The organism is Roseomonas sp. WA12 (assembly GCF_054165765.1).
In genome coordinates this window covers 1,552,320-1,609,116 of the sequence record NZ_CM135108.1, presented here as the reverse complement: position 1 = coordinate 1,609,116, position 56,797 = coordinate 1,552,320, and the positions used below count along the sequence as shown (strand labels likewise).

Genomic DNA, 56,797 nt, shown 5'->3' with positions numbered 1-56,797 from the left:
CCGGTATTGAGCACCTCGACCTTCCAGCCGGAGACCATTCCGCCCGGCGTGCTGCGGCGGCAGGATGTCGCCGCCGCTGCCCCGCTTCCCGATATCTTGCCGCCCGTAAAGGCGCGCCGGGGCCTTATCGGCTTTCTTCGCCGTAATCCGACCATCACCTTCGGTGGCGGATTGCTGCTGCTGATCCTGGCGATCGCGATTTTTGCACCCCTGCTCTGGACGGTGGACCCCACGGCGCTGGCGCCGGCGCGTCGTACGCGCGAGCCCTCCGCCCTTTACTGGTTCGGGACGGATATGCTGGGGCGCGACGTCTATTCCCGCGTGCTGTACGGCGCGCGCGTGTCGCTCATCGTCGGCTTCTCGGTGGCCTTCTTCGCATCCATCATCGGCCTAACCATCGGCCTGATCTCCGGCTTCATCCGCTGGGCCGATGCCATCATCATGCGGATCATGGACGGGCTGATGTCCATTCCCTCCATCCTGCTGGCGATCGCCCTGATGGCGCTGACCCGCGGCAGCGTAGGGAACGTGATCCTCGCCATCACCATCGCCGAGGTGCCGCGCGTGTCCCGCCTGGTGCGCGGCGTCGTGCTGTCGCTGCGCGAGCAGCCCTATGTCGATGCGGCCGTCGCCTCGGGCACCACCGCCCCGCGCATCATCTTCCGCCATATCCTGCCGAATACCCTGGCGCCGCTTACGGTGCAGGCGACCTATATCTGCGCCAGCGCCATGATCGCCGAGAGCATTCTCTCCTTCATCGGCGCGGGCACGCCGCCGATCATCCCCTCCTGGGGGAACATCATGGCGGAGGGCAGGGCGCTCTGGCAGGTGAAGCCTTACATCGTCTTCTTCCCCGCCATCTTCCTGTCCCTCACAGTCCTCGCGGTGAACCTGCTTGGCGACGGCCTGCGCGACTGGCTCGATCCCCGCATGGCAAAGAAGGTCTGACGCCCATGTCCGCCACCACCGCGGCCGCAGGCCCCCTGCTGGATGTCCGCAATCTGCAGACGCATTTCCGCACCCCCGACGGCGTGAACCGTGCCGTCGATGGGCTCTCGTTCCATGTGAATGCCGGCGAGACCATCGCCATCGTCGGCGAGAGCGGCTGCGGCAAGTCCGTGACCGCCATGTCCATCCTGCGGCTGATCCCGGAGCCTCCGGGTAAGATCGCCGGTGAGATCCGGTTCCAGGGCAAAGACCTCGTGAAGCTCTCCGACAAGGAGATGCGGTCGATCCGCGGCAACGAGGTCTCCATGATCTTCCAGGAGCCGATGACCTCGCTGAACCCGGTGCTGACCGTCGGCCGGCAAATCGGGGAGACGCTGCGCCTGCACCAGGGGCTGAATGGTCAGCAGGCCGAGGCCAAAGCCGTGGAGATGCTGAAGCTCGTCGGCATCCCGGCACCCGAGCGGCGGGTGAAGGAATATCCGCACCAGCTCTCGGGCGGCATGCGCCAGCGCGTGATGATCGCGATGGCCCTGGCCTGCAACCCGCAGCTTCTGATCGCGGATGAGCCGACCACCGCGCTCGATGTGACGATCCAGGCGCAGATCCTGGACCTGATGCGGGACCTAAAACACCGGGTCGGCGCCGCCATCGTGCTGATCACCCATGACCTCGGCGTGGTGGCCGAGGTCGCGGAGCGGGTGATCGTCATGTATGCCGGGCGCAAGGTCGAGGAGGCGCCGGTGCGCGAGCTCTTCAACTCGCCGAAGCATCCCTACACCCAGGGCCTGCTCGGCGCCGTTCCGAAGCTCGGCTCCTCGCTGGACGGCACGGCGGAGCGCCTGGCCGAGATCCCCGGCCTCGTTCCCAGTTTGAAGACACGCATCGACGGCTGCGTCTTCGCCGGTCGCTGCCCCAGGGTAACCGATCTCTGCCGCGAGGTGGCTCCGGCGCTGGAGCCGAAAGCGCCGAACCACACCGCCGCCTGTCACTACGCCGAGAAGGAGCTCCTCGCCGCATGAGCGCCACCCTCTCCACTACCGCCACGACCGACAGCGCCGTCTCGCACGGCTCCACCTCGGGCACGCCGATCCTGCAGGTCGATGACCTGAAGAAGCACTTCCCGCTACGTGGCGGGTTGATGGGCGGCGTCACCGGGCATGTCTATGCCGTGGACGGCATCTCCTTCGAGATCGCCAAGGGCGAAACGCTGTCGCTGGTCGGTGAATCCGGCTGCGGCAAGTCGACCGTCGGCAAGGCGGTGCTGCGGCTGTTCGACATCACCTCGGGCCAGGTCGTTCTGGATGGCCAGCGCATCGACACGATGTCGCAGGCGCGGCTCCGGCCGATGCGTCGCCGCGTGCAGGTCGTGTTCCAGGACCCGTTCAGCAGCCTCAACCCCCGCATGCGAGTGAAGGACATCCTCGCCGAGCCAATCCGCAACTTCGGCCTGGCCAAGGACAACGCGGATCTGGACCGGCGCCTTGCCGCGCTGATGGACACGGTGCGACTGCCTCGGGACGCCATCACCCGCTGGCCGCACGAGTTTTCTGGCGGCCAACGTCAACGCATCGGCATCGCGCGCGCCCTCGCGGCCGAGCCCGACCTGATCATCTGTGACGAGGCGGTTTCCGCCCTCGACGTCTCGGTGAAGGCGCAGATCGTCAACCTCCTGCAGGATCTGCAGAAGGAACTGGGTCTCGCGCTGCTTTTCATCAGCCATGACCTGGCGATCGTGGAGCACATGACGCATCGCGTGGCGGTCATGTATCTCGGCAAGATCGTGGAGGTGGCTCCGCGCCGCGGCCTGTTCGCCGCGCCCAAGCACCCCTACACCCAGGCGCTGCTCTCGGCCGTGCCGGTTCCGCAGCCCGGGGCCGCCCGCACGCGCATCGTCCTTCAGGGCGACGTGCCCAGCCCGATCAACCCACCCAAGGGCTGCCGCTTCCACACCCGCTGCCCCTATGTCTTCGACCGCTGCCGGGTCGAGGAGCCGCTGCTGAAGGCAACAAGCCCCGACCATACCGCCGCTTGCCATCTGCACGACCTGCCGGCTGAGCAGAATCCGCTCTCTGGCGAGGCCTCGCCTCTTCCTCATTAGGGAAAGGCTGGCCGAGATCATCGCCCGGCGCTCCTCGCCTTGACGCAAGGGGGGCGCCGCGCGACCTTCCGGGCGTTGCACGTGGCGGGGAACGGAACATGCCGAATGTCAGCCTGACGGTGAATGGCCAACCTCACAGCGTTGAGGTCGAAGGCCGGACCCTGCTGGTCGAGCTGCTGCGCGAGAAGCTGCGTCTAACCGGGACCCATGTCGGTTGCGACACGAGCCAGTGCGGCGCCTGCGTGGTGCATGTGGATGGCGAAAGCGTGAAGGCCTGCACCATGCTCGCGGTACAGGCCGAGGGCACCACGGTGACCACCATTGAGGGGCTGGCGGCTGCCGACGGGACGCTGCATCCGATGCAGGAGGCCTTCCGCGAGTACCATGCCCTCCAATGCGGCTTCTGCACGCCGGGCATGGTGATGTCCGCCATCGATCTGGTGAAGAAACACCCGGACGGGCTGGACGAGCACGCGATCCGCGAGGGGCTTGAGGGCAACCTCTGCCGCTGCACGGGCTACCACAATATCGTCAAGGCGATTGCCGCAGCGCAGGACGTGATGCACGGCCGCCGCGAGACCCTCGCCCCCGCCGAAGTCTGAGCCGGAGACCCGATCCCGATGTACGACTTCGCCTACCACAAGCCCGCTACCCTCTCCGAGGCGCTGGCCCTGCTGGCCGATCCGGAGGCCCGCCCCATTTCGGGTGGCCAGACAATTCTGCCCGCGCTGAAGCACCGGCTGGATCACCCCTCTGCTCTGGTGGACCTTTCCGGTATCGCCGAACTCCGCGGCATCCGGCGGGAAGGGGACAGGATCGTCATCGGCGCCATGTCCCGCCACGCCGAGATCAACAAGAACCCGGTCGTCACCGGTGCCATCCCCGCGCTGGCCCAGATGGCCGGCCATCTCGGGGACACCCAGGTCCGCAACCGCGGTACCATGGGCGGTTCGCTGGCCAACAACGACCCGGCGGCGGACTACCCCTCCGCCGCCCTGGCATTGGGCGCGACCTTCGTCACGGACCGGCGGCGCATCGAGGCGGACGAGTTCTTCCAGGGCATGTTCACCACGGCTCTGGAGCCGGGCGAGCTGCTGACCTCCATCGAGTTTCCCGTCCCCGAGAAGGCCGGCTACGCAAAGATGCGAAACCCGGCCTCGCGCTACGTAATGACAGGTGTTTTCGTCGCGCGCGGGCCGATGGGGGTGCGGGTGGTGGTGAACGGCGCTGGCCCCGGCGTGTTCCGCCAGGCCGAGATGGAAGCAGCACTGGCCGCCAACTGGTCGCCCGACGCGGTGGCCGGCATTCGGCAGTCGGCGGACGGGCTAAACGGCGACATCCATGGCAGCGCCGAGTACCGGGCCCACCTGGTCACGGTGATGGCGAAGCGCGCGATCCTGGATGCCGGCTGAACCGGCGCCCGGCGCCGCGCATCTTGTCGTCATCGGCGCCGGCATCGTCGGCGCCGCGACCGCCCTGGCGGCGCTGGACCGGGGATTCCGCGTTACCATCCTGGATCCGGGCCCGCCCGGGGGTGAGCAGGCGGCCTCCTACGGGAATGGCTGCTGGCTTTCCCCAATGTCGGTCATACCGCCAGCCGGGCCCGGGCTGTGGAAGCAGGTTCTAACCTTCTTAAGAGACCCGCTTGGGCCGCTGGCTATTCGCTGGTCCTACCTGCCGCGAGCGTTGCCCTGGCTTTGGGCCTATCTGCGCGCCGGTTGGACCGAGGCGCGGGTGCTGCAGACGGCCCATGCTCTCCGCAAGCTGCTGGAAGACGCGCCGACCCGGCACAAAGGGCTCGCCGAGCGGGCTGGCGTCCCCGACCTGATTCGGCGGGACGGGTTGATGTACGTCTATCCTTCCCGGACGGAGTTCGAGCGAGAGGCCATGAGCTTCCGCATCCGCCAGCAGGTCGGGCTGGTGTGGCGGGAGATCGGTCCGGAGGAGATGCGCCAGCTGCAGCCGGAGCTGGACCGCCGTTACGGCTTTGGCGCTCTGTTCGAAGAGGCCGGCCACTGCACCGATCCGGGCGCCCTGGTGGCGGCGCTGGTTGAGCAGGCCGTGACGGAGGGCGCGACGATCCGCCGCAGCGCCGCCACCGGCTTCCGCATCGAGGGCGGCCGGCTGCGGGCCGTGAGGCTGGGGGAGGGCGGTGAGATCGCGGCCGACCGCGCCGTCATTGCAGCAGGCGCTCGCTCGAAGGCCCTGGCCGCTGCGGCCGGCTCCCGCGTGCCGCTCGAGACGGAGCGGGGCTACCACGCCGTAGTGCTCGGCGCCGAAACCGGGCCGCGCATCCCAATCATGCCCTCCGACGGCAAGATGGGCATCACCGCCACCAGGCAGGGGCTGCGGGCTTCTGGGCAGGTTGAGATCGCGGGGCTGGAGGCAGCGCCGAACTGGAAGCGGGCCGAGATCCTGCGCGACCACCTTCTGCGCGCCTTCCCCGCCCTTCCGCGGGACCTCCCGGCGGATCGAGTGAAGTTCTGGATGGGCCATCGCCCCTCCATGCCGGACGGCCTGCCATGCCTCGGGCGCTCGGCCGCGTCGGCCGATGTGATTCTCGCTTTCGGTCACGGCCATGTCGGGCTCGTTGCGGGTCCGCGCAGTGGCGAGATTGCGGCCGCACTGGCCTCCGGAGCCCCGGCCGGTATGGCTTTAGCGCCCTATGACCCCGCTCGATTCGGCTAGCATTCCTTGCAGCGCCGTGCCAGCATGACGATACCGGTCCTGCATCCCGTCGGGCCGATCTGTTTGCGGATAGTGAGATACAGTGTTCCCCGAGAATGAATCGCAGGGCGGCACCGGGCCCGTCGAGGCCGAGGTGAAGTGGTATAACGGCCGCAAGGGGTTCGGCTTCGTGCTCGGGCCCGACGGACAGGACGTTTTCTTCCACGCATCGGCTATGGCAGAGGCCGGCATCCAGTCGGCTGACACGGGCGATAAGCTCGTCTGCGAGATCGGCACGGATCGCCAGGGCCGTCGCCTCGTTACGCGCATCATGGAGCTGAAGCCCGGTCCGGGCGGCGGAGCCGGTGGCGGCGGTGGCGGTTTCGGGGATCGTCCCCCGCGTCGTGATTTCGGCGGCGGTGGCTTCGGGGATCGTCCCCCGCGCCGGGATTTCGGCGGCGGCGGTGGTGGCTTCGGGGATCGTCCCCCGCGTCGTGACTTCGGCGGCCCGCCGGGCGGCGGTTTTGGGGATCGTCCTCCGCGTCGTGACTTCGGTGGCCCGCCGGGCGGCGGTTTCGGCGGTCCCGGTGGTGGTGGTGGCTTCGGCGCTCCACGGCGCGAGTTCGGCGGTGGTGGTGGCGATCGCCCGCCGCGCCGCGACTTCGGCCGTGACGAGGGTGGCCCGACCTATGCCGTGAACGGGACGGTGAAGTGGTTCGACCAGGTCCGCGGCTTCGGCTTCGTGACCCCGGATGACGGTGGCCAGGACGTGTTCCTGCACTCCTCCGTTTTGCAGCGCGCGGGCGTGACTGACGTGCAGCAGGGCCAGAAGGTCAATCTGGACGTGCGCGACGGTCAGCGCGGCCGCCAGGCCGTGCAGTACAAGGGCGGCTGATTACCGCGTTTCTTGCGAAGTTTGGAAGGCCCCGGCGCAAGTCCGGGGCCTTCTTTTTTGCTCAATCGTATCGACTGAAGTGGCCGGGCTCCCTTGGTTAGCGATTCCTTCACTCCCTGCGGTCAGTGTGACGGGAGAGCGAGAGAACCGCTGACGCGAAGGGAAGAACCCGATGGCGATGAATTCGGTTAACACCAACCTTGGCGCACAGGTCGCGCTGCAGTCGCTGAACCGCACGAATGATGCGCTGTCGGTGACGCAAAAGCGCGTCTCGACCGGCTACCGGGTCGCTGACGCCAAGGATGACGGCGCCGCCTTCGCCGTGGCGCAGCAGGTTCGCGCGGACATCGCCGGCCTTACCTCCGCCAACGAGCAGATGGGGAGCGTACAGGGCATCCTGGACACGACGCTTTCGGGTCTCACCAAGGTCTCCGGGACGATGACCGAGATCCGCGGCGTGCTCGTGAAGCTCGCCGACGGTACGCTGTCCTCGTCGCAGCGCACGCAGTACCAGGCCCAGTACGACTCCCTCCGCACGCAGGTGCAGAATTTCATCGAGGACGCGACCTATAACGGGCGCACTTTGCTGACGACGTCCACGGCGGCGGGTGGCGGCGACATTGCGACGACGCGGAACGAGCAGGCCACGCTCTACACGCTGAACGCTGTCGAGGGTTCGACCGCGCTGGTCGTCGACGCGGCCCCGACTGATGCCGCATCGGCTGCCTCGGCGCTTGCCTCTACCGGCGATTTCACGTCAAAGATGAGCGCGGTGAACACGGCGCTGAATACCTTCGGCTCGAACTCCAAGTATCTCGAGTCCCAGATGAGCTACAACAAGGAGAAGCTCGACTCCCTTGAGACTGGCCTGGGCTCGCTCATCGACGCCGATCTCGCGAAGGAAAGCGCAAAACTCCAGGCGCTGCAGATCAAGCAGCAGCTCGGCACCCAGGCGCTCGGCATTGCGAACCAGTCCCCGCAGGGCCTGCTCAGCCTCTTCCGCGGCTGAACTCGTCGGCGGCGTCGCCCTACTGGGGGAGGGGCGCTGTCGAGATGGAATGCGGGCGGCAAAGTGCTTATCTTCTCGGAAGAAGTCGGGAGGGTGAGACATGGCGACCACGCCAGCGGACGGCGCCTGCATCGTGGGCTGGGCGCACACACCCTTCGGCAGGCTCGAGGACGCGCCGGATGCGGAGGCGCTGATCGGGCGCGTCGCCCGTGCCGCAATTGAGGACGCGGGCATCGACCCGGCCGAGGTGGACGCGATCTATGTCGGCCACTTTAACGGCGGCTTTCAGAAGCAGGACTTCCCGTCCTCCCTCATCCTGCAATCCCTGCCCGAGCTTCGCTTCAAGCCGGCGACGCGGCTGGAGAACGCTTGCGCCACCGGCTCGGCCGCGATCCACGGCGCGATGGACTTTCTGGCCGCCGGCCGAGGCCGCTTCACCCTCGTGGTCGGCGTTGAGAAGATGACGGCGATTCCGGGCGCCCAGGTCGGCGATGTTCTTCTCGGCTGCGCCTACCGCCGGGAGGAAGGCGACATCCCGGCCGGCTTCGCAGGCGTCTTCGCCCGGATCGCCGAATCCTATTTCCAGCGCCACGGCGACCAGTCCGATGCCCTGGCCGCCATCGCCGCCAAGAACCACCGGAACGGCGTCGACAATCCCTACGCCCAAATGCGTAAGGACCTCGGCTACGAGTTCTGCCGCACCGAGAGCGAGCGCAACCCATTCGTCGCCGGCCCGCTGAAGCGCACGGATTGCAGCCTGGTGTCTGACGGTGCTGCAGCGCTGGTCCTCACGGATGCGGAAACGGCCGCTACTATGAACAAGGCGATCCACTTCCGCGCGGCAGTGCAAGTGAACGACCTCTTGCCCATCTCCGCCCGCGAGATCACCCGTTTCGAGGGCGCCCGCGAAGCCTGGCGCCAGGCCTATGGCGCCGCCGGCGTCGGCGTCGGTGATCTCTCCTTCGCCGAGGTGCATGACTGCTTCACGATCGCCGAACTGATCGATTACGAAGCAATGGGTCTGGCGGCGGAAGGGCAGGGCGCCCGCGTCGTGCTGGATGGCACCGTGGCCAAGGGTGGGCGCCTGCCAGTGAACCCCTCTGGCGGGCTGAAATCCAAGGGCCACCCGATCGGCGCCACCGGCGTCTCCATGCATGTCCTCTCGGCCATGCAGCTGGCCGGGGAGGCCGGCGGCATGCAGGTGCCCGGCGCGACCCTCGGCGGCGTCTTCAACATGGGCGGGGCCGCGGTGGCCAATTACGTCTCGATCCTGGAGCGCCTGCGCTGAAGCAGCCGCTCCTGATCGGTTCCGAGATCTACCGCGGCTCCTCCTACGGCCCGAAGCACCCGCTGGCGATCCCGCGGGTGCCCGCCACGCTGGATCTCATTCGTGCCCTCGGCTGGCTGGACCCGCAGCGCTATCTCGACAGCCCGCGGGCCACGCCGGAGCAGCTTGCCCGCTATCACACGCCCGACTACGTCGCCGCCCTGCAACGCGCCGAGGCCGAGCAGGCGGCAACGCCCGAGATGCGGGAGCGGCACCATATCGGCGCGCACGGGAACCCCGTGTACCGGGAAGTCTTTCGCCGGCCCGCCACCAGCGCCGGCGGCGCCATCCTGGCCGCGCGCCTGACCCGGAATGGCGGCGTCGCGCATGTTCCCGGCGCCGGCACGCACCACGCCTTCCCCGACCGGGCCGCGGGCTTCTGCTACATCAACGATCCCGTCATGGGGCTGCTGGAATGGCTTGATCTCGGCCTGTCGAACATCCTCTACGTCGATATAGACGCGCATCACGGAGACGGCGTCGAGTACGCCTTCCGCGAGGATCCGCGTGTCTTCACCCTCTCCGTCCATGAGGCCGGCCGCTGGCCCTTCACCGGAAGGCTGGAGGATCGCGCCGGCGGCCATGCCCGCAATATTCCCGTGCCCCAGGCCTTCAACGACACGGAAATGGACCACGTCCTGAACGCGGCCATTCTGCCCATCCTCCATCAACTTCGCCCGCAGGCCGTCATGCTTCAATGCGGTGCCGATGCGCTCGAGGAAGATCCGCTCGCGCGCCTCTCGCTTTCCAACAACGCGCATCTCGCCGTCGTTCGGGCCTTGATGGCCGAGACCCCGCGGCTGATCGTGACGGGGGGAGGGGGCTACAATCCCTGGACCGTCGCCCGCTGCTGGACGGCGGTTTGGGGCGCGCTGGATGGCCGCCCCATGCCGGACAGTCTGCCGCCCGCGGCGGAAGCGGTCCTCCGCGCGCTCGACTGGGACCGCGCCGCAGGCCGGAACCCGCCCGAGCACTGGTCCACCACTCTGATCGATGCGCCGCGTCCCGGGCCGCTTCGTCCGGAGGTGGTCGCGGCTTGCGACGCGGTACTGGAAGGCTTGCCCGAGCCCGTCAGCCCGGCACGAGCAGGCTGACCGCTGCCTGGGCCGCGATGCCCTCCTCGCGTCCCGGAAAGCCCAGCCGCTCGGTCGTCGTCGCCTTCACCGAGATCCGGTCCTCCGGCACGCCGAGCAGCTCTGCCACGCGCGTGATCATCGCTGGCGCATGGGGCGTGATCTTCGGCCTTTCGCAGATCAGCGTGACATCCGCATTGGCCAGCATCCCGCCTCGCGCCGCGATGCGGCCCGCGGCGTGGCGCAGGAAGTCGGCGCTGTCCGCATCTTTCCACTGCATCTGGCTCGGTGGGAAATGGCGGCCGATGTCGCCCTCGGCGAGCGCGCCATAGATCGCGTCGCAGAGCGCGTGCAGGCCGACATCGGCGTCGGAATGCCCGTCCAGCCCCATCGAATATGGCACCTCGATGCCGCAGAGGAACAGCTTGCGCCCTTCCACCAGCCGATGCACGTCGAAGCCGGTCCCGACCCGAGGGAGGAGGCGCGGCAGCATCCCGGCTTCCACGCGCTCCAGGTCGCCGGGCAGGGTGATTTTCACGTTGCTCTCCGATCCGGGGATGAGACGTACGATATGCCCAGCAGCCTCCAGCAGGAATGCGTCGTCTGTGGCGCCCTCGGGCGCCTGGTGGTGCAGGGATAGAAGCAGGGGGAAACGGAAACCCTGCGGTGTTTGCGCCCGGTACAGCCCGTCCCGCGCGACGGTGCGACGAACTGTGCCGTCCTCGCCCAGCTTCAACGTGTCGGCCACGGGTTGGGCGGGGATAGCGCCCTCGGACGTCGCCAGGGCGCCGACGACGGCGGCGACCGTGCCCGGCGGTACCACGGGCCGCGCGGCGTCATGAACCAGAACCAGCTCCGGCGCGGCCGCGGAGAGCGCGTTCAGCCCGGCGCGAACGCTAGCCTGGCGCGTGTCGCCACCCGCCACAGCCGGTCTTACAGGGAGGCCTTCCAGAATCGAGTCCACACGCGCCCGTTCCGCCTCTGCGCAGACTGGCTGAATCACCTCAACCAGCCCGTCGCGCAGCAGAGCTTCGGCCGCATGGCGCAGGACGGGCCGGCCGAGCAGGGGCAGGAACTGCTTGGGCATCGCCCCACCTAGCCGCTCGCCGCGCCCGGCCGCCATCAGCAACGCCGCAACCCGCATCCCATGACCCCCATCCAAGGTCGCGGAACCTAGCGGCGCCGCGCAGGGCCGCACAGACCCTGCTCTGGGGCACCACGCCACATAGCCAGTTGCGATCGTGCTTGACCGCGCGCCTGCCCGGTTGATAGGCAGATGCCCATGCCCGAACCATCACGCATCGGAGAGCCTGCCCAAGTGGCAGGCAGGTTGCACTTGCGGCCGATCCGCCTCGGCAACATCACCATCGAGCGTCCGGTAATCCTCGCCCCGATGTCGGGCGTGACGGACCTGCCCTTCCGCCAACTCGCACGCAGTCGTGGAACGCCGATGGTGGTGAGCGAGATGATCGCCAGTCAGGCGATGGTACGAGAGAACCGGCAGACCCTGAAGATGGCCGAGGTCGACGGCTTCGGTGGCCCCGCCAGCGTCCAGCTGGCCGGCTGCGAGCCCGAGGTGATGGCCGAGGCCGCGCGACTCGCGGTCGATCACGGCGCGGCCCTGGTGGACATCAATTTCGGCTGTCCGGTGAAGAAGGTGGCCATTGGCCAGCAGGCTGGCAGCGCCCTGATGCGTGACGAGATCCGTGCTGCCCGCATTCTCGAGGCGACGGTGAAGGCCGTGAACGTCCCGGTGACGCTCAAGATGCGCATGGGCTGGGACCACGCCAATCTCAACGCCCCGAACCTCGCCCGCATTGCGGAGGCCTGCGGGATCCGCATGGTCACCGTGCACGGCCGTACCCGGCAAATGCTGTACACCGGCACGGCCGATTGGGCGTTCGTCTCCAAAGTGAAGGCTGCGGTCGGCATCCCCGTGATCGTGAACGGCGACATCCTCGGGCCGCTGGATGCGGAGGAGGCACTGCGGCAGTCCGGCGCGGACGGGGTGATGATCGGGCGCGGCGCCTACGGTCGCCCCTGGCTGCCCGGCGTCGTTGCCGAGTACCTGGCCACCGGCACCATGCCGGAGCTGCCCTCGCTCGCCGAGCAGCACGCCATGCTTCTGGAGCACTACGCCGCGATGCTGTCCCATCACGGCAGCAACCCGGGTCTCCGCCTCGCTCGCAAGCATGTGGCTTGGTACTCGCGTGGACTGCCCGGCAGTGCCGAGTTCCGCGTCCGCATCAACGCTTCTGATACGGTCGAGGACGCCCTGGCCGCGATCGACGGCTTCTACCGCCCGCTGCTGGAGGCCGGGGTGGAGGGCGTGCGGGACATGTTCCGGGAGGCCGGTCGTGAGGCCGCGGAGGATGCGTCCGTATCCTCCCTGGCCGCATGAGGGACGCGATGGCTAGCGGCCCGCAGGTCTTCGACAAGGCCGGCCTGCCGGGCAGCGCGCATCTACTCTCCGCCCTTCCCGTGCCGGTCGTGCTGCTGGACGGGGAGGAGCGCTTCTGCTTCGCCAACCCGGCGGCGGAGCTTTTCCTCGGCCTCTCCTCCGCCAGCCTGTCGCAGATGCATCTGACGGACCTGCTGCCCGAGGATTCTCGCCTTCCCGCCCTGGTGCGCCAGGTGCGCGCGGCGGACGCACCCATTTCCGACCACGACCTGACACTTCTCTCCCCTCGCATTCACCGGGAGGGCGTCGCGGCCCATGCCGCGCCGATGCCGGAGATGCCCGGCGCCGTGGTGCTGACGCTTCAGGATGGCTCCACCGCCCAGAAGCTCGACCGCCAGCTCAACTTCCGCGGTGCCGCCCGCGGGGCAAGCGCGATGGCGGCGATGCTGGCCCATGAGGTGAAGAACCCGCTCTCCGGCATTCGCGGCGCGGCGCAGCTGCTGGAACAGGCGGCGTCCGATGGCGATCGGGAGCTCTGCATCCTCATCCAGGACGAGGTGGACCGGATCCGCGATCTGGTGGAGCGCATGGACATGTTCTCCGAGCGCCCGTTGGAGCGGGACGCCGTGAACATCCACGAGGTGCTGGACCACGTCCGGCGCATCGCCAGCACCGGCTTCGCCGCCCACCTCCGTATCGTTGAGGAGTACGATCCCTCGCTGCCCCCGGTATGGGGCAATCGCGACCAGCTCGTGCAAATCCTGCTCAACCTCGTCAAGAACGCCGCCGAGGCGGTGGACCCGCGGGAGGGAGAGATCGTCCTCTGCACCGCCTATCGCCACGGCGTGCGCCTCGCCATCCCCGGCTCGCCCGAGCGCGTGCACCTGCCGCTCGAGGTCAGCGTGCGGGACAACGGCCCTGGAATTGCCGAGGATGTCCGCGCCAGCCTGTTCGAGCCTTTCATCACTACCAAGCGCGGTGGCCAGGGCCTTGGGCTGGCGATGGTGGCCAAGCTCGTGGCAGACCACGGCGCGCTGATCGAGTGCGACAGCCGCCCTGGCCGCACCGTCTTCCGCCTGTCGCTGGCCAAGCCGCCCCCGCGCACCGCGCAAGCCATGTCCCGGGCGCGCATGCGCCAGCCCGCCTGACGCCGCCCACCCCGAGAACAGGCCCGCTCAAGAACAAGAATGACCGAACGCACCATCCTCATCGCGGATGACGACCGCGCCATCCGTACCGTTCTCGCCCAGGCGCTCGGCCGCGCCGGCTACAACGTGCGTGCCACCTCCTCGGCCGCGACGCTGTGGCGCTGGGTGGAGGACGGGGAGGGCGACCTCGTCATCACCGACGTTGTAATGCCGGACGAGAACGGGCTGGATCTGGTCCCGCGTATCCGCCGCGTGCGGCCTGAGTTGCGAGTGGTCGTGATGAGCGCGCAATCGACCTTTGCCACCGCGCTGAAGGCCGCCCAGCGTGGGGCCTTCGATTACCTCCCCAAGCCCTTCGACCTGAAGGACCTCATCTCGCTCGTCCAGCGAGCCCTCGCTGCCCCGGCCGCACTGCCCGAGAAGGTGGAGGGCGAGGAAGCCGATGAGGAGCGCCTGCCGCTCGTCGGCCGCTCGGCCGCGATGCAGGAAATTTACCGCTCGGTAGCGCGCCTCACGACTACGGACCTGACCGTGATGGTCACAGGCGAGTCGGGGACCGGCAAGGAGCTGGTGGCCCGCGCCCTGCACGACTACTCGCCGCGCCGGCGCTCAGGCAGCTTTGTCGCAGTCAACATGGCCGCGATCCCGCGGGAACTGATCGAGGCCGAGCTGTTCGGCCATGAGCGGGGTGCTTTCACGGGCGCCATGGCCCGCGGCGTCGGGCGCTTCGAGCAGGCCGCTGGGGGCACGCTGTTCCTCGACGAGATCGGCGACATGCCTCCCGAGGCGCAGACCCGCTTGCTGCGCGTTCTTCAGGAGGGCGAGTTCACCACCGTTGGCGGCCGCACCGCGATTAAGGCGAATGTGCGCATCGTCGCCGCCACTCATCGCGACCTCCGCCAGGCCATCCGCGCCGGCGTGTTCCGCGAGGACCTGTTTTACCGCCTGAACGTTGTCCCCATCCGCCTTCCCCCACTTCGCGAGCGTACCGAGGACATCCCGTTGCTGGCGCGCCACTTCCTGGACCAGGCGCGAGCCGCTGGGCTGCCGGCTAAGTCGCTGGACAACGAAGCGGTGGAGCGGCTGCGTGCCCATCCCTGGCCCGGTAACGCCCGGGAGTTGGAGAACCTTATGCGGCGACTCGCCGCGCTCTACCCGCAGGAGGTGATCGGCGAGGACGCGGTGGCGGCCGAGCTGGCCGAGGCCGAAGCCGCCCCTGGCCTGCCCAACGCCCCCACTACCCCCGAGACGCTGGAGCAGGCCGTCGAGCGGCACCTTGCCATCTTCATGAGCGCCCAGCGCGACGGGCTGCCGGTGCGCGACCTGTATGAGCGCGTGCTGGCCGAGGTGGAGCGGCCGCTGCTGCGTCTGGCACTGGCCAACACGCGAGGTAACCAGATCAAGGCGGCGGCCATGCTCGGCCTGAACCGCAACACGCTGCGCAAGAAGATCCGGGAGCTTGAGCTGCCGGTGGTGCGCGGCCTGTCGTGACCGCCACCGGATGACCCAGGAGCCCCGAGGACAAAAAAGCGCCGCGCGTCGGGTGGCGGATGCGCTGCTCGGCCGGGTGATGACGCTCTGCCTCGCACTGGGCGCGCTGCTGGTCGGCATTGCCTCCTTCGCCGTGCTGTCGGGCGGCAGCCCTTTCGGACCCAGCAGCCCGGCCCAGACCGCGGGGTTGGTCTTCGTCAACGCCGCTTTCGTCCTCCTGCTGGCCGCGAGCCTTGCTGGCCGGCTCGTCCGCGTCTGGGCGGAGCGCCGCCGGGGCAGTGCGGGATCACGCCTCCATGTCCGCCTCGTGCTGCTGCTGGGCGGGGTGGCCGTAGTTCCGGCGCTGCTGGTCGCGGTCTTTGCCACAGTATTCTTCCAGCTCGGCATCCAGGCCTGGTTCGGCGACAAGGTGCGGGACACGCTGGAGGCCAGCCTTGTCGCCTCCCGCGCCTATCTGGACGAGAATCGCAACACCATCCGCGCCGATGCGCTGGCGATGGCCGCCGACCTCAACCGCGCGGCCCCGCTGCTGCCTGACAATACTCTTGGCTTCAGCCGCGTGCTGGCCACGCACACTGCGCTGCGCGGGTTGACGGAGGCGGCGGTGTTCGAGCCGGTGCTCGGCCGCGTCATCGCCAATGCCGGCCTTGGCACGGCCTTGGTGATGGATCAACCGCCAGGCTGGGCGATGGAGATCGCGCGCCAGGGCGACGTCGCCGTCCTTTCGGCCGAGGGCGAGGAGGAGGGGCGGGTGCGCGGACTCGTGGCGCTGGATATCGAGCCCGGGCTGATGCTGATGATCGGCCGCCCGCTCGATCCCTCGATCATCGAGCACATGCAGCGCACCGAGCTGGCCTATCAGGAGTACGACCAGCTCGACCGCAACCGCTCCGGTCTCCAGATTACTTTCGCCATGATCTTCGCCATCGCCACCCTGCTGGTCCTGCTGGCGGCGGTGTTGATCGGGCTTGTCATGGCCAACCAGATCGCGCGCCCGATCGCGCGACTCATCAACGCGGCCGAACGGGTGAGGGGAGGCGACCTTTCCGTTCGCGTGGATGAGGGACGGATGGATGACGAGGTCGGCAGCCTCTCCCGCGCCTTCAACCGAATGACCAATCAGCTTGCTGCCCAGCGGAGCGAGCTGCTGGAGGCCTATCGGCAGCTCGACGACCGCCGCCGTTTCACCGAGAGCGTGCTGGCCGGTGTCTCCGCGGGCGTGATCGGGCTGGATGCGGAGGGCCGGATCAACCTGCCCAACCGCCCCGCCAGCGATCTGCTGGGCCAGGACCTGGATGCCGCCGTGGGGCGCCCGCTGGCAGAGGTGGTGCCCGAATTCCGTGCCTTTCTCGCCGCTGCGGCCGCGACGCCCGAGAAGCCGCGGACGGACGAGATTCCAGTCCCAGGTCCCTCCGGCCGTCGGACCCTCCTAGCCCGGATTGGCGCGGAGTTCGACGCGGGTGGCCTCTCGGGCTACGTGCTCACCTTCGATGACATTACCGCCCTCCTTTCCGCCCAGCGCATGGCCGCCTGGGCCGATGTGGCCCGCCGTATCGCCCATGAGATCAAGAATCCCCTGACCCCCATCCAGCTCTCGGCGGAACGGCTCAAGCGCCGCTACCTCAAGCAGATCACCGACGATCCGGACACATTCCGCGCGTGCACCGACACGATCGTGCGTCAGGTCGGCGATATCGGGCGCATGGTGGATGAGTTCTCCGCATTTGCGCGAATGCCGCAGCCGGTAATCCGGCCGGAGAACCCGGCACAGCTCGTGCGGGAAGCGCTCGTGTTGCAGCGCGATGCTCATCCCGGCATCACCTACGAACTGCGCGTGCCCGAGGACTCTCCACACTTGCCCTGCGACCGCCGGTTGATCAACCAGGCGCTCACCAATCTGCTTCAGAACGCCGCCGATGCCATTGCAATGCGACCCGAAGGTGAGGCCGGCGGCCGGGTTTTGGTCGAGGTTGCCGCCGGACCGGCTCGGCTGGCCATCTCGGTCGAGGATAATGGGATTGGCCTGCCTGGGGATGGGGAGCGCGACCGGCTCACGGAACCGTATGTGACCCATAAGGCAAAGGGCACCGGGCTCGGGCTTGCCATCGTGAAGAAGATCATGGAGGACCATGGCGGCGGGCTGGCGCTCGCCGACGGGGTTGAGGGCGGGGCACGCGCCACCCTCACCCTGCCCCTGGTCGACGCGGCGGAGAGCGGCGGATTGCAGGCAAGAGGAGAGATGCTGCGTCATGGCGCATGACATCCTGATCGTCGACGACGAGCCGGACATCCGCGCCCTTCTCGATGGCATCCTTTCCGATGAGGGCTACGAGATCCGGCAGGCCGGGAACAGCGACCAGGCCCTGGCCGCCTTCCGCCAGAAGCGCCCGAATCTCGTCATCCTCGATATCTGGCTGCAGAACTCCCGGCTGGACGGGTTGGGCATCCTCGACGCGATCCATCGCGAGGAGCCGCGCGTGCCCGTTGTCATGATCTCCGGCCACGGGACGATCGAGACGGCCGTGCAGGCCATTCAGCAGGGCGCCTACGATTTCATCGAGAAGCCCTTCAAGTCGGACCGGCTGTTGTTGATCGTCGCGCGGGCGCTGGAAGCTGCCCGGCTGAAGCGCGAGAACAGCGAGCTGAAGCTCCGGAGCGGGTCGGAGACCGAACTGGTCGGTACCTCCTCCCTGGTCGCTGGCATCCGGAACTCGATCGAGAAGGTGGCGCCCACCGGGTCTCGGGTGCTGCTCACCGGCCCTGCCGGATCCGGCAAGGAGGTGGCGGCGCGGATGATCCATGCCCGCTCCCGCCGGGCTGATGAGCCCTTCGTCGCCCTCAACTGCGCCACCTTGAACCCCGCACGCTTCGAGGAGGAGCTTTTCGGGGTGGAAGGTGGCGCCGACCCCGTGACCCAGCCCCGCCGCCAGGGCGTGCTGGAGCGTGCCCATGGCGGCACGCTGTTGCTGGACGAGGTGGCGGACATGCCACTGGAGACCCAGGGCAAGATCGTCCGTGCGCTGCAGGAGCAGGGTTTCGAGCGCATTGGCGGCGCGACCCGGGTGAAGGTGGACGTGCGCGTGACGGCCACCACCAATCGCGACCTCTCTGCCGAAATCGCCGCCGGCCGCTTCCGTGAAGATTTGTACTACCGGCTCGCCGTCGTTCCCATCCGCATGCCGTCGCTGCGCGAGCGGCGGGAGGACGTGCCCGCGCTGGCCCGCCACTTCATGGCCAAGTCCGCCGAGAACTCGGGCGTGCCCATGAGGGAGATCAGTGAGGACGCGATGGCGGCGATGCAGGCCTATGACTGGCCTGGCAATGTCCGCCAGCTACGCAATCTCGTGGACTGGTTGTTGATCATGGCCCCGGGCGGCCCCGCCGATCCGATCCGGCCGGAGATGCTGCCCCCAGAGGTCGGCTCCTCCGCGCCCGCCATGCTCAAGCTGGATCGGTCCAGCGAGATCATGACGCTGCCGCTCCGCGACGCCCGCGAGTTGTTCGAGCGGCAGTACCTGGAAGCCCAGCTGCTGCGCTTCGGCGGCAATATCAGCCGAACCGCGAATTTTGTGGGGATGGAGCGCTCCGCCCTGCACCGGAAGCTGAAGTTCCTGGGCGTGCAGGCCGAGGATCGCGCATCCGTCTCCTGACGCCCACTCACTAAACGCCCATCCGCTGGACTCCGAGGCCCGATGTCGAGAATCGCCTATGTGAACGGGCGCTACGTCGCCCAGCGCGACGCCAGCGTGAACATCGAAGACCGCGGCTACCAGTTCGGCGACGGCATCTACGAGGTGGTGAACCTCGTGGGTGGGCGCTTTCTCGACGAGGACTTGCACCTCGCCCGGCTCCAGCGCTCGGTTGGTGAGATCCGCTTGGGGATGCCGATGCCCATGGCCTCGCTCAAGCTTGTCATTCGCGAGGTGGCACGCCGGAACCGGGTAAGCGACGGCTTGGTCTATATGCAGGTCGGTCGCGGGGTCGCCCGACGCGATCACGCCTTCCCCAAGGTGACACCGAAGGTCTCCCTCGTCGTGACCTCCCGCCATAGTCCGCCCTACCCGAAGGGCATCGATGGTTGGAACATCGCCGCCATCACCCACCCCGACCATCGCTGGGCTCGGCGCGACATCAAGAGTGTGAACCTGCTGCCCAACGTCCTGGCCCGCCAAGCGGCGCGAGAGGCCGGGGCAGGGGAGGCCATCCTGTTTGACCCGAACACCCGCATGGTCACCGAGGGCGCGGCCACAAGCTTCTGGTTGGTAGACGCCGAGGGTGCGATCCGTATCCCGCCGCTTGGAAACACGATCCTGCCCGGCTGCACCCGCGCTGCGCTGCTTGCCGAGATGGCAGAGCACAGCATCCGTGCCGATGAGCGCCCGGTCTCGCTGGACGACCTCGCGACGGCGCGCGAGGCCTTCATCACCTCCGCCGGCTCCTTCGTGAAGCCGGTCCTCAAGATCGACGGCCGACCCGTCGCCGATGGCCAGCCCGGCCCGGTGACGCGCCGGCTCTTCGACATCTTTGCCCGCCACGCAAAGGGCGCGGCCCGCAACGCGGCATGATCCGCCCGCGGGCGATTGTGTGGGACTGGGACAACACGCTCGTGGATGGCTGGCCGGCCATCCGCGCCGGGTTGAACGCCGCCTTTCGGGATGCCGGGATGCCGGAGTGGAGCCTGGAGGAAGTCCGCGAACGGGTACGCCACTCCCTTCGCGACAGCTTCCCGCCGCTTTTCGGCCATCGCTGGGAGCACGCCCGCGACATCTTCTACACGGCCGTCCGTGCCACGCATCTTGAGGTGCTGCGCCCGATGCCAGACGCCGCCGCGCTTTTGCAGCGGGCAGCAGCCATCGCACCAATGGCCGTGCTCTCGAACAAGTCCGGCCCGCTGCTGCGGGCGGAAGCCGCGCATCTCAGCTGGGCGCCGATCTTCCGCGCCCTGGTCGGGGCAGGGGACGGCCCGGCCGACAAGCCGGATCCCCGGCCCATGCGGATCGCCTGCGCAGCTTGCGGGGTCCCGGCTGGCGGCTCTGTCTGGTATGTCGGCGACAACGCGCTGGACATGGACGCTGCCCGTCGCGCCGGCTGCGTGCCCGTGCTTCTCGGCGATGCCGCCCATGACGGAGGCCCGGGCGCCAGCGCCCCCGCTCTGCATTTCGTCACTGCGGCGGCCATGACCGCTGCCCTTTCCGCCCTGGACATTCCTGCCACCCTGGGGTGAATCTGTCGGCCCCATGGGCGAGGGAGCGCGCCCGGGAACGCGGCGCGCCATGCGGGCGGGTCACGAAGAAAAACCGCCCCGTATCCGCACCGGGCCGAAGTCCGGGCGTTTTGAATGAAGAAGGACATCAGCCTATGGCTGCCGAGAAGTCCCAGAACGTGCAGGACGTGTTCCTGAATCATGTTCGCAAAAGCAAGACCCCCGTCACCGTCTTCCTGGTGAATGGCGTGAAGCTGCAGGGCATTATCACCTGGTTCGATAATTTCTCCGTTTTGCTGCGCCGTGACGGGCACACTCAGCTCGTCTACAAACACGCAATCAGCACGGTGATGCCGGGCGCGCCGATCATGCTCTTTGACGCTGCGTCCGCCAGCACCTCAACCCCTGCGCAAGGCCCCACCCAGGCCGGCGCCCCTGTCCGCGAGACCACCATGACCCTCTCACCCCGCGAGCCGAGCCCTGTCGGAAACCAGGACTGACCCCGGGCCGGGGCAGGGCCGTCCGGGCCCTACCCCCGCCGCGGTGATCCTGCCGTGGGAAAGACCCCACGGCACCGGAGACGGACGCGCCGCCGAGGCCAGGTTGGCCGAGGCGGTGGGCCTGACCGCATCCATCGGCGTGGCGATCGTCCACAGCGCGATCCACACCTTGCGCGCCAAGCGCCCCAGCACCCTGCTGGGCGAGGGGCAGGTCGAGGCTGACCGCGCCGCCTTCACCGCCCATGGCGTACAGGTGGTGGTTGTGGATGCAGCGCTGACCCCCGTGCAGCAGCGCAACCTCGAGCGCGCCTGGGGCTGCAAGGTCATCGACCGCACCGGCCTCATCCTCGAGATTTTCGGCGAGCGCGCCCGTACGCGGGAGGGCTCCCTGCAGGTCGAACTCGCCCATCTATCCTACCAGCGCACACGTCTCGTCCGGTCCTGGACCCATCTTGAGCGGCAGCGAGGCGGCTTCGGCTTCCTCGGCGGCCCCGGTGAGTCGCAGATCGAGATCGACCGCCGCCTGATCGACGAGCGGATCGTGAAGCTGAAGAAGGAACTGGAACAGGTGCGCCGCACCCGCGGCCTGCACCGCACGGCGCGCACCAAGGTGCCGTATCCCGTGGTCGCCCTCGTCGGCTACACGAATGCGGGCAAGTCCACGCTGTTCAATGCCCTGACCGGAGCCGGCGTCTACGCGCAGGACCAGCTCTTCGCCACGCTTGACCCGACAATGCGGGCCATCCGCCTGCCATCAAACCGCACCGTCATCCTCTCCGACACGGTGGGCTTCATTTCCGAACTGCCCACCCAGTTGGTAGAGGCTTTCCGCGCGACGCTGGAAGAGGTGGCGGCCGCCGACGTCATCTTGCATGTCCGCGACATCTCCCACCCCGACAGCGCCGCCCAGCGAACCGACGTGATGAGCGTGCTGACGGACCTTGCCACCGGCCCAGACGCGCCGCTGGACGGGGCCTGGGAAAAGCGCCTGGTCGAGGTTCTCAACAAGACCGACCTGCTGGAGGAGCCTCCTCCGGCCACGCCCGGCGCCATCGGCGTTTCGGCCCTCACGGGCGAAGGGCTGGATGCGCTGCGCCAGCTCTTGGACGAGCGCCTAGCGGCAGGGCTGGTCATCGAGCAGTTCACCCTCTCCACCGAGGACGGGGCGGGCCTCGCCTGGCTCTATGAGCATGGCGAGGTGCTGGACCGGCGGGATGAGGACCAAGCCATCCACCTGGCCGTGCGACTTGCCCCGGCCGACCTCGCCCGCTTCCATCAGCGCGGTACCGCGTGAGGTCCTTCGACGACGCAGCCCTGGCGGAGGTGGACCGCATTCTGCGCGCCGCGTCACGGGCCGAGATCATGCCGCGCTTCCGCCGGCTCGCCGCCGAGGACATCCGGACCAAGTCCGGCCCGCTGGACATGGTGACAGACGCCGATGAAGGCGCCGAACGGCTGATCATCGCCGCTTTGTCCGAAAGTTTCCCCGGATGCACAGTTGTTGGCGAGGAGGGCTGTGCCGCCAATCCCGCACTCCTCGATCGACTGGCGGATGCTCCGCTCGCCTTCGTTGTGGACCCGGTAGACGGGACCGCGAACTTTGCCGCCGGTATGCCGATCTTCGGCTGCATGGCTGCGGCCTTTGTTCATGGCGAGGTGGTGGCGGCCTGGATCCACGACCCTGTTGGAGAGGACAGCCTTATCTCAGCTGCCGGGGAGGGGGCCTGGATCACCGGTGTAGAAGGCCGCCGCGGCGCCCGGTTGCGGGTCGCTGCGCCGGTGCCTGTCGGCGAAATGGTCGGCTGCGTCTCCTACGGTTATCTGCCCGAGCCGCGGAAAAGCCATGTCGCCGCCCGCCTGCCACGGCTGGCCAAGACCTGGCAGCTCGGTTGTGCCGCGCATGAGTACCGGCTGCTCGCCGGCGGCCACATTCACCTGTCGCTCTACAACCGGTTGATGCCCTGGGACCACGCGCCAGGATGGCTGGTACACCGTGAGACCGGTGGGTATGCCGCGCAATTCGATGGCAGCCTGTACCACCCGGCCACTGCCCGAACCGGTGGCTTGATCTGTGCCCCGGACCAGACCAGCTGGCACGCTGCCCGCCAAGCTCTTCTGGGCGACTAGCGCCGCTCGGCGCGCTTCGCTTCCTGCCAGCGCTCTTCCATTTCCTCCAGTGATGCATCCGCGGGCGCACGACCCGCGGCCGCCAGCCCGTCCTCGATCGCGCCGAACCGGCGCTCGAACTTGGCGTTGGCACCGCGCAAGCAGGTCTCCGGATCGAGATCCAGCTTCCGCGCGAGGTTGGCCAGCACGAAGAGCAGATCGCCCACCTCATCCGCCAGCCGCGCCGGGTTCGCGCCCGGCAACTCGGCCCGTAACTCCGCAGCCTCTTCCTCAAGCTTGTCCAGCACCCGCGAGGCATCCGGCCAGTCGAACCCTACCCGCGCCGCACGCCGGGTCAGCTTGGCCGCGCGGGTGAGGGCAGGGAGGTTGGTTGCGACGCCCGCCAGTGTCCCAGTCTCTGCCCGCGCCGCGCGCTCGGCCGCTTTTTGCTTCTCCCAGGCGTCATTCTGGGCAGTAAGGTCTCGGACAGCATCCTCTCCGAACACGTGAGGATGGCGGCGTATCATCTTGTCACTAATGGATTTCGCCACATCGACAAAGCCGAACTCGCCAAGTTCCTCAGCCATACGTGAGTGGTAAATAACCTGCAGCAGCAGGTCTCCCAGCTCGTCGCGCAGCGCCGTTCTGTCCTGGCGTTGTACGGCTTCGGCGACCTCATAGCCTTCCTCAACCGTGTACGGCGCGATGGAAGCGAAGTCTTGCTCGCGATCCCAAGGGCATCCATCCGGCGCCCGCAGGCGCGCCATGATGCCAAGAAGGCGGGAGAGTTCGCCCAGCGCCACAACCTCGCTCATCACCCCAGATCCTCAAGTCGCATAATGTAGATTATGTAAAAACGGACCATGTTACGCTGTTTCCAGCACCATCCCATCAAATCCCGGTTCCACGCCTTCGGGCAGAGTGTCCTGCATCCACTGCCAGTCGAGGTCCGGTCCCATATGGGTCAGCACCGTCCGCCGCGCCCCAATGCGCCCCGACCAGGCAACTGCCTTCTCCACATGGGCATGCACCGGATGCGGCGCTCGCTGGAAGCAGCCGACGACCCAATCCTGCACGCCGGCCAGCGCATCGAACCCGGGTTCCGGCATCTCCACGACGTCTGTCGAGTAGCCGAAATTGCCGATCCGGAGCCCGAGCGTCTCCATAACCCTGTGATCCTGGGAAAACAGCCGAACCGCGAACCCGGCAATGTTCACAACCTCACCCGGCTCCACAGGAATCTCCTGTAGCGACGGCCTAAAAAAGCCCGGGGTTGGCGGACGAAACGCGTAGTCGAAACGCCGGGTCACCTCGGCCAGGGTCCTTGGGGTGGCGTAAAGCGGCAGCTGCTGACCCATGATCCGGTTCATGATCCGCAGCTCATCTATCCCCAGCACATGATCCGCATGAGCGTGGGTGAGCAGCACCGCGTCGATCCGCCCGATGCCGTTCGCCAGCAGCTGGGTCCGCAGGTCTGGCCCCGCATCTACGAGAAGTGTTGTACCATCAACAGCCTGGATAACGATGCTTGACCGCGTCCGACGGTTGCGAGGTTCCACGGGGTCACATGCGCCCCAAGCCCCACGATGATCCGCCCCGCCGAGCAACGGCACGCCGCCAGACCCGCCGCACCCCAGGACTGTGACTTTCAACGAAGACAACGCCCTACCTGCACCGGCTGAAAAGGCGTTCGAAGTTCTGCGTCGTGATCTCGCCCACTTTGGCGATGTCCCAGCCGCGCACCCGCGCCAGCATAGCGGCCGTGTGCGCCACCAGCGCGGGTTCGTTGCGTTTCCCGCGTAAAGGCACGGGGGCTAGGTAAGGGCTGTCAGTCTCCACCAGCAACCGGTCCTCTGGCAGATCGGCCACGATGCTCCGCAGCTCCTCACTCTTTGGAAAGGTCAGGATCCCGGAAAGCGAGACATACCCGCCGTCGGCCACCACCCTCTCGGCGAGCGCACGCGTTGAGGAGAAACAGTGCAGAAGCACGGGGAAGTCGCCTCCGGCCTCGCGCTCCTCGGCTAGGATGGCCGCAATGTCGTCATCGGCATCCCGCGCATGAATAGCCAGTGGTAGTCCCGTGCGCTGGCAGGCCCGGATATGCCGGCGGAAGCTTTCCTGTTGCACCTCGCGTGGTGCCTTGTCGTAGAAATAGTCCAGCCCCGACTCGCCGATCCCGACAATCCGCGGGTGGTCCGCCAGGACCACGATCTCCTCGACCTCGGGCACGGATGCCTCGCCCACATTCTGCGGATGCACGCCGACCGTGCCCCAGACCTCAGGAAAGCGTTCCGCCAGCGCCTTCACCTGCGCAGCCTGCTCCATTCGCACGCCGATCGTGACCATCCGGCCAACTCCGGCCTCGACGGCACGCCCAATCACCGCCTCGACCTCCTCCTGGGAGAAGTAGTCGAGGTGGCAGTGGCTATCGACCAGCATCAGGCCGCCTCGTCGATCTTGCGGAACAGTGGCGCGGGCGGCGGCAGTGCAGTGCCGTCAGCCAGGGGAGTCGCCAAGTCCGAAAGGGTGCGCGCCCCCTGCCCTACCCCGAGCTGGTCCAGCATCGCGCCCATCGTCCCGGGCATGAAGGGCTGCAGCACCGTCGCCAGAGCGCGCATTGCGGTGTGCAAGCTGCGCAGCACCACGGCCATCCGCTCGGGATCGGTTTTCTTCAGGGACCAGGGCTTCTGTGCGTCGATCCAGGAATTGCCCAGCCGAACCAAGACCCAGATCCGCTCCAGCGCCTCGCCGAAGGCTTGGCGGGAGACCGCCTCGTCCACCTGCGCCGGTAGCGCCTCGGCCGGGCCGAGCAACTCGCGATCCGCATCCGTGGGCGCCGTGAGGGCGGGCAGCCGGCCCTCACAGTTGCGCTGAATCAGCGACAGGGTGCGCTGCGCCAGGTTGCCCAGGTCGTTCGCCAATTCACTGTTCAGGCGCCCGATCACTGCCCGGCGGGAGAAGTCACCGTCATTGCCGAAAGGGACCTCGCGCAGGAGGTAGTAGCGCAGTGGATCCAGGCCGAACTCATCGGCGAGCGCCAGCGGGTCCAGCCCATTGCCGAGGGACTTGGACATCTTCTGCCCCTCGATCGTCAGCCAGCCATTCGCAAACACCCGCTTCGGCGGGGCCAGATCGGCTGCCATCAGGAAGGCCGGCCAGTACACACAGTGGAAGCGCGTGATCTCCTTGCCGACCATATGCACATCGGCCGGCCAGAAGCCCCATTTCTCTGCCGAGGTATCTGGATAGCCGAGCGCGGTAATGTAGTTCGTCAGCGCATCGAGCCAGACATACATCACATGCGCCTCGTCCCCCGGCACCGGCACGCCCCATTTGAAGGAGGTGCGAGAGATAGAGAGATCCTGCAGCCCCGCCTTCACAAAGGATGTGACCTCCCGCTTCGTGCTCGCGGGCGCCATGAAATCCGGGTTGGCCTCGTAGAACTCCAGCAGCCTGTCGCCCCAGGCCGAGAGCCGGAAGAAATAGGAGGGCTCGCGCGTCCACTCGACCGGGGCGCCGGAGGCGATGGCCACCTTCTTGCCGTCGCGCTCCTCGATCTCGTCGGGGCCGTAGAAGGCCTCGTCCCGCACCGCATACCAACCCTCGTAGTGGCCGAGATAGATGTGCCCACCCTCCGCCAGCTTCTCCCACAGCGCCTGGCAGGATCGCTTGTGGCGCTCCTCCGTCGTGCGGATGAAGTCGTCAAAGGAGACACCGATCCTCTCGGCCATGGACCGGAAGTCGGCTGCTAGGCCGTCAGTAAAGTCCTGCGGCGAAACGCCTGCGGCCACCGCGGCCTGCTCCACCTTCTGCCCGTGCTCGTCGGTGCCGGTCAGGAAGAACACCTCGTCCCCCGCCAGCCGCTTCCAGCGCGCGAGCACATCGGTGGCGATGGAGGTGTAGGCATGGCCGATATGGGGCTGGCCGTTCAGGTAATAGATCGGAGTCGTCAGGAAGAACCGCTTCCCGCCGGCAAGCCTGTTGGCCTCGCTCATCGCACCGTCCCGCGCCAAGATCCCAGCCGGCGCAATCCGGCCCCCGCTATACCGAGAGCCGCGAGAGACCGGTCAGCACCGCCTGTTTGCGGTCCAGGTTGAGTGTGTCGGTCTCGTCGGCCAGCCGGCCGAGCATGTCCCACAGCCCTGCCCAGTCGGCAAGGCCGCGCCCCTCCATCCAGGGTGCTGCGCCCTGCCCTCGTCCGGCCCGCCGCAGCGCGCCCGCGATCGCATCCCGCAGCAGCGCGAAGAAGGTCATGAAGGCGCTGCCGTCCCGCTTGGAGGCCAGCCGGTCGGCTAGAGCATGCAACTCCCGAGGGTCCGGCCGCGGCAGGCGGGCCAGAAATCCCTCCACCTCGCGCGCCATGGCCAGGCCCTCACCCTCGGCAAGGCCTAGGGCCCGCCCGGGGCTGCCGCCCGCCAGCCGCGCGAGCGCTGCACGCTCGTCGCCGGCCAGGTCGGGAAGCCAGCCGGCCAGCACCCCGTCCATCAACCCGTCCTCAAGCGGAAACAGATCCAGCCGCCGCACCCGGCTTCGGATGGTCGGCAGCAGCCGGTCAGGCGCAGAGGCGGTCAGGACCAGCACGGCGCGCGGCGGCGGCTCCTCCAGCGTCTTGAGCAGGGCGTTCTGCGCCTGCTCGTTCATTGCCTCCAACTCCTCGATCACGACCACGCGCCAGCCACCCTCGGCCGGGGTCAGGGCGAGGAAGCGCGTCAGCTCCCGCACCTCCTCCACACGGATGATGACCTTCTTGCCCTTCTCGCCCGTGCCGGGGATCAACGCCCGCAAGTCGGCATGGGCACCCGCCGCCACACGAGAGAAAAGCGGGTCTGCCGGCTGCACGAAAAGCGGTGCCTCATTGGCCGGCGCATTTTGAGGCATCCCCGCAAGCATCCAGCGCGCATAGCGCCAAGCGAGCGTCGCCTTTCCCACGCCCAGCGGACCCGTCAACATCCAGCCATGATGCATCCGCCCTGACAGCGCGGAATCGCGCAACGCAGCGGCCCCATGGTCATGCCCGAACAGGGCGGGGTTAGCGCGTGGTTCCGGTGGAAGGCTCATGCGGCCCCCAGGCGGTCCTGCACGGTCGCAAGCGCCTGGGACAGCACCTCGGCCGCTGACTGCGTCGCGTCCAACACCGCGCAGCGCCCTGGTTCCGCGGCCGCGATCGCGAGGAAGGCATCGCGCACCCGGGCGTGAAAGTCTGCGCCCTGCATCTCGTACCGATTGGCATCCCCGCGCGCGAGCGCCCGGCCCATGCCGCGCTCCACCGCCAGATCGAGCACCAGAGTCAGCTCCGGCCGCAACGTGCCGAGCGCCAGGTCACAGAGCCGTTCCCAAACTTCTCGTGACAGCCCCTGCCCGGCACCCTGATAGGCCAGGGTGCTGTCGGCGAACCGGTCGCAAATCACCCAAATTCCGGCGTCCAGCGCAGGTGCGATGGTTCTCGCCACATGCTCCCGCCGCGCCGTGAAATGCAGCATCGCCTCGGCGGTCGGGTCCCAAGGCCCGGGAAAGCCGGCCTCGCCCAGGATCAGCCGCCGCACGGCCTCAGCCCCCGGCGCGCCGCCCGGCTCTCGCGTGCGCAGAACGGGAATGCCCAATGCGGCAAGTGACGCGGCAAGGGCCCGGGACAGGGTGGTCTTTCCCGCCCCCTCCCCGCCTTCCAGCGTGATGAACCGACCGCGCCCGAGGGCCGGGCGCGGCTCAGGCACCGCCGACCAGCCGCCCCAGCACCGCCGGGATGCGCGGGATCAGCCCGAGCTTGGCAACATCAGCACCGGCCAGAAGCGGAACGGTCATCGGCGGGACGCCGGCACCGGACACCTCCAACTTGCCAAGTTCCTGCCCCTTGGCGACCGGTGCGGGCACCGGGCTGTCGTAGCGCAGCTTCACCTGCAGGTTCCGTCGCCACTGCCGCGGCAGCGTCAGCACCACGTCGCGCCCGCCCACGAGAGGCACGTGCAGCTTCTCGCCGAGATAGACGGGCGCTTCCTCGATCGTGTCCGAGGCGCGGAACAGGGCCACATTCTCGAACTCGCGGAAGCCCCATTCCATCAGCCGCTCGGATTCCTCCCGGCGCTGGGCCATGGAGTTCAGCCCGTTGATGACCAGGATCAGCCGCCGATCGCCGCGCTTGGCCGTGCCGGTCAGGCCATAGCCCGCATCCTCGGTGTGGCCGGTCTTCAGCCCGTCCGCCCCGGCCACACGCCCGAGCAGCGGGTTGCGATTCTCCTGATTGATGTCGTTCCAGCGGAAGCTGCGCTCGGAATAGATCCGGAAGTATTCGGGAAAGTCGTTAACGATGTGCTGCGCCAGGGTGGCCAGGTCGCGGCAGGTCATGCGGTGCTCGGGATCGGGCCAGCCGGTCGCGTTCCGGAAGGAGCTGGAGGTCAGCCCGATCCGCTTGCCGTACTCGTTCAGCAGCTCGGCAAATTGAGTCTCGCTGCCAGAGATTCCCTCTGCCAGCACGATACAGGCATCATTGCCGGACTGGATGATCACGCCCCGGATCAGGTCGGAAACCTTCACCTGATTGCCGATCTGGACAAACATTTTGCTGCCGCCCATGCGCCAGGCGCGCTCGCTGACGGGTAGTTCCTGCTCCATGGTCAGCCGGCCCTGCTTCAGCAGGTCGAAGACGACATACATCGTCATCAGCTTGGACATGGAGGAGGGCGGCATCCGCTCCTCGGCATTCTTCTCGAGAAGAACGGCGCCCGTATCGGCGTCGATGATCAGCGCCTGGCGGGCCACGGTGTCCACCGGCCCGAGCGGCGTGGTGGCCGGGGAACCCACCGGCGCGGCGGGCGCACGGGCGGGCCGCTGCTGGCTTCGCGCCTGCGCGAGCGCCTCTCCCGAAACTCCGCCCGCAACGCCAATCAGGGCTGCGGCCCCGATCACATCCCGACGCTTCGGCATCCCCATGCCCCCCGTTTTCCGCGGCCCCCGCGCCAAAGCGGCGGTGCCGGGCCGTCCTAGAGCGGATCGCCTGATGGCGGAACCTCCCCCAGGCTTGAATCCGCGCTTCAACAACAAGCTAGAGCATTCTCCCGAGGCCCGTGTGAACGGAATTCGCCCTAGTCGATGACGATCCGCGCCTCGGTCACGCCGGCGCGGATCGCGCCCTCCAAGGCCCGGTCCGCCTCGACCGTCGTGGCGAATGGCCCGAGCCGGACCCGCCACTCCGGGCGCGAGGGCGGGCCGAAAGCCTCGATACGCGCCCCGCTGCCGAGCCGCGAGGCTTGGCGCTGCGCCGCCGCTCGTCCTCCGAAGCTGCTGCCCTGCACCATGAGTTGCCCCGGCATGGCTGGACCCTGGGTCACCCGCTCCGGCAACACCACCGGCGGCGCTGAGCGTGACAGGGCGGAAGCGGCGGCCTGGATTATCGGGCCGCGGGCCTCCCGCACCCGCTCGGCCTGGCGCGCCCCAGCAATGGGCGCAAGCGCCTCCCGCTCCACCGTCCCAGTGGGCGCGGCCTCTATCACCGGCCGACTGCCCTCGGCCGCCGGCAATCCGCCCGCCAGCGCGCGGGAGGACTCGCCCTCTACCGCCACGCGAACCTGCGCAGGTCGCCCCAGCGTGACGCCCAGCAGCTCGGCCGCTCGCCGGGACAGTTCGATCACCCGCCCCGGATCGGCAGGGCCGCGGTCATTCACCCGGACCGCGAGCGCGCGTCCGTTCTCAAGGTTGGTCACCGTCACCACGGCCGGAAGTTGCAACGTGCGATGCGCCGCCATCAGTGTCGCGGGGTCATGAACCTCCCCATTCGGCGTGCGCCGCCCAGCCCGGGGGTCACCCGCAACTGAGGCGAGACCGGTCTCGACCAGCCCGAAATCCTCGCGCGGGTAGAACCAAAGGTCGCGTAGGCGGTATGGCTCGCCGACGCTGTAGCGCGCCTCGCCAGCCGGCACCGGCGGCTCGGGCGCCTTGCACCCCGAAAGCAGAGCCCCGCCGAAGAGAAGGGAGCCGAGAAGGGCGGCAGCGCGCCTCACGCGACGCGGTCGGACAGCATGCCGACCGCCAGGGCGTAGAAGTTGGAGGGGTTGTAGCGGCGGATCACGTTGAAGTTCTGGTAGACCAGAAAGGCCTGCAGACTGCCCGAGGATGCGCCCGGCGCGATCACCGCGCCCGTCATGTCCAATGCCGGAACCGGCGTGCCGTCCGTAAATGTGAAGCCCTGCCGCGCCCAGTCACGCAGCGGCCGCACATTCTCCCTCGTCGCCTGAGAGGGGTCGAAGCCGGCCGGCAGCACCACCTCCCGGCCCCAGCGCTCGTCCTCCCGCCAGCCGGAGCGGCCGAGATAGTTGGCTATGGAGCCGAGCGCATCCGCCCGGCTATCCCAGATGTCCTTGCGCCCGTCGCCATCAGCGTCCACCGCCAGGCGCTCGAAGCTGCTCGGCATGAACTGGGGATGCCCCATGGCGCCGGCCCAGGACCCGCGCATGCGCTCCGGCGTAATATGCCCGGCATCAAGGATGCGCAGCGCGGACATCAGCTCACCGCGGAAGAAGCTGGCACGCCGCCCTTCCCAGGCCAGCGTGGCCAGCGCTTCGATCACCCCAAAGCCGCCAGTGTTCTGGCCGTAATTCGTCTCCATTCCCCAGATCGCCACCATGAAGCGACCGGGAACGCGGTACCGGCCTTCCAGGGACTGAAGGAGCGCGCGCTGCTCGGCATAGGCACGCCGGCCGTTGTCGATCCGCGTCTGGCTGACGATACGGTCCCGATACTGGTCCCAGGTCAGCGTGGTTTCGGCCTGGCGCCGGTCCAGCTCGATCACGCGATCGACCGGCCGCACGCCCTGGAAGGCGCGCTGCAATGTAGCGGCAGAGACCCCCGCTCGCCGGGCATCGGCGCGCACGCCTTCGAGGAACCCCTCGAAGCTGCCCTGCTGCGCCAGCGCGGGCCGTGCCAGCGCGAGGGCGGGGAGGAGGAGGACGGACCGGCGGCCGGGGCGGTTCATGGGCGGAGAGGTGCCATTTCCTGCGGCCCGGGGCAACGGAGTGGTTGCGACCGAAAGCAACTTGTTCGGATCGCGCCCCGTCCCATCCCGTTGACGGGACGAGAAACGGCCTTCCGAACGGCCGGAACCGCAAGCCGAGGTTCCCCTTTGGCCCTCTCCGGTGTAACCCGGCGGCCTTCGGACAGGTGGCAGAGCGGTCGATTGCTCCGGTCTTGAAAACCGGCGTGGGTGCAAGCCCACCGTGGGTTCGAATCCCACCCTGTCCGCCAGCCCGCAGCCTGGCCACACCCCGTGCGTTCCCTTCATATGGCTGCCCCCCAAACGTCCGCCGCCCGTCACACGGGTGGAGACCCCCGTCTCGACAAGATCGCCTTCGACTACGACGAGGCGTTCCGCCGCCTACGCCTTATGTTGGCTGAGCACCCGAAAGCCGCGATGTTCGACCTGCGAGACCGCGGCCATGGCAGCCCTTTCGAGCAGCTTGTCGCCAGCCTCATCTCCGCCCGCACACGGGACGAGACCACGACTCCCGTCTGCCTCCGCCTCTTCGCCGTCGCCCGTACCCCCGCGCAGATGGCCTCGCTCGACGAGTCACGGCTCATCGAACTGCTGCACGGCGCCACCTTCCCCGAACCCAAGGCGCGCGACATCCTCGCCTTCTCCCGTTGCATCGCAGAGGAACATGAAGGGCAGGTGCCGGACACGATGGATGGTCTGACCGCCTTCCACGGCGTCGGCCCGAAGATCGCGGCCCTCACCCTCGGCGTCGCTTTCGACCACCCGGCCATCGCGGTGGATATCCACGTCCACCGCATCACCAATCGATGGGGAATTGTCGCCGCCTCTTCCCCGGACCGCAGCATGGCGGCGCTGGAAGCCGTCCTGCCCCGCCGCTACTGGATCGAGATCAACGAAAGGCTGGTACCTTTCGGCAAGTTCGTCTGCACCGCAGACCGGCCGCGCTGCTCAACCTGCATGCTTCTCGAAATGTGCCAGCAGGTCGGCGTAACTACAGCCCGCTGAGCATCAGCGCCGTAGGAGAGGTCGAAGCGTTTCCGCGACGTAATTCGCGCGCGCACCAACGTTCTAATGGCCCCGGCTGGCGGATCGTCCGAAGCCCGCAATCCGAAGGGTTGCGAGAACCCTGGCCTGCCTCGGGGTGGCGGCGCTAAGCTTCGCCGGTGAACGCGCTTTCCCCGCCCCGCGCCCGGCTTCCCATCGAGGTGGTTTTCGACCTCGTCTGCCCCTGGTGCTTCCTCGGCACGCGCCGCCTGCGTCGCGCCCTGCGCGCCCGCCCGGAGCTCGCGCCCGAGCTGATGTGGCGCCCCTTCCTGCTCAACCCGGAACAGCCCGCCGCCGGCCGCGACCCCTTTGCCCGGCGCCCTGGTGGCGCAGACCGCACCCGCCGCCTGCACGCGACCCTGGCTGAGATGGGCCGCGCCGAGGGCGTACCCTTCCGTTTTGACCTCATCCACCGCACCCCCCCCTCCCTGGATGCCCACCGCCTCGTGCGCTTGGCCGCACGTCGTGGGGCGGCCGAGGAGATGGTGGACCGCCTCTTCCTCGCTCACTTCGCCGAGGGGTTGGATATCGCAGACCACGCCACGCTGGCTGGCATCGCCGGGTCCGTCGGCCTGGATCGCGCGGCTGCCCGGCGGTTCCTCGCCGGGGAGCAGGAGGTGGAGGCCGTGACGGCCGAGAACCTCCGTGCCCACCGCCTGGGCATAAACGGCGTCCCCTGCTTCGTCATCGCCGGCCGCCACGCCATCGCCGGAGCGCAGGAGCCGGAGGTGCTGCAGCGCCTACTGGACGTGGCCCTGGTCGAAGCCTCGTGACCTCCCTGCCCCGCCGCAGCGCGATCCTCCTCCCGCCCGCGATGCTGGCGGGCAGTGGGGCATCGGCGCAGGAGGCGGGAGTGGACCTGTTGCTGATGCTGGCCATAGACGCCTCGGGCAGCATTGACGCCGACGAGTTCCGCCTTCAGCGCGAGGGCTGCGCCGAGGCCCTGACCCATCCCGCCGTACTCTCCGCGGTCGGCGCCGGCCCGCGCGCCGCGATCGCCGTGGCGCTGGTCGAATGGGGAGCGCCCGGCGGGGCCGCAACGGTGGTGGGCTGGCACCGCGTCTCGGGCGCGTCCTCCGCCGGAACGCTCGCCCGTGCTGTGGTCGAAGCGCCGCGCTCGCGCCAGTCCTGGAACGCCATCGGCGACGCCGTGGACCATGCCGCGGCCCTCATCGCCTCAGCGCCCTGGGCAGCGACGGCGCGCGTGATCGACATCTCCGGCGATGCGCCGGACATGCGCGGCATCAATCCGGTCGAGATTGCCCGCCAAGCGGCTGCTGCTCAGGGCATCACCGTGAACGCGCTTGCAATCGAGGGCGGCCGGCCCGGCCTCACCCACGTCTATGAAGAGACGGTGATTGCGGGCGACGGTGCCTTCGTGATGACCGCTGACACCCGCGCCGACTTCGCCCGGGCGATGCGGGCGAAGCTGATTCGCGAGATTGCCGGGCTTCCTGTCCTCCCGTCACGCACGGGCTGACCTGCCCTCAAGCTTCGAAGCGCAGGCGCAGCTCCTGCCGTCCATCTGGCAGCGTCGCCTCGGCCAAGCCGCGCGCCCGGTGCCGCAGCAGCACGGCCGCGAGCGCCACTGGATCCTCGGCGAGGGTCGTGCCCGGCGGCGGCAACCCCCGGCCGCTCCAGCGCAGGCGAATATGCACCGCCAGCTCGTCCCAGCGTGCCTCCGCCTCCACGCCGGTGCCGGGCTCCACAAGCCCCTCGGCTGCGGCGCCGAACTCCTCCAGCGTGTCGGCGGCACCCTGAACCACCCCGGCCAGGGCGCCCCATCGCCCACCCTGCTCCAGCACGAAGCCCGAGAGCGCGGCCGCGCCCTGTTCCGGTGCCCAGACCAGCCTTGCGCGGGCCGCCGTGCCCAGCCGGAACAGCGCATTCATGGCCAGCGCCGCCAGCAGCGCCAGCACGAGCGAGGATCCAATCACCCCGCCCAGCCATTCCGGCATACGAGCATAGAACTGTGGCACCAAATCGTAAGAAAGGCCGAGGATGAAGGCCAGGCCGATGGTAGCCGTCCGCCGAGCATCCAGCAGCCGTTGGGCAATGATGCCCATGCCTGCGGTGACGATGAAGGCGGCCGAGAAGAGCAGCGTGGCGCCGAGCACACTGCGCGGAATGGCCAGCAGCAGCCCGGCCGTCCCGGGGAGTAGGGCGAGCGCGCACCAGAGCAGCCCGACGGCGAGCCCTACTCGCCGCGCCAGGATTCCCGTCGCGACCGAAAGGCCGATGCTGGCCGAATAGGTGTTGAGGCCGGGTACCCCCAGCACCCCGGCCAGGGCCGTGGCCGTGCCATCCGCGATGGTACCCCGCCGGATGCTGGCAAAATCCGGTGCCGTCCACCGCGGGTCATTCGCACGTTGCGCGGTGACGATGTCTCCAGAAGCACGGGCCAGGCAGGCCAGCGCCCCCATGAGAAAGCCGGGCATCAGGGACCAATTCCCAAACTCCGGCAGAACAAGCGGCCAAGTAATCAGGTGCCAGTCCACGGGCGTTGGCCCGGCGGCATGCCCCTCTACCCCTTCCAGCAGGAAGGTCAGCGCCGTGCCGGCCAGCAGCCCGCAGAGTGCAGCCAGGGGACGCAGTCGCGCGCCGCCCCAAACCGCGACGGACAGCACAACACCCAACGCAACTAGGCCGCCGATGAGCGCTGCAAGCGAGTCGGGCCCGGCACCACGCCCGATACCCAGCATCAGCCGGAAGCCGAGGAGCCCGAGGATGACGCCGATCAGCAGCACCACCAGCCCCATCACCTCCGCGGGCACGAAGGCTCGCAGGCGCCGGATCTGTGTCGCGAGAAGGATCTCCGCAAGGCCGGCCGTCAGCGTCATGGCCGCGACGGCGCCCAGCCCGCCCATCCGCGCCGCCAGCAGAGCCGGCGGCACATAGGCCGCGGTGAAAACCGCCGGAATGAGGAAGCCCGAGCCGATCCCCCACTGGCCCCAGACCTGCAGCAACGTGCCTAACCCCATCGCCAGCATGGCCAGGTCGAGGTAGCGCGCGGTCAGTACCTGATCCGAGCCGGCCGCCTCCGCCACCAGCAGCGGGAAGACGAGGGTGACGGACATGATGCCGGCATGCTGAAGGCAGGCACCGAGCACAATCCACCAGGGCGGCCGGGAGTCCAGCCCCCATGACCCTCCCGCCTTGCGATCCGACATCCCGATCTCCCTGCGCGCAGCCTCGCCGCGGCAGCGCGATCGGGCAAGGCCGTCAGGCGGCCTTCGCCTCCCCCGCCACCCGCAACAGGGCCTGAAGGATCTCCCGCGCCACCTTCACGCGCTGCGCCAACTCCATCTCCCTGACCACGGCCAGCTTGTGATCCGGCCGAAGCTTCACCCCGCCCTTTTGGGCGCCCACCCAGGCCACCAGTCCGCCCGGGTTGGAGAACTGGTTGCGGCGGAAGGCCAGCACCACGCCCTTGGGGCCCGCGTCCAGCTTCTCGACCCCGGCTTCCCGGCACATCCGTTTGATGGAGACCACCTGCAGCAGGTTCTCCACCTCTTCCGGAATGGCGCCGAAGCGGTCGGCCAGTTCGGCAGCCATCGCCTCCATCTCCGCCTCGCTCGCCAGCCCGCCGATGCGGCGGTAGAGGCCCAGCCGCACGGGAAGGTCGCGCACATAGTCCTCAGGGATGAGGACAGGCAGGCCGAGATTGATATTGGGCGTCCACTCCCGATCCGGCGCCTCGCCGCGCGGGGCGCCCTTGCTCCGCTGGCGGTTGCGGATGTCCTGCACCGCGTCCTCCAGCATCTGCTGGTACAGCTCGATGCCGACCTCACGGACATGGCCGGACTGCTCGTCACCCAGCAGATTGCCCGCGCCGCGGATGTCGAGGTCGTGGGAGGCGAGGGTGAAGCCGGCGCCCAGGTTGTCGAGCGTCTGCATCACCTCCAGCCGCTTCTGCGCGGCGGAGGACAGACGGTGCGACTGGGGCCAGGTAAGGTAGGCGTAGCCGCGCTGCTTCCCGCGCCCGACGCGCCCGCGCAGCTGGTACAGCCCGGCCAGGCCGAACATGTCGGCCCGGTGGATCAGCAGCGTGTTCACCGCGGGCATGTCGAGCCCGGATTCAACGATGTTGGTGGAGAGCAGCACGTCGTACTTGCCGTCGCCGAACTCCGTCATCACCCGTTCCAGCTCAGTCGGCGTCAGCCGCCCATGGGCCTGCGCGATACGGACCTCGGGCACGATCTCCGACAGCCGCGTAGTGACCTTCGGCAGGTCCTCCAGGCGGGGAACCACGCAGAACACCTGCCCGCCGCGGAAGCGCTCGCGCTGGATGGCCTCGCGGATCACCACGGAATCCCAGGGCATAATGAAGGTACGCACGGCCAGCCGGTCCACCGGCGGCGTCGCGATCACGCTCATCTCCCGCACACCGGAAAGCGCCAGCTGCAAGGTGCGCGGGATGGGCGTGGCAGTGAGCGTCAGCACATGAACATCGGCCTTAAGCGACTTCAGCCGCTCCTTGTGGGCCACACCAAAATGCTGCTCCTCGTCCACGATGACGAGGCCGAGATCTGCGAACTCCACGCCCTTGGCCAGCACCGCATGGGTGCCGACGACGATGTTGACGGTGCCGTCCTTCAGCCCTGCCTTAACCGCCGCCTGCTCCTTTGGCGTCGCCATACGTGAGAGCTGGCCGACCTTGATTGGCAGACCCTCGAAGCGCGCGGCGAAAGTGCGAAAATGCTGGCGCGACAGCAGCGTGGTCGGCACCACTACCGCCACCTGGGCGCCCGTCATCGCCACCACGAAAGCAGCGCGCAGTGCCACTTCCGTCTTGCCGAAACCCACATCGCCGCAGATGAGCCGATCCATCGGCTTGCCGGCGGAGAGGTCCTCCAGGATGTCGGAGATGGCGCGGAGCTGGTCGTCCGTTTCGGCGAAGGGGAAGCGCGCGCAGAACTCGTCCCAGGCGCCCTCGGGCGGGGTGGCCATCACCCCTTCCTTTGTCTGGCGCTCGGCTGCGGTGCGGATCAGCTGCGCGGCCATGTCCTGGATGCGGGACTTCGCCTTGGCCTTCCGGTTCTGCCAGGAAACGCCGCCAAGCTTGTCCAGCGCAACGCCGGCGGAATCACTGCCGAAGCGCGTGAGCACCTCGATGTTCTCGACCGGCAGGTACAGCTTGTCCCCGCCGTCATAGATCAGCCGGAGGCAGTCATGCGGCGCCCCGCCGGCGTCCAGGGTCTGCAAGCCGTCATAGCGACCGATCCCGTGGTCGATATGGACGACGAGGTCGCCCTGCTCGATCTCCGTCGCATCCGCGATGAACTGGTCCGCTCGCTTGCGGCGCCGGGGCGGACGCGCGATGCGATCGCCCAGCAGATCCTGCTCGCCAGTGACCGAGATGCCTGGCTCGCCATCGCCCCCCGGGGCGCCGATGAAGCCGCGCTCCAGCCCCCAGACCGCCAGCCCGACGACGCCGGGCGCCAGCTTCCGCACTCCCGGCCAGTCCTCGACCGCCTGGATCGGCACATGGGCCTCGCGCAGCAGGTTGGCGAGCCGGTCGCGGGAGCCGCGGGTCCAGCCAGCCAGCACCGTTCGCCGCCCCTGCCCAGCCATGGCGCGGGCATGTTCGTGGAAGGCCTGGAAGACGTTGGCCCCGGCCTGCCGCACCTCGGTAAAAAGCCGTCCCTGGCGCCCGCCAGCCTCGAGCCCCTCGGATCCGTCGGGCTTGCCAAAGGGATTGAAGCGCAGAAGCGGCCCGCCGGAGAGCATCCGGTCCCACCCGCGCCGATCCAGATAGAGCCGGCTCGGCGGCGCGGGGCGGTAGGGCACTTCCCCTTCGCGCGGCGGCAGCCGGCGCGCCTCGTAATGGTCAGCGATCATCTCCAGGCGCGACTCAAGCGAGTCCTCCACCTGGTGGTCCAGGCTGGTCGAGGCCGCGCCGAGATAGTCGAGCAGCGTCTCCATCTCTTGATGGAACAGCCCGGCCCAATGCTCCATGCCAGGGTGCCGCCGCCCGGCCGAAACGCTGACGTAAAGCGGATCGTCCCCCGCCGCCGGGCCGAACAGATCCCGGTATTCCGTCCGGAAGCGGGTAATCGATTCGCGGTCGAGGAACACCTCGCCCATCGGCCGCAGCCACAGCTCAGCCAGAGCCTCGCCGCTGCGCTGGGTGCCCGTGTCGAAACGGCGAATGCTCTCGATCTCGTCGCCGAACAGGTCCAGCCGCACGGGATCCGGTTCGCCGGCCGGATACAGGTCGATAATGCCGCCGCGCACCGCGTATTCGCCAGGCTCCATCACCGTGCCCGCCCGGCCGTAGCCATTGGCTTCCAGGAAGGCCGTCAGCGCCTCCGGATCGGTCCGCCCGCCCTTGGCCAGCCGCATGGTGGCACCGGCGAAAATCGCGCGGGGCGGCACCTTCTGGACGAGCGCATTCACCGTCGTCAGCACGATCCGGGGGCGCTTCCCGTCCTCCATCAACCGCGTAAGCGTCGCCACGCGCTCCGCAGTGATCTCTGGATTCGGCGATACCCGGTCATAGGGAAGGCAGTCCCAGGCCGGAAAGGTCAGAACCTCCGCGTCTGGCGCCAGGAAGGCCAGGGCATCGGCCATGCGCTGCATCCGGGCATCGTCCCGGCACACATGCAGAACCGCCCCCTGCTCCTCCGCCCGCCGCCGGGCGACGAGAAGCCCGTCATACCCCTCGGGTGCGCCGTAAACGTCCAAACCTGCCATTCAGCCCTTCCGTTCCGCCCTGTCGCGCATCTCCTCGGGGATCCCTGCCCCCGGCGCGGCGCTGGCCTCCATCAGGCGCAGCATCATCGGGGAGCGCAGCTCCTCGGGGACCGCCCGCCGGCCGGAGAGCCAGTCGGTGAGATCGACATCCTGCAGTTCCAGCAGTTCCTCGACCGCGTCGAGTTCCACCTCGGAAAAGGACGCGATCCGGTCCGACACGAATCCCCCGATCAGCAGATCCGTCTCCTTCGTGCCGCGATGGCGGGCACGGAACAGCAAACGCCGCCGCCGTGGGGAGAGTTCGTCCGGCTCGTCAGTCATGCGTGCGCGCCCCGTTCGGCATCTGTTCGTGGCGTGCCATATAACCCCCGCGCCAGATCATGCCAGCCCAGCCCGACCATCCTCTCCTCCCCGACGCCACGCCGCCTGTCCCCCCTGGCCAGGAAGCGCGCTCCGCCATGGCCGCGCCCGGAGCGCTGGGGCCTGCCGTGATCGCGCCCCTGCTTGCCCCTTTGGAAAACCTACCGGAGGCCGCCGGCCGGGCGCGCCACCTGGCCGATGCGGCCGGGCCTCGCGTGCTCGATCTGCTCTTCCATCTGCCCGAGCGCTACCTGGACCGACGCCGGGTGACCCGCCTGGCCGATGCGGCGGATGGCGACATCGCCACTGTTCCTCTGCTGGTCGAGCAGGTGACCGCACCCCGCAATCCGTCCCAGCCCTGGGTGGTGAAGGCCTTGAGCGAGCGGGCGATGATCGACCTCGTCTATTTCCTCCGGGCCAAATGGGTGGGGCCCTGGCTGCACCGTGCCTTCCCCGAGGGCGCCGCCCGCACCGTCTCCGGCCGGGTGCGCCGCTACGGCCCGCGCTGGCAGATGGACGCGCCGGATTTCGTCTCGCCCCCGGACGACATTCCCGCCATCCAGCCCGTCTGGCCGCTGGTGAAGGGATTGGGGCCGAAGGACGTACAAAAGGCGATGGCGGGCGCCCTCGCCCGGTTGCCGGCCCTGCCGGAATGGCAGGACTCGGCCCATCTCCGGCGCCGCCGGTGGCCGGGCTTCAGCGAGGCGCTTCGCACCCTCCAGGCCCCGGAGTCCGTCCCCGCTCCAGAGGTGACAGACCGCTTGGCTTATGACGAGCTGCTGGCAGGCCAGATCGCCATCGGCCTCGTCCGGCGTGCCGTGCTGCAACGCCCTGGCAGAGCCCTGCACGGAGATGGCGCGCTTCGTGACCGGGCACTGGCTGCCTTCGGTCATGATCCGACCCCGGCGCAGTCGCAGGCAGTGGCCGAGATCGACCATGACCTCGCCGCGCCGCGCCGGATGCTGCGCCTGCTTCAGGGCGATGTCGGCAGCGGCAAGACGCTGGTGGCGCTGATGGCGATGCTTCGGGCCGTCGAGGCGGGCGCCCAGGCCGCGATTATGGCGCCGACCGAACTTCTCGCCCGTCAGCACCTGCGCACCTTTCAGCGCCTGGCCGGCGCGGCCGGGGTCGAATGCGCTCTCCTCGCCGGCAGCGTGAAGGGCAAGGAGCGCACCCGCGTGCTGCGCCGCCTCGCTGACGGCTCTCTCCCCCTCGTGGTCGGCACCCACGCCTTGTTCCAGGAAGGCGTGCAGTTCCGCGACCTTGCCCTGGTGGTGGTGGACGAGCAGCACCGCTTCGGCGTGGCCCAGCGCCTGATGTTGACGGAGAAGGGCACCGAGACCGACGTACTCGTGATGACAGCCACCCCGATCCCTCGAACCCTGCTCCTCACGCAGTGGGGTGAGATGGCCGTGTCCCGCCTTGAGGGCCGCCCGGCCGGGCGCAAGCCGATCGTCACCCGCATCGTCTCCCGCGACCGACGGGACGAAGTGTTGGCTGCACTCCGCCGCGCCTTCGCCTCGGGCAACCGCGCTTACTGGGTGGTCAGAGCCATCGAGGACGGCGAGGCGCATGACAACGTGGCCGCCGAGACCACCTTCGCTCAGCTGAAAGAGGTGTTCGGCGAGACCGTCCGCCTCGCCCATGGTGCGCAGAGCCTTGATGTGCGCGAGGCCGCGCTGGGCGATTTCGCCGCCGGCCGCGCGCAACTGCTGGTCGCGACGACCGTGGTGGAGGTGGGGGTGGACGTGCCCGAGGCCACCATCATGATCATCGAGCAGGCCGAGCGCTTCGGCCTTTCCGCCCTGCACCAGCTGCGCGGGCGCGTTGGTCGCGGCAGCGCCCAGTCCTACTGCCTGCTCCTGCCCTCATCGGAGCTGATGGAGGGCGAGAAGCGCCGGCTTTCCGTCATCCGGGATACCGAGGACGGCTTCCTCATCGCCGACGCCGATCTGGACCAGCGCGGCGGCGGGGACGCGCTCGGCACGCGCCAGGCGGGCCAGATCGGCCGCCGGATCGCCGATCCGCAACGCCATGGCGGACTCATCCGGCCCGCCCATCAGGAGGCCGAGCTGCTTCTGCAGAAGGATCCCGACCTGTTTCTCTCGGAACGCGGACGCGCCGCCCGCCTTCTTCTCGCGCTGTTTCAGCACGACACGAGCCTACGGACCCTCGGCGCGGGCTAGCGGGCCAGCCCGGCCCTCAGCATCCCTTGCTCCTGCAGAAGTCCAGGACGCGCTGGAGATCCGTTGGGCTCAGCTTGTAGGCGCCCTCGAAGGCGCTTCCGGTCTGGCCCGCACTATTCTGGCCAAGGGTAGACCCGCCGCCTCCCATGCCGAGATGAACTTTGCTGACGAGCATGGAGGTCGTCTGCGCCCCCCGGCTCAGATTGATCGCCGCCTCCGGGATGTCGCCGAACCGCAGCGCCAGGACATTGATCGAGCCAGAGGCCAGTGCCGCATTGATCCGCCCCAGCTCCCGCGCGCAAGGCGAGACCTCCTTCTTGGAGGCGTCGAGATAATCCTGCGTCTGGAGCTGGATGAGCACCTTCGAGGTCCGGAGGGCCCCCGTCCACATCTCCTCCCATCGCGTGTGCATGCCGCCGATGGTCGCGTAGTTCGGCCCGCCGGCCCGGTTGGGCCCGATGAGCGGCACGCCGCTGTCCATGGCCTGCTTGAACCGGGGGTCCTCCCAGTAGCCCTGCCCGGGGCCGCCCAGGCCATTGTGATGCATCGCCCCGCCACTGGAGAAGTTGTTCCGGGCTGCGACGTTGTCCAGATAGACCGAGTTTTGCGCGAAGTAGTTCAGCCCCTTCATCAGCTCGTTGCGGATCCAGTGGGCGAAGAGGTGCCCGCCATTCGCGTTGTTGAAGCTGATCACGATCCGGCTCGTGTCCGACACGTCTGCGACCGGCAAGTTCGCGGCCGACTTCTGCGCCCGCGAGCCGATGCTGATTGGAAATCTCAAGCGCACTGCCTCCCCGCCCCGTTGGGCGCGCGGCACCCTACGTTGGCCGCAGCGCCACCTGAAAGGGATTCGTTCGGCGTGGAAATGATCGTGCCTTTCCGGGCTCGATACCGCGCGGTCTCTGCCCGTTGCCCCTTGCGCCCTCCCCCGCCGCACCGTAACCCGTCACCCCCGCGCGGCCGGCCGGGGGCCGCCGCAGACTGGAGGGCCCCGTGGCGAAGCCTCACCTCTACGACCCCTTCGAAGATGTCCCCGAGGCGCATATCGAGATCGAGCGCCTCACGAAGCGCTTCGGCGCCTTCACCGCGGTGGATGACATCTCCTTCAACGTCAGTGCCGGCGAAGTGCTCGGCTTCCTCGGCCCCAACGGCGCGGGCAAGTCGACCACCATGAAGATGCTGGCCGGTTTCGTGACTCCCACCGCCGGCACGGCCCGCATCATGGGCGAGGACGTGGTGGACCACCCCGTGGCCGCCAAGCGTCATCTGGGCTTCCTGCCCGAGGGTGCGCCCACCTATCCCGAGATGACCGTGGAAGGCTTCCTCGCCTTCACCGCCCGCGCCCGCGGCTACCGCGGCAGTGAGACCGGGGACCGCGTGCACGACGCGATGCGCATGACCAGCCTGGAGGAGGTCCGCCTCCAGCCGATCGAGACCCTCTCCAAGGGTTTCAAGCGACGTGTCGGTCTGGCGCAATCGCTGCTGCACGATCCGCCGGTGCTGGTACTGGACGAGCCGACCGACGGGCTGGACCCGAACCAGAAGCATGAGGTCCGCCAGCTCATCGCCCGCATGGCGCCGTCCAAGGCCATCCTGATCTCTACGCACATCCTCGAGGAGGTTGGCGCGGTCTGCACGCGAGCCATCGTCATCGCCCGCGGTCGTATCGTCGCCGATGCGACCCCCGCCGGGCTCGCCTCCCGCGGTCCGGACCTGGATGCGGTGTTCCGCGAGCTGACGCGGGAGGCCGCGTGATGGGCGGCACGCTCACCGTCGCCCGGCGCGAGCTGGCGTCCTATTTCGCCACGCCCGTAGCCTATGTGTTCATTGTCATCTTCCTGGTGATGTCGGGCGTCCTCACCTTCACCTTGGGCGGCTTCTTCGCGCGCTCGACAGCCGACCTGCAGCCCTTCTTCGCCTTCGTGCCATGGCTCTTCCTGTTCCTGGTGCCCGCCATCACGATGCGGCTCTGGGCCGAGGAGCGGCGGCTTGGGACGATCGAACTGCTGCTCACCCTGCCGATCGGGCAGTGGGAAGCGGTTCTGGGCAAGTTCCTGGCCGCCTGGGCCTTCTGCACCATCGCACTGGCACTCACCTTCCCCCTCGTCATCACGGTGAATGTGCTCGGCGATCCCGATAACGGCGTGATCGCCGCGGGCTATCTCGGCTGTCTGATGGTCGCTGGCAGCTACCTGGCCGTCGGTGCCGCCATCTCGGCGCTGACGAAAAATCAGGTTATCGCGTTCGTCCTGGCAGTCAGCACCTGTTTCCTCTTCGCCGCCGCCGGTTCGCCGGTCGTCACCGAGTTCCTCTCGCGCAACCTTCCCGTGCTGGCGGAGGTCGCACGTGGCCTCTCGATCACAGACCGCCTCGCGGCCTTCTCTCGCGGGGTGATCGCGCTACGCGACATCATTTTCTTCGCCAGCTTCATCGGCGTCTGGCTCTTCGCCAACGCCATCGCCGTCGATCTGCGCAAGGCGGACTGAATCCCGTGAGCGACACCATCCCCGCCCGCCCCCGCAGCCGCGGCGCGCTGCTCTCCATCGGCGCGCTATTGGCCGCGGCGGCACTGGCAATCGGCGTGAACCTGCTGGCCGACCGCTACCTCGCCCGCGCGCGCATCGACCTGACCGAGCAGCGCCTATATACCCTGTCCGAGGGCACGCGGCAGGTCGTCTCGACCTTGCGTGACCCGATCACGCTGCGACTTTTCTACTCCCGCCGCCTCGGTGCCGCCGCCCCCGTCTTCGGCGCCTATTCCGACCGCGTGCGAGAGATGCTGCGCGAGTACGTCTCGCTTTCGAGCGGCAAGATCCGGCTCGAGATCCTAGACCCCGAGCCGTTCTCCGAAACCGAGGACCGCGCGCTGGCCCTGGGCCTTCAGGGCGTGCCGCTCGATAACGCGGGCGAGCAGGTCTATTTCGGCCTTGCCGGCAGCAACCTGCTCGATGACGAGCGCACCGTCCCCTTCTTCCAGCCGGACCGCGAGCGCTTTCTCGAATACGACCTGACCCGCCTCGTCCACGAGCTGTCCAACCCCACACGCCCCGTGCTCGGCGTTCTCTCATCCCTGCCGCTGAACGGCGATCCGCGCGCAATGATGATGCGCGTCCCTGGTGCCGGTCAGCCCTTCCAGGTGATGACCCAGCTGCGCCAGTTTTTCACGGTGCGCGACATCCCGGCGGATGCGCAAGCGATCCCCTCCGACATTCAGGTTCTGATGGTTGCCCATGCCCAGAACCTGCCGGAGACAACGCTCTACGCTATCGACCAGTTCGTCATGCGCGGCGGCAAGCTGCTGGCCCTGACCGACCCGCATAGCGAGAGCCAGGCCACCCGCCCCGACCCCACTGGTCGTCCGCCCGCCAACACCTCGTCCGAGCTCGACCGCCTGCTCAATGCCTGGGGCATCGACGCGCCGTCGGACAAGGTGGTGGTCGACCAGCGCGGCGCCTGGCGCGTCCGCTCCGGCCCGGGTGACCGGGTGCAGGGCGTGGACTATCTCGCCTGGTTCAGCGCCCAGGCCGACAGCCTGAATCGCACGGACGTGGCCAGCGCCGAGCTGTCCCAGGTGACGGTCGCATCCGCTGGCGAGATCCGCTTGCGCGAGGGTGCCCGGGTGGAGATGACTCCTCTCATCACCGCTTCGCCGCAATCCGCGCTGATCGACGCCGCCCGCGTGCGCCAGGCCCCGGACCCCGCGCGCATCCTCTCGGAGTTCCGTCCGGACAACGCGACCCATGTCATCCTCGCCCGCATCCGCGGCGCGCTGACAAGCGCCTTTCCCGCGGGCCCGCCCGCCCTGCCGGAGGGCGTCGAGCGCGCGTCCGGCCTGCCGGCGCATCTCAACGCGAGCAACGGTCCCGTCAACCTCGTCGTCGGCAATGACACGGACTTGCTGGAGGACCGCTTCTGGGTCCGCGTGCAGGACTTCTTCGGCCAGCAGGTGGCGACCCCGACCAGCGACAACGGCGCCCTGCTGACCAATCTGGCTGACACCCTGGCAGGCGGCGACAGCCTCATCTCGCTGCGCTCCCGCGGCGAGAGCCTGCGCCCCTTCACCCTGGTGGAATCCATGCGCGCCGATGCCGAGGCGCGCTACCGCCAGACCGAACGCGGCCTGACCGAGCGCCTGCAGGCCACCGAGCGCCGCCTGCGCGAGCTGCGCCAAGGACCTGGAGCCGCCCAGGGTGGCTCCGCCGGCGGCGCCCAGGCCGTGATCACCCCCGAGCAGCGCGCGGAAATCGAGGTTGCCCGCACCGAGATCGTCCGCACCCGCCAGGAGCTCCGGGGCGTGCAGCGGGAGCTGCGCCAGGGGATCGAAGGGCTGGAGACCTGGCTCCGCATCCTCAACATCGCCCTCGTCCCGGCGCTGATCACCATTTTTGCGATCGGCCTTGCCCTGCTCCGCTCGCGGCGCCGGGCCGAAGCGAGGGGCTGACGCCATGCCGCTGGACCGACGCCACCTCATTGTCCTCGGCGGCGCCGCGCTCGTCGTTTCCGGCGCCGCTGCCCTGCTCCTGCCGCAGGAAGACGCATCCTCCCTCGCCGCCGACTCGCCTCTTGCCTTCCCGGCGCTGGGCGCTCGGCTAGACGCCGCCCGCCGGATCGAGATCCGCCAAGGCGCACACGCACTTATCCTCCAGCGGAGCGCGAGCGATGTTTGGATCCTTCCCGTCAAGGGCGGTTACCCCGCGCGGGCTGACCGCGTGCGGGAACTGCTTCTCGGCCTGACCGAGTTGCGGCTGGCCGAGCGGCGCACCGCCGACCCGGACTCACTCTCACGCCTCGGCCTCGAGGATCCCGGCCTGGCGTCCACCTCCGTGATGCTTCGCGTACTGGACAGCAACGAATCGCCACTTGCCGGGCTCGTCGTTGGAAGGCGCCGCACCCGCACGGCCGCGGCCTCGCCGGGCGTCCCGGCCGAGAGCGCCTATGTCCGCCGCCCCGGCGAGTCCCAGTCCTGGTTGGCCGAGGGACGTCTGCCCGTCGATGCCGATCCGCAGCTCTGGATCGAGCGCGAGATCGCCAACTTGCCGGAAGAACGCGTCCGGCGCGTCATCGCGGTGCGCGATGGCCGGACTGTGGAGCTGCTGCGCGAGGAAGGCCCGGATGGCAGAATGCGCATCGTCCTCCCTGGAGACGCCCCTGCCACCGACGAGGTCTCGTTGGACGAGGTGGGCCGCGCCTTAGAGGGCCTGACGCTGCTCGACGTGCGCGCGGAAACCGAGGTCCCCGGGCAGCCGGCAGGAGAAGGCCGGTTCATCCTTACCGACAACCTGATCGTCACCGCCCGGATGAGACAGGAAGGCGGGGATGTCTGGATGACCCTCGTCGCCAGCGGTGACGAGGAGGCTACACGTCTCAATGCTCGGTGGCGGGGCTGGGCGTATCAGGTCGGCGCCTGGAAGCTGCCTGCCTTTGCGCCGAGCGTCGAGACGCTCCGGAAACGCGAGGGTTGACCGCCCGCGAGTACCCGGACCGCCCCTGGGTCGGCATCGGCTGCCTTGCTTTCCGCGGCGACGACGTCCTGCTCGTCCGCCGCACCCGTCCACCACGACTGGGGGAATGGACCGTACCCGGCGGCGCTCAGGACCTCGGTGAATCGACCGAGGAAGCGGCGCGGCGCGAGCTGCTGGAGGAGACAGGGGTGGAGGTCGGGCCACTCACGCTCGTGGCCTGTGTGGACATCGTTCAGCACGATGCCTCGGGTGCGATCCGCTTCCATTACACCATCGTGGACTACGCTGGCCGCTGGAACACGGGCGAGCCGATCCCCGGCGACGACGCGAGCGAGGCGAGGTTCTTCAGCATCGAAGAGCTGGAAGGGCTCGAACTCTGGGAAGAGACACGGCGCGTCATCGCCGAGGCGCGTAAGCGCCTTCCGGAAGGCTAGCGGAGCCCGACCCCAGTCGGGGGCGGGCGTCTCGCGTCAGACCTCAGTACCAGATGCGCTCGTTCTGCATGCTGGCGTAGAGCGGCGCCACGAACTCGCCGTAGCCGTTGTAGATCTTCGTCGGTACGCGCTCGTTCGAGCCCAGCAGCCGCTCGCTCGCTTGACTCCAGCGCGGATGCGCCACCTCCGGGTTCACATTCGCCCAGAAGCCGTATTCGCTGGCCTGCAGCTTCTCCCAGTAGCCAACCGGCTTCTCGGTCTGAAAGGTCACGCGCACGATCGATTTGGGTGCCTTGAAGCCGTATTTCCAAGGGAACAGCGCCCGGATCGGCGCGCCGTTCTGCGGCGGCAGCGGCTTTCCGTACATGCCGGTCGCCACGAAGGCGAGCTCGTTCTGCGCCTCGGCGACCGTGAAGCCGTCCGAATACGGCCAGGGATACCAGGATTGCCGCAGGCCCGGCATTGTGTCCCGCTGGGTCGCGGTCTCGAAGACCACGTATTTCGCCTCAGCCTTTGGCCCGGCGAGCCGGATCAGCTCGGACATCGGGAAGCCGGTCCAGGGCACAGTCATGGCCCAGGCCTCCACGCAGCGGAAGCGCATGACACGCTCCTCGAGCCGGACCTGACGCAACAGGTCCTCCAGCCCAATTTCACGCGGATTATCCACCAACCCATCGAAGCGGATCGACCAGGGGCTGACCTTCAACTTCTGCGCCGCCGAGGCCACGCTCTTGGAAGTGCCGAATTCGTAGTAGTTATTGTAGTTCGTGGCATCCCGCTCGGGCGTGACATCCCGGCCGGGCTGAAAGCGGGTGTTCCGCATGGCGGGTGAAGCGGCCTGGGCCAGGGCCTGCCCGGGTAAGGCGAGCGCGCCGGCAAGCGCGGCACCAGCTCCGAGCGCGGTACGGCGGCCCATCACCACCGCTTCGGGCGTTGCGGCACTCTCCGGTAGTTCCCAGCCACGGCGTACGCGGATCAGCATGCTGGCCTCCGTCAGGCGGTAGCCCTTGAACTCGGGTGCCCCGCGCCGGGTTCAAGCCCCCCGGCGAAGCTGCATGGGACTTAACCTAGGCGAAGCCCGCCGCGCTGCACGATCCCACGGAACTTGGCCAATTCGGCTGCAAGAAATGTCCGTGTTTCCTCCGGCGTGGTTGGAGGAGCGGGATCCACCCCGGCAGCCGCCAGGCGCTCGCGTACGGGCGTTTCCGCCAGCGTCGCATTGGCCGCAACGTTCAGCGCGGCCAGCACCGGCGCGGGCAGGCCGCGCGGGCCGAGCAGGATGTTCCAGGTGGTGACCTCGAAGCCGGGGGCAACGGTCTCGTGCAGGCTGGGGATGTCCGGGAAGAGAGGATGGCGAGCGCGGGAGGTGACCGCCAGCCCGCGCGAGAGCCCATCCCGCAGATGTGGCGCCGAGGAGGCCAGCACCTCAAAGGAATAGGCCACTTCGCCCTTGGCCAACGCCTCCATCACGGCGGAGCCGCCTCGATAGGGCACGTGCTCCGCCTCCAACCCGCCCACCGCGATCTTCAGGTACTCGCCCGTCAGATGCCCGACGCCGCCGACGCCCGACGTTGCCCAGGACAGAGCCCCGGGCCGCGCCCGGATCGCCGCCAACAGGTCCTCTATGCGGCGGTGGGGCGAAGCCGCAGGCACGACCACCACCAGCGGACCGCCGCCGACATTCGCAATCGGGGTGAAATCCGCGACGGGGTCATAGGGCGTCTGGGCCGGCAGGGCGGCAGGGTTGGTGGCGTGGGAGGAGGCTGTGCCGAGCAGCAGCGTGAAGCCATCCGCCGGGCGCTGCCGAACCCATTCGCCACCTACCGCTCCGCCCGCGCCGCCCCGGTTCTCGACGATGATCCGACCGGCGGGACCGAGCTTTGGCCCCATGCGCTCGGCCAGCACACGCGCGGCGATGTCGGTGGAGCCGCCGGCCAGGAATGGTACCACAAGGGTGATCGGCCGGTCGGCGACCCAGCCGCCCTGTGCCCTGGCGCGGACGGCCGGGGCCGAGAGGGACAGGGAAGTGGCAGCAAGAATGGCGCGGCGGCGCATGGGCGGTCTCCTCATCGGCGCTTCTGCCGCAAGGCGAGGCCGTCCCCGGAGTGTGGCAGGCCCTGGCGGCGCTGCAAATGCGAGCGGCCGGCCGCTCAGCGGGGGCGAGGCATCAGCGCCGCCGGCTGGTCGCCGGCCGGGGTCTCCACGCGCAGCAGGTGATAACGCTCGGCCTCCACCCCGCCCCGCGCCCGCACGATCTCACCCGTCGGCACCGCGCCGGGCCAGAGAGATGGCCCCTCCCCCCGTCGCAGGCTTCGCAGCATCAGCCCGACCCGTCTCGTCTCCGGTCGCGGCCGGTCGAACAGCGCCCAGCGGTCGCCGATGGCAACGACTGCTACGCCGGGCGGCAGATGCAACGCGAGTTCCGCCGCCAGCCCGTACTCCTCCGCGGCGAGGAAGTCGGCCCCGGCAGCACGGCGCGCCGCGTCGGCCTCGGCCGCCAGCCCCGGCCATCCACCGAGCCGGGCGAGGGTGGGATCGGCGGAGCGCGGCAGCGGCACCGGCGCGAACCCGGCCTGCACGAAGACCAGCAGGCTCATCACCCCGCCCATCACTGCCCCGATCCGCTGCCACCGCTGCGCCGTGAAGGCGGCCGCCGCGATGCAAGCCGAAGGATAGAGAATGGCAGGCCAGTTGCCCTGCACCCGGCTCCCTGTCGCCTGCCATAGGAAGAGCAGCGCCGCCGGAAGCGTCAGCGCGGCCAGCAGCCCGACCCCGGATCCCCGACCGCGCGCCCAGGCCAGCCCGGCCATCATGGTCCCCGAAGCGCAGAGCACGAGGACGACTGGCGAGGCGAGCGCGAACTGACCAGCTGCCAGTTCGCCCAGGAAGCGCAGCTCGAAACCATCCCCTGCCCCTGCCCGGCCGCCCTGCTTCGCTAGCGAGGCCCAACCATGCGCCGCGTTCCAGGCGAGAACGGGCGCAAAAGCCAGGGCCGCTACGAACCCACCGGCATAGAGCCGCCAGTCCCGCCACCAGCGTCGCGCTGCGGGATCGGCCAGCAGCCAGAGGATGAGCCCCACGCCGAACAGCACGGCCGTGTATTTCGAAACGAGCGATGCGCCCGCAAAGGCGCCCACCGCGAACCACCACCGGCCATCGCCCGATGAGTGCAGCCGTGCCATCGCCCAAAGGGCCAGGCACCAAAACACCACAAGCGGTGTATCCGGCGTGACCAGCACTGCCCCCGCATTCGCCAGTGGCGTGGCGTTGAAGAGTAACGCCGCCCAGCATCCAGGACGCCGCTCCGGCTCCAGCCGATCTCCCGCCGCCCAAATGGTGAGAGAGGCCAGGGCGAGGCCGAACGGTCCGAGCAGCCGGATACCGAGCGCCCCATCCCCGGCCAGTGCCGTGCCGGCCGCGATCCACAGCGCTACCATGGGCGGATGGTCCAGATAACCGGGCTGAAGGGTTCGGGCCCAAACCCAGTAATAGGCTTCGTCCGGCGAGATCGGCAGGAGCGCCGCCGCCACAAGCCGTGCCGTGGTCAGCGCCAGCAGCCCGAGCAGCCAAGGGGTCGCGAACCGGCCCACGGAGGACTACCGGCCGCGCCACACCAGGGTGGACGACACGGCGTAGTTCCACACAACCGTCAGAAGCGCCCCGGCCGCGCCGGCCAAGCCCCAGCCGGCCAGCTCTTCGCGCACGAGCATCCCGGCCACGCCAACATTGGCCGCCGCCCCGAGGCCACAAACCAGGTAGAAGAGCAGCAGCCCGCGAGCGAGCCGCGCGCCACGCAGCCGCATGTCCCGATAGGTGATGCGGTTGTTCAGCAGGAAGTTCACGGTCATCGCCACCAGCGTTGCCGCCCACTGCGCGGCCTCGAACTGCAGTCCGGACAGGCTGGAGGCGAGGAACAGCACGGCGAGGTGGACCAGCACCCCCACTGCGCCGACGGCGGCGAAGGAGACGAAGCGCCAGGGCAACCAGCCACCCAAAGCCTTGTCCATCAGGAGGCCGAGAAACTCGAGCAGAACCGTCGCGTCGAGCTTCGACTCGCCGGCTACGCGAGGCCGGAAGTGGTAGGGCACCTCCGCCACCCGAAGCGGCCGCCCGGCCGAGAGCAGCAGGTCCAGCAGGATCTTGAAGCCACGGGCCGAAAGCTTCGGCGCCAGAGATTCGAACAGCGCCCGCGGCATGAGGAAGTACCCGCTCATCGGGTCGCCCACCGGGGTCGGCAGCAGCAGCGCCGCCAATCGTGTGCCCGCATCGCTCACCCGGGCGCGGCCGGCGGAGAAACCCTGCCCGGCCTCGCCGCCTTCGGTGTGCCGGCTGCCGACCGCCACCTCTGCCCCATTCCGCACGGCAGCCAGCATCGCCGGCAGGATCGCCTCATCGTGCTGCAAGTCGCCGTCGATCACCGCAATAAAAGGGGCCGAGGAGGAGAGCACCCCCTCCGTGACGGCCGAAGCCAGGCCGCGCCGGCCGATGCGCCGCAGGCCCCGCACCCTCGGGTCCGCGGTCGCGATTTCGCGCACCCGCGCCGCCGTGCCGTCCGGGCTGTCGTCATCGACGAACACAACCTCCCAGGCCAGGCCATCGAGCACCGCCGCCAGCCGCTCCACCATGGGGGCCACATTCGCGGCCTCGTTGTAGCAGGGCACGACAACGGTCAGCTCCGCAGGCAGAAGATTCCGCGGGCTTCCGGTGGGGCTCCCGGGCGGGTTGGCAAGGTTGGGTTGAGCCGGCACGGCGGCGGCTTAGCCCGCGTCGCCGCGCACAGGAAGAGGCGTCCCGCTGCCGCCTGCCAGCACCTCTGACCTCCAGCCCCTTTCGGCCGCTCCCGGATCGGCGTAGCGGAGCGCCGCCATCCGGAGCGCCAATGCCCGACTTCCTCCACCTCCCTCCGGGCTTGCCCGCGCTTTCGGCGCTCGGGCCGGCTGTGGTGATCATCGCCCTCTCCGCCCTGTTCCGCGGCTTCACCGGCTTTGGCTTCGCGATCATCGCCGTCCCGCTTCTCAGCCTGGCCCTGCCGCCTTTGCTTGCGGTGTCGCTCGCAGCCGGGCTGCAGCTGCTGGGCGGGCTGATGGACCTTCGCCAGGCGTCGCGCGCCTGCCACTGGCCCTCGGTGCGCTGGCTGCTGGCCGGGGCGTTTCTTGCCTCGCCCTTCGGCACGCTTCTCCTCTCCCGGTTGCCCGCCGACACCGCGCGGCTTGCACTCGCGGCGGTATGCGGCGCCGCCGTCATCGCGCTCGCTTCGGGCGCCGGATTCCGCCGCATGCCCGGCCGCGCCGCGACCATGAGCGCGGGCATACTCTCGGGCCTCTTTAACGGGCTTGCGGCCATGCCCGGCCCGCCGGCGCTTGCCTACTACCTCGCCTTACCACTGACCCCGGTGCAGGTCCGTGCCTCGCTGATGGCCTTCTTCGCCTTCTCCGCCATGGCCTCCACGGCAGGCCTGATTGCCATCGGGGCGATCGGCCGAACGGAGGTGGTCCTCGTTCTGGCGGGACTGCCGCTCATGCTGATCGGGTCGCGGATCGGAGCGGCCCTGTTTCGGCGCGCCGGCGGCGCACATCGAGGAATCTCGCTCGCCACCCTCGCCCTCGTCGCGCTGCTCACCGCGGCGCGGGGGTTGGCCGGCATCCTTTTTTCCGAGCCCTGAAGGCGCCCTGAAAACGGTCCGGGCGGGACTGCCCCGACGGCCGCGAAACGGTCTAGACTGTGTGCGGCAGAACCGGGATTCGCCAGGGCGTCTCGTCCGGCGGCGCTGTGCTGCCGCGGCGGGCAGGGAAACACGCGATGAACCTGGCGGGGCTGAGCTTCCGCGACATCGAGTACATGGTCGCCGTCGCCGACCACCTGCATTTCGGCAAGGCGGCGACGGCCTGCGCCGTCAGCCAGCCCACCCTCTCCGCCCAGATCCGCAAGTTGGAGGAATATCTCGGCATCCAGGTTTTCGAGCGCGCGAGCCGGAGCGTGATGGTGACCGAGCGGGGCGCAGAGTTCCTTGCCCAGTGCCGCACCATTCTCGTCGAGGGCCGCCGCCTGCTGGAGATGGCTCATTCGAACGTAGAGCCGCTCGGCGGGCTGTTCCGCCTGGGCGTCATCTCCACCCTCGCTCCCTATGTCGCGCCAATCATCCTCAACCCGCTCCGCAGCCGCTTTCCCAATCTCCGCCTCAACCTGGTCGAGGGGCTGACCCATACGCTGGTCCGCGCGCTCGAGGCCGGCGAGGTCGACGCGCTGCTCGCCTCATCGCCCGTGCGCGGAATTGAGTTGTCAGAACTGCCGATCTTTCACGAGAGCTTCGTACTGGCGGTTCCGCGCGACCACCGGCTCGCGGTGATCGATCGCGTGACGATGGAGGAGGTGCCGGCGCAAGAGCTGATCCTGCTGAGCGAGGGGCACTGCTTGCGCGACCACACAATTTCCATGTTTCCAGCAGTCCAACGTGCCGCCCAATCCGGCACGGCGTTGCAGGCAACGAGCCTCGAGACGCTGCGCCAGATGGTCGGAGCTGGGATGGGCTGCTCGCTGCTGCCGCAGCTCGCCGTTCAGGTCGGCACCTTGCTGGACGACATGGTGGCCTACCGCCTGATTCGAGCCCCTTCCCTGCCCGGCCGCGACATCTCGCTGTTTCATCGCCCGAGCTTTGGGCGGATCCGCGAGGTGCGCCTGCTGCGGGATGTGATCCGCGACGCCATCGCGGGGCTCGGCACGGTCAGAGTGCATGGTCGGCCGGAAACGCGGTCCCTCGTCGCAGCTTGAATGGCCGGTTGCCGGCGGATGCAAGCAACCAAAGCGTTGGTAAGATCGGCGAGACAGCCCGGCCCCATTCGCGCCCGCCTGGATCTGCGTGACGCAACTCCTCGCCGGCCGGAGCACCAGATGCTGCACCATCCCCTTCGAAGGACCTGTCCGCCGTGCCGAACCGGGCGAGGTGGCCGGCCGCAGATCCGCTCGCGACTTGGTCGGCTCGGCACGCCAGCACCTGCGCGGCACGGCGCGTGAAGATTCCGCCGGCCCGTATCAGGTTGCTTATGGAGTTCCCGCGGCTGCTGCGGGACTGGATCCGGGGAACCGAGCCAGGCCTCGTCGCGCTGGCGATTGGCATCGGTCTCCTGAGCGGCCTGCTGGCCTCCATGATGAGCGCCGTCGCGCACGGCATCCAGGCCACCGTCTTCGGCCCCGAGGCAGCGCATGGCCTTAGTGCCCAGACCGGCCTCGAACCGCTTCGGGTGCTGCTTCTGCCGGCGGTGGGCGGCCTCCTGCTCGGGCTGGTCAATCTGGCCCTGGCGCGGTGGTATCCGCGCACCCCGGTGGACCCGATCGAGGCCAATGCGCTGCATGGTGGGCACATGAGCCTTCAGGATGGCGCCATCGTCGCAGGCCAGAACCTGCTCTCCAACGGCTTCGGCGCCTCTGTGGGGCTGGAGGCCGGGTACACCCAGGTGGCGGGTGGCTTCGCCTCACGCTTCGGCATGCTGGCCGGCCTCCGGCGCGGAGACCTGCGCGTGCTCGTCGGCTGCGGTGCGGCCGGGGCGATCGCGGCAGCCTTCGATGCGCCACTGACGGGCGCCTTCTATGCCTTCGAACTGGTGATCGGTACCTATGCCATCGCGAGCCTCGCGCCGGTGGTGGCGAGCGCCGTCGCGGCCACCCTCGTCGCCCGCGCCCTCTCCGGCCAGACCTATATGGTGGAGCCGGGCGGAGTCGCATCGCCGGGCTGGGACGGGCACGCGATGGCGCTGGTCCTCGGCGTCCTCTGCGCGCTCCTGGCCATCGGGCTGATGCGCGGCGTCGGCGGCATCGAGGCCGGGATCAAGCGAGTCATGCCGTGGGAATGGCTTCGCCCGGCGGCGGGCGGGGTTGTGGTGGGAGTGTTGGCGCTGCTCTCCCCCGGGGTTCTCTCGGCCGGTCACGAGGCTTTGCATGTGGCCTTCAGCACCGAAGGACCGTTACGGGCCGCGCTGACGCTGCTGGTGCTGAAGGCCGTCGCCTCCGCCGTGTCACTCGCGGCCGGCTATCGCGGAGGGCTGTTCTTCTCCTCCCTGCTGCTCGGAGCGCTGACAGGCAAAATTTTCGCGGCCATGCTGGCCCTCACAGGGTTGGGGCTGGCCGATCCCCTGTTCCTTGCCGTGGTAGGCATGAGTGCCTTCGGCACCGCCGTGATCGGCGCGCCTCTGGCCATGACCTTCCTGGCCCTGGAGACAACCGGCAACTTCGAGGTGGCTGGCGCGGTGCTGACGGCGGTGGCCGTTGCCGGGATCGTGGTCCGGCGACTGTTCGGCTACTCCTTCGCAACTTGGCGGTTCCACCTGCGCGGCGAGGCGATCCGCTCCGCCCATGACGTCGGCTGGCTTCAGGAGCTGACGGTCGGTCGACTGATGCGGCGCGACCTGCGCACTGTCCGCTCTGACACCCGCCTGACCTCCTTCCGTCGCGACTTCCCGCTCGGTTCCACCGAGCGCGTCGTCGTCCTCGATCAGGCCGGGCGTTATGCGGGGGTGGTGCTGGTGACAGAGGCCCAGGCAGCCGGGCCGGAGGTGGAGACGGTGGAGGTCCTGCTGCGCCTGCGCGACCGCGCACTGCTCCCCGCCATGAACGCGAAGGAGGCCATGGCTGCTTTCGATGCGGCCGAGGCCGAGGCACTCCCGGTCATCGACGGGAAGGAGAGTCGCAGGGTCATCGGGCTGTTGACCGCCAGCCATGTGCTGCGCCGATACGGCGAGGAGCTCGACAAACGCCGGCAGGAGGAGGTCGGGCTAT

General features: G+C 68.8%; 51 protein-coding genes and 1 tRNA gene (2 of these 52 only partly in view). 34 read left to right on the top strand and 18 right to left on the bottom strand.

The features are described 5' to 3' along the window. The 11 genes from ACVBD7_RS07660 to ACVBD7_RS07610 all read left to right on the top strand — a co-directional run. Positions 1-10: the end of an ABC transporter permease gene (locus ACVBD7_RS07660; RefSeq protein WP_458096895.1), read on the top strand. It extends 932 nt beyond the left edge of the window; only the last 10 of its 942 coding nucleotides appear in the window; its start codon lies beyond the left edge, outside the window; its stop codon occupies positions 8-10. Continuing rightward, complete coding sequence (locus ACVBD7_RS07655; protein ID WP_458096894.1) at positions 7-948, top strand: ABC transporter permease; 942 nt, start codon at positions 7-9, stop codon at positions 946-948. Before ACVBD7_RS07660 ends, ACVBD7_RS07655 begins: the two co-directional genes overlap by 4 nt. 5 nt (positions 949-953) lie before the next feature. Then, positions 954-1,967: an ABC transporter ATP-binding protein gene (locus ACVBD7_RS07650; protein ID WP_458096893.1), complete on the top strand. Its 1,014-nt coding sequence runs from the start codon at positions 954-956 to the stop codon at positions 1,965-1,967. Then, entirely contained in the window at positions 1,964-3,046 is a 1,083-nt protein-coding gene (locus ACVBD7_RS07645) for an ABC transporter ATP-binding protein (RefSeq protein WP_458096892.1), read from the top strand. The genes ACVBD7_RS07650 and ACVBD7_RS07645 overlap by 4 nt, the downstream gene beginning before the upstream one ends. Before the next feature lie 98 nt (positions 3,047-3,144). Continuing rightward, complete coding sequence (locus tag ACVBD7_RS07640; RefSeq protein WP_458096891.1) at positions 3,145-3,648, top strand: (2Fe-2S)-binding protein; 504 nt, start codon at positions 3,145-3,147, stop codon at positions 3,646-3,648. 18 nt (positions 3,649-3,666) lie between these two features. Continuing rightward, positions 3,667-4,458, top strand: coding sequence for an FAD binding domain-containing protein (locus ACVBD7_RS07635; RefSeq protein ID WP_458096890.1), 792 nt, complete (start codon positions 3,667-3,669; stop codon positions 4,456-4,458). After that, complete coding sequence (locus tag ACVBD7_RS07630; protein WP_458096889.1) at positions 4,448-5,734, top strand: NAD(P)/FAD-dependent oxidoreductase; 1,287 nt, start codon at positions 4,448-4,450, stop codon at positions 5,732-5,734. The genes ACVBD7_RS07635 and ACVBD7_RS07630 overlap by 11 nt, the downstream gene beginning before the upstream one ends. Positions 5,735-5,816: 82 nt before the next feature. Next, a complete protein-coding gene (locus ACVBD7_RS07625; protein ID WP_458096888.1) occupies positions 5,817-6,608 on the top strand; it encodes a cold-shock protein in 792 nt (263 codons plus the stop codon). A gap of 172 nt (positions 6,609-6,780) precedes the next feature. Then, a complete protein-coding gene (locus ACVBD7_RS07620; protein WP_458096887.1) occupies positions 6,781-7,617 on the top strand; it encodes a flagellin in 837 nt (278 codons plus the stop codon). A 100-nt stretch (positions 7,618-7,717) separates the two neighbouring features. Next, positions 7,718-8,905 (top strand): acetyl-CoA acetyltransferase, encoded by a 1,188-nt coding sequence (locus ACVBD7_RS07615; protein WP_458096886.1) that lies wholly within the window; start codon positions 7,718-7,720, stop codon positions 8,903-8,905. Positions 8,906-8,982: 77 nt separating this feature from the next. Then, positions 8,983-10,038 carry an acetoin utilization protein AcuC gene (locus tag ACVBD7_RS07610; protein ID WP_458096885.1) on the top strand — a complete coding sequence of 352 codons (1,056 nt, stop codon included), beginning with the start codon at positions 8,983-8,985 and terminating at the stop codon, positions 10,036-10,038. On the opposite strand, the gene ispD is transcribed toward ACVBD7_RS07610, so the two are convergent. Then, positions 10,016-11,161, bottom strand: a complete 1,146-nt coding sequence (gene ispD, locus ACVBD7_RS07605; protein ID WP_458096884.1) for a 2-C-methyl-D-erythritol 4-phosphate cytidylyltransferase — start codon at positions 11,159-11,161, stop codon at positions 10,016-10,018. The two genes, ACVBD7_RS07610 and ispD, sit on opposite strands and share 23 nt — an antisense overlap. A gap of 132 nt (positions 11,162-11,293) precedes the next feature. Between ispD and dusB the strand changes: the two genes are divergently transcribed. The 10 genes from dusB to ACVBD7_RS07555 all read left to right on the top strand — a co-directional run bounded on the left by dusB (position 11,294) and on the right by ACVBD7_RS07555 (position 22,887). After that, positions 11,294-12,418: a tRNA dihydrouridine synthase DusB gene (dusB, locus tag ACVBD7_RS07600; RefSeq protein ID WP_458096883.1), complete on the top strand. Its 1,125-nt coding sequence runs from the start codon at positions 11,294-11,296 to the stop codon at positions 12,416-12,418. 8 nt (positions 12,419-12,426) lie between these two features. Further along, a complete protein-coding gene (locus tag ACVBD7_RS07595; RefSeq protein WP_458096882.1) occupies positions 12,427-13,566 on the top strand; it encodes a two-component system sensor histidine kinase NtrB in 1,140 nt (379 codons plus the stop codon). A gap of 39 nt (positions 13,567-13,605) precedes the next feature. Beyond that, positions 13,606-15,057, top strand: coding sequence for a nitrogen regulation protein NR(I) (gene ntrC / locus ACVBD7_RS07590; RefSeq protein WP_458096881.1), 1,452 nt, complete (start codon positions 13,606-13,608; stop codon positions 15,055-15,057). A 10-nt stretch (positions 15,058-15,067) separates the two neighbouring features. Beyond that, positions 15,068-17,317, top strand: a complete 2,250-nt coding sequence (locus ACVBD7_RS07585; RefSeq protein WP_458096880.1) for an ATP-binding protein — start codon at positions 15,068-15,070, stop codon at positions 17,315-17,317. After that, positions 17,307-18,707 (top strand): nitrogen assimilation response regulator NtrX, encoded by a 1,401-nt coding sequence (gene ntrX / locus ACVBD7_RS07580; RefSeq protein ID WP_458096879.1) that lies wholly within the window; start codon positions 17,307-17,309, stop codon positions 18,705-18,707. The genes ACVBD7_RS07585 and ntrX overlap by 11 nt, the downstream gene beginning before the upstream one ends. Before the next feature lie 42 nt (positions 18,708-18,749). After that, the gene (locus ACVBD7_RS07575) at positions 18,750-19,622 is read left to right on the top strand and encodes a D-amino-acid transaminase (RefSeq protein ID WP_458096878.1); all 873 of its coding nucleotides are present in this window, start codon (positions 18,750-18,752) and stop codon (positions 19,620-19,622) included. Beyond that, a complete protein-coding gene (locus ACVBD7_RS07570) occupies positions 19,619-20,281 on the top strand; it encodes an HAD family hydrolase (RefSeq protein WP_458096877.1) in 663 nt (220 codons plus the stop codon). The genes ACVBD7_RS07575 and ACVBD7_RS07570 overlap by 4 nt, the downstream gene beginning before the upstream one ends. 134 nt (positions 20,282-20,415) lie before the next feature. Beyond that, entirely contained in the window at positions 20,416-20,760 is a 345-nt protein-coding gene (gene hfq / locus ACVBD7_RS07565; protein ID WP_458096876.1) for an RNA chaperone Hfq, read from the top strand. 43 nt (positions 20,761-20,803) lie between these two features. Continuing rightward, entirely contained in the window at positions 20,804-22,054 is a 1,251-nt protein-coding gene (hflX, locus tag ACVBD7_RS07560; RefSeq protein ID WP_458096875.1) for a GTPase HflX, read from the top strand. Continuing rightward, positions 22,051-22,887 (top strand): inositol monophosphatase family protein, encoded by an 837-nt coding sequence (locus tag ACVBD7_RS07555; protein ID WP_458096874.1) that lies wholly within the window; start codon positions 22,051-22,053, stop codon positions 22,885-22,887. The genes hflX and ACVBD7_RS07555 overlap by 4 nt, the downstream gene beginning before the upstream one ends. On the opposite strand, the gene mazG is transcribed toward ACVBD7_RS07555, so the two are convergent. The 9 genes from mazG to ACVBD7_RS07510 all read right to left on the bottom strand — a co-directional run bounded on the left by mazG (position 22,884) and on the right by ACVBD7_RS07510 (position 31,828). Further along, positions 22,884-23,681, bottom strand: coding sequence for a nucleoside triphosphate pyrophosphohydrolase (gene mazG / locus ACVBD7_RS07550; protein ID WP_458096873.1), 798 nt, complete (start codon positions 23,679-23,681; stop codon positions 22,884-22,886). The two genes, ACVBD7_RS07555 and mazG, sit on opposite strands and share 4 nt — an antisense overlap. A 51-nt stretch (positions 23,682-23,732) precedes the next feature. Further along, a complete protein-coding gene (locus ACVBD7_RS07545; RefSeq protein WP_458097659.1) occupies positions 23,733-24,518 on the bottom strand; it encodes an MBL fold metallo-hydrolase in 786 nt (261 codons plus the stop codon). A gap of 13 nt (positions 24,519-24,531) precedes the next feature. Continuing rightward, positions 24,532-25,305 carry a TatD family hydrolase gene (locus ACVBD7_RS07540; RefSeq protein ID WP_458096872.1) on the bottom strand — a complete coding sequence of 258 codons (774 nt, stop codon included), beginning with the start codon at positions 25,303-25,305 and terminating at the stop codon, positions 24,532-24,534. Beyond that, a complete protein-coding gene (metG, locus tag ACVBD7_RS07535; RefSeq protein WP_458096871.1) occupies positions 25,305-26,861 on the bottom strand; it encodes a methionine--tRNA ligase in 1,557 nt (518 codons plus the stop codon). The genes ACVBD7_RS07540 and metG overlap by 1 nt, the downstream gene beginning before the upstream one ends. A 46-nt stretch (positions 26,862-26,907) precedes the next feature. Beyond that, positions 26,908-27,924: a DNA polymerase III subunit delta' gene (locus ACVBD7_RS07530; RefSeq protein ID WP_458096870.1), complete on the bottom strand. Its 1,017-nt coding sequence runs from the start codon at positions 27,922-27,924 to the stop codon at positions 26,908-26,910. Next, positions 27,921-28,577 carry a dTMP kinase gene (tmk, locus tag ACVBD7_RS07525; protein ID WP_458096869.1) on the bottom strand — a complete coding sequence of 219 codons (657 nt, stop codon included), beginning with the start codon at positions 28,575-28,577 and terminating at the stop codon, positions 27,921-27,923. Before tmk ends, ACVBD7_RS07530 begins: the two co-directional genes overlap by 4 nt. Continuing rightward, positions 28,570-29,784, bottom strand: coding sequence for a D-alanyl-D-alanine carboxypeptidase family protein (locus tag ACVBD7_RS07520; protein WP_458096868.1), 1,215 nt, complete (start codon positions 29,782-29,784; stop codon positions 28,570-28,572). The genes tmk and ACVBD7_RS07520 overlap by 8 nt, the downstream gene beginning before the upstream one ends. A 158-nt stretch (positions 29,785-29,942) precedes the next feature. Further along, positions 29,943-30,857 (bottom strand): RlpA-like double-psi beta-barrel domain-containing protein, encoded by a 915-nt coding sequence (locus ACVBD7_RS07515; protein ID WP_458096867.1) that lies wholly within the window; start codon positions 30,855-30,857, stop codon positions 29,943-29,945. Beyond that, complete coding sequence (locus ACVBD7_RS07510; RefSeq protein ID WP_458096866.1) at positions 30,854-31,828, bottom strand: lytic murein transglycosylase; 975 nt, start codon at positions 31,826-31,828, stop codon at positions 30,854-30,856. Before ACVBD7_RS07510 ends, ACVBD7_RS07515 begins: the two co-directional genes overlap by 4 nt. 179 nt (positions 31,829-32,007) lie before the next feature. Here ACVBD7_RS07510 and ACVBD7_RS07505 point away from each other — a divergent pair. The 4 genes from ACVBD7_RS07505 to ACVBD7_RS07490 all read left to right on the top strand — a co-directional run bounded on the left by ACVBD7_RS07505 (position 32,008) and on the right by ACVBD7_RS07490 (position 34,370). Then, a tRNA-Ser gene (locus tag ACVBD7_RS07505) sits at positions 32,008-32,097 on the top strand. A 37-nt stretch (positions 32,098-32,134) separates the two neighbouring features. Then, positions 32,135-32,851: an endonuclease III domain-containing protein gene (locus ACVBD7_RS07500; RefSeq protein WP_458096865.1), complete on the top strand. Its 717-nt coding sequence runs from the start codon at positions 32,135-32,137 to the stop codon at positions 32,849-32,851. Between the two features lie 158 nt (positions 32,852-33,009). Then, positions 33,010-33,663, top strand: coding sequence for a DsbA family oxidoreductase (locus ACVBD7_RS07495; RefSeq protein WP_458096864.1), 654 nt, complete (start codon positions 33,010-33,012; stop codon positions 33,661-33,663). Beyond that, the gene (locus ACVBD7_RS07490) at positions 33,660-34,370 is read left to right on the top strand and encodes a DUF1194 domain-containing protein (RefSeq protein ID WP_458096863.1); all 711 of its coding nucleotides are present in this window, start codon (positions 33,660-33,662) and stop codon (positions 34,368-34,370) included. Before ACVBD7_RS07495 ends, ACVBD7_RS07490 begins: the two co-directional genes overlap by 4 nt. A 7-nt stretch (positions 34,371-34,377) precedes the next feature. Here ACVBD7_RS07490 and ACVBD7_RS07485 read toward each other — a convergent pair whose 3' ends face one another. The 3 genes from ACVBD7_RS07485 to ACVBD7_RS07475 are packed head-to-tail and all read right to left on the bottom strand — an operon-like array spanning position 34,378 to position 39,907. Continuing rightward, positions 34,378-36,060 carry a solute carrier family 23 protein gene (locus ACVBD7_RS07485; protein ID WP_458096862.1) on the bottom strand — a complete coding sequence of 561 codons (1,683 nt, stop codon included), beginning with the start codon at positions 36,058-36,060 and terminating at the stop codon, positions 34,378-34,380. Between the two features lie 52 nt (positions 36,061-36,112). After that, positions 36,113-39,586 carry a transcription-repair coupling factor gene (mfd, locus tag ACVBD7_RS07480; protein WP_458096861.1) on the bottom strand — a complete coding sequence of 1,158 codons (3,474 nt, stop codon included), beginning with the start codon at positions 39,584-39,586 and terminating at the stop codon, positions 36,113-36,115. Beyond that, positions 39,587-39,907: an FAD assembly factor SdhE gene (locus ACVBD7_RS07475; RefSeq protein ID WP_458096860.1), complete on the bottom strand. Its 321-nt coding sequence runs from the start codon at positions 39,905-39,907 to the stop codon at positions 39,587-39,589. It abuts the gene before it with no gap. Positions 39,908-40,044: 137 nt separating this feature from the next. On the opposite strand from ACVBD7_RS07475, the gene recG reads away from it, so the two are divergent. After that, positions 40,045-42,132, top strand: a complete 2,088-nt coding sequence (recG, locus tag ACVBD7_RS07470; RefSeq protein WP_458096859.1) for an ATP-dependent DNA helicase RecG — start codon at positions 40,045-40,047, stop codon at positions 42,130-42,132. A 16-nt stretch (positions 42,133-42,148) separates the two neighbouring features. On the opposite strand, the gene ACVBD7_RS07465 is transcribed toward recG, so the two are convergent. Next, positions 42,149-42,913 (bottom strand): hypothetical protein, encoded by a 765-nt coding sequence (locus ACVBD7_RS07465; protein ID WP_458096858.1) that lies wholly within the window; start codon positions 42,911-42,913, stop codon positions 42,149-42,151. Positions 42,914-43,125: 212 nt separating this feature from the next. Here ACVBD7_RS07465 and ACVBD7_RS07460 point away from each other — a divergent pair, with 212 nt between their 5' ends. From ACVBD7_RS07460 to ACVBD7_RS07440, 5 genes are read left to right on the top strand one after another with little or no spacing between them, the layout of a single operon-like run. Next, positions 43,126-43,887: an ABC transporter ATP-binding protein gene (locus ACVBD7_RS07460; protein ID WP_458096857.1), complete on the top strand. Its 762-nt coding sequence runs from the start codon at positions 43,126-43,128 to the stop codon at positions 43,885-43,887. After that, a complete protein-coding gene (locus ACVBD7_RS07455) occupies positions 43,887-44,618 on the top strand; it encodes an ABC transporter permease (RefSeq protein WP_458096856.1) in 732 nt (243 codons plus the stop codon). Before ACVBD7_RS07460 ends, ACVBD7_RS07455 begins: the two co-directional genes overlap by 1 nt. A gap of 5 nt (positions 44,619-44,623) precedes the next feature. Then, positions 44,624-46,573: a Gldg family protein gene (locus ACVBD7_RS07450; protein WP_458096855.1), complete on the top strand. Its 1,950-nt coding sequence runs from the start codon at positions 44,624-44,626 to the stop codon at positions 46,571-46,573. 4 nt (positions 46,574-46,577) lie between these two features. Beyond that, positions 46,578-47,594 carry a DUF4340 domain-containing protein gene (locus tag ACVBD7_RS07445; RefSeq protein WP_458096854.1) on the top strand — a complete coding sequence of 339 codons (1,017 nt, stop codon included), beginning with the start codon at positions 46,578-46,580 and terminating at the stop codon, positions 47,592-47,594. After that, a complete protein-coding gene (locus ACVBD7_RS07440) occupies positions 47,591-48,028 on the top strand; it encodes an NUDIX hydrolase (RefSeq protein ID WP_458096853.1) in 438 nt (145 codons plus the stop codon). The genes ACVBD7_RS07445 and ACVBD7_RS07440 overlap by 4 nt, the downstream gene beginning before the upstream one ends. A 43-nt stretch (positions 48,029-48,071) precedes the next feature. On the opposite strand, the gene msrP is transcribed toward ACVBD7_RS07440, so the two are convergent. The 4 genes from msrP to ACVBD7_RS07420 all read right to left on the bottom strand — a co-directional run bounded on the left by msrP (position 48,072) and on the right by ACVBD7_RS07420 (position 52,713). Then, the gene (gene msrP, locus ACVBD7_RS07435) at positions 48,072-49,010 is read right to left on the bottom strand and encodes a protein-methionine-sulfoxide reductase catalytic subunit MsrP (RefSeq protein ID WP_458096852.1); all 939 of its coding nucleotides are present in this window, start codon (positions 49,008-49,010) and stop codon (positions 48,072-48,074) included. A gap of 80 nt (positions 49,011-49,090) precedes the next feature. Continuing rightward, a complete protein-coding gene (locus tag ACVBD7_RS07430) occupies positions 49,091-50,083 on the bottom strand; it encodes a Bug family tripartite tricarboxylate transporter substrate binding protein (protein ID WP_458096851.1) in 993 nt (330 codons plus the stop codon). Between the two features lie 95 nt (positions 50,084-50,178). After that, complete coding sequence (locus tag ACVBD7_RS07425; RefSeq protein ID WP_458096850.1) at positions 50,179-51,618, bottom strand: glycosyltransferase family 39 protein; 1,440 nt, start codon at positions 51,616-51,618, stop codon at positions 50,179-50,181. Between the two features lie 6 nt (positions 51,619-51,624). Continuing rightward, positions 51,625-52,713: a glycosyltransferase gene (locus tag ACVBD7_RS07420; RefSeq protein WP_458097658.1), complete on the bottom strand. Its 1,089-nt coding sequence runs from the start codon at positions 52,711-52,713 to the stop codon at positions 51,625-51,627. A 194-nt stretch (positions 52,714-52,907) separates the two neighbouring features. Here ACVBD7_RS07420 and ACVBD7_RS07415 point away from each other — a divergent pair, with 194 nt between their 5' ends. The 3 genes from ACVBD7_RS07415 to ACVBD7_RS07405 form a co-directional block, all read left to right on the top strand. After that, entirely contained in the window at positions 52,908-53,690 is a 783-nt protein-coding gene (locus tag ACVBD7_RS07415; protein WP_458096849.1) for a TSUP family transporter, read from the top strand. Positions 53,691-53,827: 137 nt separating this feature from the next. Then, positions 53,828-54,796, top strand: coding sequence for a LysR substrate-binding domain-containing protein (locus ACVBD7_RS07410; protein WP_458096848.1), 969 nt, complete (start codon positions 53,828-53,830; stop codon positions 54,794-54,796). A gap of 239 nt (positions 54,797-55,035) precedes the next feature. Further along, positions 55,036-56,797: the 5' portion of a chloride channel protein gene (locus ACVBD7_RS07405; protein WP_458096847.1), read on the top strand. It continues 5 nt past the right edge of the window; only the first 1,762 of its 1,767 coding nucleotides appear in the window; it begins with the start codon at positions 55,036-55,038; the stop codon falls past the right edge of the window.

What these genes read in the sequence shown, in the direction of transcription:
- ACVBD7_RS07650 (WP_458096893.1), top strand. Translation starts at nt 954, where the DNA reads ATGTCCGCCACCACCGCGGCCGCAGGCCCCCTGCTGGATGTCCGCAAT.
- ACVBD7_RS07645 (WP_458096892.1), top strand. Translation starts at nt 1,964, where the DNA reads ATGAGCGCCACCCTCTCCACTACCGCCACGACCGACAGCGCCGTCTCG.
- ACVBD7_RS07640 (WP_458096891.1), top strand. Translation starts at nt 3,145, where the DNA reads ATGCCGAATGTCAGCCTGACGGTGAATGGCCAACCTCACAGCGTTGAG.
- ACVBD7_RS07635 (WP_458096890.1), top strand. Translation starts at nt 3,667, where the DNA reads ATGTACGACTTCGCCTACCACAAGCCCGCTACCCTCTCCGAGGCGCTG.
- ACVBD7_RS07630 (WP_458096889.1), top strand. Translation starts at nt 4,448, where the DNA reads ATGCCGGCTGAACCGGCGCCCGGCGCCGCGCATCTTGTCGTCATCGGC.
- ACVBD7_RS07620 (WP_458096887.1), top strand. Translation starts at nt 6,781, where the DNA reads ATGGCGATGAATTCGGTTAACACCAACCTTGGCGCACAGGTCGCGCTG.
- ACVBD7_RS07615 (WP_458096886.1), top strand. Translation starts at nt 7,718, where the DNA reads ATGGCGACCACGCCAGCGGACGGCGCCTGCATCGTGGGCTGGGCGCAC.
- ispD (WP_458096884.1), bottom strand. Translation starts at nt 11,161, where the DNA reads ATGCGGGTTGCGGCGTTGCTGATGGCGGCCGGGCGCGGCGAGCGGCTA.
- dusB (WP_458096883.1), top strand. Translation starts at nt 11,294, where the DNA reads ATGCCCATGCCCGAACCATCACGCATCGGAGAGCCTGCCCAAGTGGCA.
- ACVBD7_RS07595 (WP_458096882.1), top strand. Translation starts at nt 12,427, where the DNA reads ATGGCTAGCGGCCCGCAGGTCTTCGACAAGGCCGGCCTGCCGGGCAGC.
- ntrC (WP_458096881.1), top strand. Translation starts at nt 13,606, where the DNA reads ATGACCGAACGCACCATCCTCATCGCGGATGACGACCGCGCCATCCGT.
- ACVBD7_RS07585 (WP_458096880.1), top strand. Translation starts at nt 15,068, where the DNA reads ATGACCCAGGAGCCCCGAGGACAAAAAAGCGCCGCGCGTCGGGTGGCG.
- ntrX (WP_458096879.1), top strand. Translation starts at nt 17,307, where the DNA reads ATGGCGCATGACATCCTGATCGTCGACGACGAGCCGGACATCCGCGCC.
- ACVBD7_RS07575 (WP_458096878.1), top strand. Translation starts at nt 18,750, where the DNA reads ATGTCGAGAATCGCCTATGTGAACGGGCGCTACGTCGCCCAGCGCGAC.
- ACVBD7_RS07570 (WP_458096877.1), top strand. Translation starts at nt 19,619, where the DNA reads ATGATCCGCCCGCGGGCGATTGTGTGGGACTGGGACAACACGCTCGTG.
- hfq (WP_458096876.1), top strand. Translation starts at nt 20,416, where the DNA reads ATGGCTGCCGAGAAGTCCCAGAACGTGCAGGACGTGTTCCTGAATCAT.
- mazG (WP_458096873.1), bottom strand. Translation starts at nt 23,681, where the DNA reads ATGAGCGAGGTTGTGGCGCTGGGCGAACTCTCCCGCCTTCTTGGCATC.
- ACVBD7_RS07540 (WP_458096872.1), bottom strand. Translation starts at nt 25,305, where the DNA reads ATGCTGGTCGATAGCCACTGCCACCTCGACTACTTCTCCCAGGAGGAG.
- metG (WP_458096871.1), bottom strand. Translation starts at nt 26,861, where the DNA reads ATGAGCGAGGCCAACAGGCTTGCCGGCGGGAAGCGGTTCTTCCTGACG.
- ACVBD7_RS07530 (WP_458096870.1), bottom strand. Translation starts at nt 27,924, where the DNA reads ATGAGCCTTCCACCGGAACCACGCGCTAACCCCGCCCTGTTCGGGCAT.
- ACVBD7_RS07520 (WP_458096868.1), bottom strand. Translation starts at nt 29,784, where the DNA reads ATGCCGAAGCGTCGGGATGTGATCGGGGCCGCAGCCCTGATTGGCGTT.
- ACVBD7_RS07510 (WP_458096866.1), bottom strand. Translation starts at nt 31,828, where the DNA reads ATGAACCGCCCCGGCCGCCGGTCCGTCCTCCTCCTCCCCGCCCTCGCG.
- ACVBD7_RS07500 (WP_458096865.1), top strand. Translation starts at nt 32,135, where the DNA reads ATGGCTGCCCCCCAAACGTCCGCCGCCCGTCACACGGGTGGAGACCCC.
- ACVBD7_RS07485 (WP_458096862.1), bottom strand. Translation starts at nt 36,060, where the DNA reads ATGTCGGATCGCAAGGCGGGAGGGTCATGGGGGCTGGACTCCCGGCCG.
- mfd (WP_458096861.1), bottom strand. Translation starts at nt 39,586, where the DNA reads ATGGCAGGTTTGGACGTTTACGGCGCACCCGAGGGGTATGACGGGCTT.
- ACVBD7_RS07475 (WP_458096860.1), bottom strand. Translation starts at nt 39,907, where the DNA reads ATGACTGACGAGCCGGACGAACTCTCCCCACGGCGGCGGCGTTTGCTG.
- recG (WP_458096859.1), top strand. Translation starts at nt 40,045, where the DNA reads ATGGCCGCGCCCGGAGCGCTGGGGCCTGCCGTGATCGCGCCCCTGCTT.
- ACVBD7_RS07455 (WP_458096856.1), top strand. Translation starts at nt 43,887, where the DNA reads ATGGGCGGCACGCTCACCGTCGCCCGGCGCGAGCTGGCGTCCTATTTC.
- ACVBD7_RS07445 (WP_458096854.1), top strand. Translation starts at nt 46,578, where the DNA reads ATGCCGCTGGACCGACGCCACCTCATTGTCCTCGGCGGCGCCGCGCTC.
- msrP (WP_458096852.1), bottom strand. Translation starts at nt 49,010, where the DNA reads ATGCTGATCCGCGTACGCCGTGGCTGGGAACTACCGGAGAGTGCCGCA.
- ACVBD7_RS07430 (WP_458096851.1), bottom strand. Translation starts at nt 50,083, where the DNA reads ATGCGCCGCCGCGCCATTCTTGCTGCCACTTCCCTGTCCCTCTCGGCC.
- ACVBD7_RS07415 (WP_458096849.1), top strand. Translation starts at nt 52,908, where the DNA reads ATGCCCGACTTCCTCCACCTCCCTCCGGGCTTGCCCGCGCTTTCGGCG.
- ACVBD7_RS07410 (WP_458096848.1), top strand. Translation starts at nt 53,828, where the DNA reads ATGAACCTGGCGGGGCTGAGCTTCCGCGACATCGAGTACATGGTCGCC.